Raw genomic sequence first — 57,241 nt, 5'->3', positions numbered from 1 at the left:
CGTTTTTTATTACTACTATATCTTCTTCCTTAAGTAAGGAGATACGATGAAGAAACTCGCCATCTTAGGAGCAACTGGCTCTATAGGAAGAAATACCCTGGACATAGTACGCAACCAGAGGAACCGTTTCCAGATAGTTGCTTTGGCTGCGGGTGAGAATATCCCTCTCTTTGCCGAACAGATCAGGGAATTCAAGCCTAAGCTCGTCTCGGTAAAGGATGAAGAAAAAGCAAGAGAACTAAGGGATCTTATTTCATCCGAAGATGTCGAGATAACCTACGGGAATAAAGGCTTAGTCAATGTAGCTATCTTTCCTCCAGCGGAATTGGTCGTCGTTGCCACCTCAGGAAGTGTAGGCCTTATTCCCACCCTGCAAGCGATAGAAGCGGGGAAGGACATCGCTCTCGCCAACAAGGAAACCTTGATTATGGCGGGAGAATTGATAATCTCCTCAGTGGCGAAAAAAGGGGTGAGGCTTCTCCCCATCGATAGTGAACACAGCGCCTTATTTCAGTGTCTCGAGGGAAGGAGAAAAGAGGAGGTAAAAAGGATAATCCTCACCGCCTCAGGGGGACCATTCCTCAATCTCGAGCCTTCGAAATTGAGTAAGGTAACCGTGGAAGAGGCGCTTAGACATCCAAGCTGGAAGATGGGGAAAAAGGTAACCATAGATTCCGCCACCCTTATGAATAAGGGGCTCGAGGTGATCGAGGCGCATTTTCTCTTTGGCCTTCCCGAAGATAAGATAGAGGTGGTCATTCATCCTCAGAGCATCGTCCATTCACTGGTCGAGTTCGTCGATGGCTCGATAATAGGGGAACTCAACCTCCCTGATATGAGGATACCCATTCAATATGCACTAACTTATCCGGAACGGCTCCCCAACCCCTTTCCCAAGCTGGATTTTAAAAAAACGATCGCTCTCTCTTTTTCACCTCCGGACATCACCAAGTTCCCTGCTTTAAGGCTTTCTCGCCAAGCCCTTAAGGAAGGAGGTACGATGAGAACCGTACTCGCCACCGCGGATGAAGTGGCGGTGGAATACTTCCTTACAGGGAGGATAACCTTTGATAAAATACCCCTATTGGTGGAGAAAACAATGGAAAAGCACCATAAAAAAGAAGTATCCTCTCTCGAAACGGTGCTTGAAGCAGAGCAATGGGCAAGAAAAGAGGCGAAGAAGATAGCAGAAGAGCTATCCTAATTTAGGAGGAATAAAGTGTTATTAAACATCATTGCCATCATTCTCGTCCTCGGATTGCTGATCATAATTCACGAGTTCGGCCATTTCGCCACTGCCAAAGCCTTTGGTATAAGGGTGGAAACCTTCTCCATCGGCTTTGGACCCCGCTTAGTAGGGGTCAAAAGAGGGGAAACCGACTATCGGATAAGCGCTGTTCCTTTCGGGGGCTATGTGAAACTTTACGGAGAAAGCCCAGGAGAGAAAGGGGCAGATGATCCCCGTTCCTTCCTCGCCCAACCGAAAAGCCGGCGCTTCATGGTGCTAATTATGGGACCAGGGTTGAACATCCTCTTAGCGATCGTCTTCCTCGCCATAGTCTATAACGCCGGTATAGAGATACCGAGCCATTTCGATCAGCCTCCGGTCATCGGGGCGATTGCTATCGGTTCTCCAGCAGAGAAGGCGGGGATAAAACCGGGGGATAGAATCTTAGAGGTGGATGGCAAAAGAATAGACACCTGGGAGGAACTTCAACTTCTAATAAATACCAGCCCCAATCACCCCCTTCGATTAAAGATAAAAAGAGGAGGAAAAGAACTTTCTCTCACCTTGACCCCAAAGCCAATCCCTCCGCGATATATCGGCTACGCTGGTTTAATGGAACCTATCCCCCCTTTAGTGGATGGTGTTCAGAAGGGAATGCCAGCAGAAAAAGCAGGGCTCAGAAAGGGAGACATCATCCTTTCCCTCTCGGGTACTCCGATCCACCACTTCTATGATATGTATCGACTTATCCAAGAAAGCAAGGGAAAACCCATCACCCTCAAGGTAAAAAGAGGCGAAAACATCTTCGAAGTAACCCTCACCCCGATAAAGAAGAACGGGATATTCCTGGTAGGAATAAACGCCCCGGTAAGGATGAAGACGAAAAAATATCCCCTGGGAGAAGCGATAGAAAAAAGTTTGAAGAAGAATTACGATATGGCATTTCTCACCCTCGAGGTGATGGAACGGCTGGTGATGCAGAAGATGTCCGTCCGGGTTCTTTCTGGTCCCATTGAGATCGCCCGCTTCTCGGGAACGGCAATGAGGTTAGGCCTCATCCCGTTGCTCCAATTCATCGCCTTTGTCAGCCTACAGCTTGGGATATTCAACCTTCTCCCCATTCCGGTACTTGATGGAGGGCACATATTCATTCTCGCCGTCGAGGGGATCATCCGCCGAGATCTGAACCAGCGGGTAAAGGAAAGGATACTGCAACTCGGTTTTATCATATTGCTTCTGATCAGCCTTCTGGTGATCTACCTCGATATAAGCAAATTGGTGGCTCGCTAATATGCTGATGGAAAGGGAAAAAACACGCCGGATTAAGGTAGGAAAGATAGAGATAGGTGGAGGAGCGCCTATCTCCGTTCAGTCGATGACCAAGACCGATACCCGAAATGTGGAAAAGACCATCTCCCAGATAAAGGAACTGGTTACCGCTGGCTGTGAGATAGTGCGGATAGCGATACCGGATGAAGAGGCAGCATCCGCTTTCAGCAAGATAAGAAGAAAAATGGCTGATGTCCCTCTGGTTGCTGACATTCACTTCAACTATCGCTTGGCGCTCCTTGCGATCGAGGCGGGAGCGGATAAGATCAGGATAAATCCGGGGAATATCGGTGGAGAAGAGAGGGTTCGGGAGGTGGTAAAGGCGGCGAAGGAACGAGGGATCCCGATAAGGATCGGAGTGAACGCCGGCTCCCTATCGAGGGAGCTCCTCCGAAAATACGGACATCCAACACCAGAGGCGATGGTTGAAAGTGCCCTTTCCCATATCCGTATGCTCGAGGATCTGGATTTTCGCGATATCATCATCTCACTCAAGTCCTCTGATGTGGAGACGACGACTCGAGCCTATCAACTCATCTCCGAGCAGGTGGATTACCCCCTCCATTTAGGGATAACTGAGGCAGGTGGTGGATTAAGGGGAGTAGTAAAATCGACGGTTGGGCTCTCCCTTCTTCTCGCGCAAGGGATCGGCGATACCATTCGCGTCTCCTTAACCGGAGACCCGGTGGACGAGGTGCGAGTGGGCTACTACATCCTCTCCTCCCTTGGGATCAGAAAACGAGGGGTGGAGATAATCTCCTGCCCTACCTGTGGGCGCTGTGAGATCGATGTGGCAAAACTCGCCACCGAGGTAGAAAAAAGGCTTTCCCACATCACCTTCCCCCTGAAGGTGGCGATAATGGGCTGTGTGGTGAACGGTCCTGGCGAGGCGAGAGAAGCAGATGTCGGCTTTGCCGGTGGTAAGGGAGAAGGTATCATCTTCCGTCGGGGCGAGATCATCCGCAAAGTAAAAGAAAAAGAAGCGGTAGAGGCACTGGTCAAAGAAGTAGAGGAACTTCTCAAAGGAATAAGTCCTTCATAGAAAATCCTCACCTAAAGCAGAAGTTGCTTATCAGGGTCTCGGGATTCATTCATATTGATAACGAAGATAGCAGGTTTCTCGACTACCGGGCATTTATACTCGCAGATGCCACAACCTACGCATAGTTCAGGGTCAACATGGGGCTTTTTTACCACTACCTTCTTCCCCTCCCGATCGATCACCTCATCCTCCTCGAACCAGATAGCCTTCTTCGGAGTGGGGCAGACCTCCTCACAGACCACGCAGTTCACTCCAAAAGCATGGGGAAGACATCTGCTCTTATCTATAATCGCCAGCCCGATCTTCGTCTTCGTCTTCTCCTCCATAGTGAGCTCGCGGATGGCACCGGTGGGACAGACTTGACCACAAAGGGTACAATAGTACTCACATTACCCCAGCTTGGGGATCAGGCGTGGGGTGAACATCCCTTCAAGCCCTGCCTCAAAAAGGGTGGGATGAAGGGCGTTATTTAGACAGACTTTCATACACTCGCCACAACGGATGCACCTCTTGAGGAACTCCTCTTCGATGAGCGCTCCCGGAGGCCTGAGCAGGGTGGGGTTTGGCTTCTTATAAGTAGCACCAACCTTCACTAAAGGAACAATCCCCAAACCCGCCACCGCTGAATAGATAAGCTCCCTTCGCGAAAGGTCAAGTCCCGGCTCCCTACGCCGGGGAAGGGAAAAACGAAAGGAAAGCACCTTCTCTGGACAAGAAGCGACACAATTATAACAGACGAAGCACTCACTGCTCCGCCAAGCATCTTCCCCCTTCGGCTCGGCAGCTGCAGGGCAGAGAGCAACACAGAGATTACAATCAACGCACCCGGAAGCAAACTTCAATCTGAAGAGGGAGTAACGGGAAAGTATCCCCAGAAGAGCCCCCAAAGGGCAGAGATACCTACACCAAAACCGGGGGCGGACAAGATTTAGAAGGATGATCAGGATGAAAATCGCCCCTATCAGGAAAGACCATTGGAAGTATGGTTGATTGAACGAAAGATAATGGTCTTGCAAAAAGGAATAGATCGGTTCACTAATCGGGGTAAGGAGGGGTACCCCTGAGTAAACAGCGTCGAATACCCCCCGGATCAGGTAATTTACCGCTGGATTTATGCTTACCGCAGCGCTCCTTATGAGGAGGGAAAAGGGGTCGAGAAAGCCGGTAAGCTGAAGCCCGAAGAAGGAAGCGACGAGGAGTATCACCAGAATGAGATATTTAACCCGTTGTCCTCGATGATAGGAAGAGAGGAAAACCGCCTCAGTTAATTTCCGTTTTTTCAAATAGCTAAAGAAGTTATTAATGGCGCCGAGGGGACAGACCCAACCACAAAATACCCGTCCAAAAAGAAGGGTAATGCCGACTACAATAAGGGAAAGAGCCATAACCTTAGGGAAAAGGGGAGGAATACCCTTGAAGGCGAGTATGTTAGCTAAGCTGATAAGGGGATCGAAGTCAAAGAAAATCTTAACTGGATAAGGAATCTCGTTCTTACCAGCATATTCTGTCCGGATGAGAAGCCAGACGAATAGAAGGAAAAAACCTATCTGAACTATCCTTCTTAAATTCCTCATCGTTAGGAAGGTGATAGATTTCAAACAGTAAGTCTCTTTATAGGAACCTTATTGAGGTCCATCACACCGAGGCCCATATCGCGGGCTATCCTGATGTAGCCTATATCACCTGGAGAGATCCCAAACAGGGTAGCTCCATAAGCATCTACCGCCACCTGATCTTCTCCCACGATTACCATATCAAGCCTTTTAACATAGGAAAGATCGCCTCCCTGAGGTCCATTAGCGGTGAGTATCCTGGTGGCATCGAGCACCACCAGGGTTGGTTTAAAGAAATTGGCAAGATCGGCAATTACCTGGTGGATCCTTTGATGAAGCCTGCTTCTTCTCCCACCACAGAATCCGATGAAATTCTTCATCCCCATCGTCAGCCTGGTTAGGCTGTGGTCTTTGGCTATGGGTATATTGATGAGCTTGTCCGCCTCCACCGCCTCGGTGTAGATGAACCATTCAGAAAGCGCTTGCCCCCCTACCTTCATCCGCCGAAATTTCCGCCGATCGACGAAATGAACATCCGCCCCTGCCTCCCGTGCCGCCTCGGCGATACCGCTTCTCACATAACACCTTCGAGCATTATTTATGGAATTGTCAAACACCTTCACCTTCTTCGCTCCCGCTTGATAGCAGAGCTCAACCACCGCCTTCACTACCATCGGATTGGTATTAGCCGCCTGTTCTGGCAGTCGATCCCAGCTCATATTGGGCTTTATCACCACGATGTCATTACGGGAAACAAACCTTTTTATCCCACCAATAGCCTCGATCGCCTTTTTGGTAATATCGTAAGGGGAACTCCCCTTAACCACCACCAACGGTTTTATCCCCGGAGAGGGGCTCGAGAAAAAAGGCTCAAGAAGCGAAGAAGGAAGAACTGCCCCCATACCCAAAGCACTCAAAGAAAGCAAAAACTCTCGCCTTGTCCTCTCCATTCTTCTCTCCTAAGGACAAAGGTTAATTATTTTTAAACCGTTTTCTTTGTTCCGGGCTCCAAGAACTATCGAAAGGAAATTACCGCTTTTCTTGACTAAGTAATAGCCCGCCCTGTATCGCCAAAAGGCTATTTTATTCTTTTGCTCTTTTACAAACCCTTGCTTTCTCCATATAGCCTCGAGGCGAGAAAGAGCCAAGAAAACATCCTCTTTTCTAGAGTAACGAACGAGGAACAACTTGAACCTATCTCCATCGGGAAAACGATAGTCGGCAAAAGCCCCTTCTCCCCCCATCTTCTTCAATCGGAAAGGGTCCTTCTCAGAGAAAAAAAACTGGTTGTTGATTCCCAAGGTGCCGCGAACGAATACCTCGCTTCCGGGAATAAGGTTGCCCTTAGGAAGACGAGCGAGAATAGAAGGTGGAACACCTATTCTACCAATCTTCCTCGACACAAGACGAGCCATCCGAATCATCTCTTTTTTCGCTCTTGCTCCAGGATTAAAAGTCTCAATCACCACATAAAACCTCTCTTGCCAGAATAGGAGCATGAAATCACTTACGACCCCCTCCCCCCCTATTTTTATCCTCTTCTTTCCCACTTTCCTGTTAGCCGAGTAGATGCCGAAAGCGGCTTCCTCGTCCTTCATCAGGTAGATGGTGATGCTGATAGTCAGCTTACCATCGGTATACTCCTGGCTCAATGCTTCGGTAAAGCCGTACTCAAAGTATATCTCCGCCCCTCCATCTATGAAGTCGTATAACCCCTCCCCTTTGAATCTCAAAGGCTTCCCCTGGGGTTTAAAGGGAAAAACATCCGAAGACGAAGGAAGGAGCTTCTCGATATCGTTTCCTAAGCAGAAAGTGCTGATGAAAAACACCAGTGCAAAAACAATACTTTCAGGATATCTTTTTTTTCTCTTCATTGATCGACCACGATCACTGTCCAATACAAAACTACAATAGCTTAAGCTTCATCGCCTGTCAACTCATCCTTCGTGTTGACATCTCATCATCCAATATGATAAAGAAAGTAAGTGCCCGCTTAGAGGGATTTATTTCGCATAAATGGAGGGGTATTCAATGGCTACGGAAAAGGAAAGGTTTGTAACTGAAATCACTCCCAAATCTGAGGATTTTTCTCGGTGGTATGTGGATGTGGTGAGAAAAGCAGAGCTCGCTGATTATTCTCCGATAAAGGGATGTATGGTAATCCAGCCTTACGGTTTTGCCCTCTGGGAAAACATCAGGGATGTTCTGGATAAGAAACTCAAGGAAACGGGCCATATGAACGCCTATTTTCCCCTATTCATCCCTGAGAGTTTCCTCAAAAAAGAGGCGGAGCATGTGGCTGGTTTCGCCCCTCAGGTAGCCTGGGTAACAGCGGGCGGGGACGAGGAGCTCGAGGAACGATTGGCTGTTCGTCCCACCTCAGAGGCGATAATCTGCAGTATGTACGCCAAATGGGTCAAATCGTGGCGCGATCTACCCCTCCTTATAAACCAGTGGGCGAATGTCGTCCGCTGGGAAAAGGTAACCCGGCTCTTCCTCCGAACCACCGAGTTCCTCTGGCAGGAAGGGCATACGGTACACGCCACGGAAAAGGAAGCGGAGGAGGAAGCGTTAAAGATTCTCGAGATATACCGTCGTCTGGCTGAGGACTACCTCGCTATCCCGGTCATCCCCGGAGTGAAGACGGAAGGAGAGCGGTTTGCTGGTGCAGTCCAGACCTATACCATCGAAGCACTTATGGCTGACGGAAAGGCGCTCCAAGCGGGCACTACCCACAACTTAGGACAACACTTCGCCAAGGCATTTGGCATAAGGTTCGAAGATAAAGACCAAAAATTGAAATACGCTTGGCAGACCTCTTGGGGTGTGTCCAGTCGGCTCATCGGCGCCTTGGTAATGACCCATGGAGATGACTCTGGCTTGATAATCCCTCCAATGGTAGCCCCAATCCACTTGGTGATAGTGCCCATCCCTGCCTCTGGCTGGGAAGAGAGGGTCCTCTCCAAGGCAGAAGAATTGGAGAAAACCTTAAAGGAGGCGGGCTTCCGGGTAAAGGCTGATCTCCGCACCACCTATAGCCCGGGGTGGAAATTCAGCGAATGGGAACTTAAGGGCGTGCCGATGAGACTTGAGGTGGGACCAAAGGATATAGAAAAGAACCAAGTGGTTCTGGTTCGAAGGGATAATCGAGAAAAGATATTCATTCCCCAAAATGAGATGATAGAGAAGGTGGGAATCATCCTCAAAGAAATACAGAAGGATCTTTTCGCCCGTGCTCTTAAGTTCCGCGAAGAGAATACTCACCAAGTAGAGACCTACGATGAATTCAAGGAGGTAATAAAGAACAAAGGTGGCTTCATCCGCGCATTCTGGTGTGGTGATTCCGTCTGTGAGGAAAAGGTAAAGGAGGAAACTACCGCCACTATTCGCTGTATCCCGCTTTCTGCCCCTGAAGAGGATGGCAAGTGCATTCGCTGCGGCAAGCAAGCGAGAAAAAAGGTCTACTTCGCCAAGGCATACTAATATAATGAAGAAAGGCAAATCTTCATTCCTTGGGGTGTTTGCCTCAAGGAAGCTTACCATTTTTATCGTTGTATTCATCGTTATCTCTGCCATTTTGGGAACGATAATTCCTCAAGAGGATTTCGTCTCCTTGGAATCGATAAAGAGGGAATATCCCTCCTTTCTCTACGCAATCTTTATAAGGATAGAGCTCTTCCGGATTTACCACTCGCTTTGGTTTAAAGGTCTCTTTTTCCTTCTTCTCATTAACATCATCGCCTCAACCATAGTGAACCTTCCCAAGGTATTGAGAGAGATAAAACCTCCTGAGAGGATCCCAGATCCGGAGAACTTCCAGAATTATCCCTTCAGCCGTCTCCTCTCATTACCCAATGGTCCTCCGATAGAAAAAATGGAAGAAAAAATAACAACCGACTTTAAGGAATTAGGGTTCAAGATAAAAAGAAGGGAGGAGAAACGAGTTCTCCTTTTTGGGGTGAGAGGTAGGCTGGGAAGGTTCGGTTTTCTCATCTCCCATTTAGGGTTCATCCTGCTTCTTAGCGGAGTCTTTATAAGCTCACGCTACGCCTTAAGGGGCAGAATAAGTCTGGTGGAGGGAGAAACAACTTCCAAAATGGTGAGCAGCGATGGCAAGGATATTTCCCTTCCCTTCTCAGTGGGATTAGACTGGGCTAAAGCCTCCTACTATCAGAACGGTATGATCAAGGAATGGGAAGCGAGAGCATTTATTACTATAAATGGAGAAAAGACAAAGGAAAAGACGGTAAGGACAAACCACCCCCTTTCTTTTCGTGGATTTAACCTTATAATTGATGAATTTACAGAGAAAGCGGAGACAAAAATAAAGGGATATACTCTCGATATAAGTGGATTAGAGGGTGAAAACAGGAGAACCTACCATATAACAAAGTTCGGCGAAGAACTGGAATATCCTGAAGAAGGTTTGAAAGTTGTCCCTCTTCGTTTCATCCCTGACTTCGTGATGAGCGGTACCACTCCCTTCTCCCGCTCGCAGGAGTTAAGGAACCCCGCCCTTGAAATAGAGATAATCCCAAAAACAGGGGAAATAACCAAATTATGGGTCTTAGCCAAACATCCTGAACTGAATCGTCTTCCGGGACTACCCGTAACCTTCTCCCTAAGGGTAAATAAAAAGGAGTTGGCTCGAGTTGGGTTCGAGCTGGTCAAAGACCCAGGAGTAAAAATAGTAGCTCTTGGTGGAGGAGTAATAAGCTTTGGGCTCTTCCTCATTCTTCTCTTTCCTCCTGCTTCGGTAGTGGCTTTAATCTTTAAAAAAGGCAAACAGACATTACTTTTTATCGGTGGAGGTTTTCACAGGAATTACTTCTTCTTTGAGAAGAGGATGGAACAGTTGATGGAAAGCCTTAGAGTAAGATTGTAGGAGAAACGGGACAAGAAAATGGGTTTTCATATTCAGATGGTGCTTTTTCTTCTTTCTTTCTCTATTCTATCCTTCTCCTTCTTTCTCTATTTGATTTTTCTCTTAAGAAAGAAGAACGAGTGGTGGGAGGGAGCCACAACAGCTGGTCTGGTTGGAACCATTTCCCTTGCTTCGGGCATTTTCCTTCGCTTATTGTTCGCCAGGAGGATTATTTTTTCGAGCACCTTTGAAGCTTCTCTCCTCCTTTCCCTCACTATTATCATCATCCACTTCGTTCTCGAACGCCATTATGAATTAAGGGTGGGGGGGGTAATCCTTCTCCCAATAGCCCTCTTCTTCCTTGGATTAGCTCTCATCCTACCAGAAAAGACAATCTCTCATATCCCTCCTACTCTTAATAGCCATTGGTTCTTTCTCCACTCTATATGTGGAGTAATCGGGTATGGTTTTTTCTCCATAGGACTCGGCTTACTTTTACTCTATCTCTTAAAGACAAGGACTCCCCTCTCCTCTATAGGACTTTGGCTCACTGGTGGTGTAGCGCTAACCTATTTCCTACTCGATAGTGGCTCCATACTTCGGGGATCTTACCACCTCAATAGAATGATCCTCCATCAAATAGGAGATGAGAAAAGATTCACCTCAGCAAGAAATGTCTTTAATCTGTTCTTGAGGGAAGGATATAGCCGTGAGGAACTGAGTGATCTTCTCCCCTTAAAGATCCATATCCCTTTTGTAGGAAAGGTCTTTCTAATCTCCCTATGCCTGATCTCCATCTCTTTTGTGTTGTATCTCATATATTTCTTCCAGAAGGAACAGAAATTGGAGAAAAAAGCCCTCTTTTTTGCTCGGATCGCCCTCCCCTTTCAAGTCATCGGATTGGCTCTACTCATCTATCAAATACCACAAATACCTGAGGTATATTTTGCCTCTAATCCCTTTGAATTCTCCTCTATCGTTAGTTCTGTTTTCTTAAGTATCTTCTTCGTGTTTCTGAGTTTCTCCTATCATTCAATCTCGGAAAATCTACCTGAGGAAAACCTTTTAAGTGAAGTCTCCCTCAATATGATCGAAAGCGGCTTTCTTCTTTACACTCTATCTCTAATATTCGCTGGTATCTGGAGGAATGAAGCCTTTGGCAACTACTGGTTAAATACCCCCTCTGAATGGTGGCCAGTTATAGGCTGGTTCCTTTTTCTCCTCTGCCTTCATCTCTGGAAGGAAGAGAGGAAAAGGATAGGGTTTGCCTTTCTTGGACTCGCGGTCCTCCTCTATACCTTATTTGGGCTAGGGATTTTTTCAGCTCAAGGTTAGAAAAACTACAGCGAGAACTTCCTCCCCTTTCTCAAGAAGAAGTGAGCCGTCCATACAGCTACTACTCCAAGAAGGGCAATATCAGCGATTATGAAATACCGTTGGAGGATCTTGGTGAAAGCCTGAACTGCGGGTGAGGTGAACTCCGAGAGAAAACCGAAGATGAGTATCTGCGCCACTACCACAGGGCAAAAATACCGAAGGAGGAAGAGCCACAATGGTGCAAGTTTGAAACCAGGTGCCCCATCCATTATCTCTCGAGACGCCTTATCCCTTCCCCAGATATATCCTACAAACACAGCGATAAGAATGGAACCTAAGGGAAGAAGGTAGTTGGCGGTCAATTTATCCACGAAATCAAATGGGGTTTTTCCAAAAACTATTGGTTTTGCCAGCTTACCGTAGGAAAGAGCGGAAGGAATTCCCATAAAGAAGATGATCGTTCCCGTTATAAGAACGGTCTTCTTCCGAGACCAACCTTTCTCATCCACAAAGTAAGCGGTAACCACCTCGAGGAGAGAGATCCCTGAGGTAAGAGCAGCTATCAGGAGAAGGAGGAAGAAGAGGGGAGCAAATACCACCCCACCCGGCATAACCCGGAATATATTAGGTAGGGTTTGAAAGACAAGACCAGGACCTCCTTCTGGCTTAAGTCCAAAGGCAAACACAGCGGGGAAGATAGCAAAACCAGCAAGAAAAGCAACCATCGTATCCAATCCCGCTATCCAGATTCCATTGCTCGGGATATTGCTCTTACGGGAGAGATAACTTCCATAGGTGATCATACATCCCATCCCGAGAGAGAGGGAATAAAAGGCTTGACCCATTGCCAAAAAGACAGTATCGAGAGAAAAATGGGAAAAGTCGGGAAAGATGAAGAACTTAACCCCAGAAAAGGACCCAGGCAGGGTGAGAGCGCGAATAATGGATAAAACGAGAATGCCAAATAGGGTGGGCATCAATATCTTACTCCACCGCTCTATACCCGCCTTCACCCCTCGGATGACGATCAGCATACAAAGTACCATAAAAAGAGCATGATAGCCTACTGCCTTAACGGGATTAGCGGAAAACGCCTTGAAATAATTGGCTACTTCAGTTGCGTTATGAAAGGAACGGAACACCCCGAGTAGAGACTCAATAAAGTAACCTATAGTCCAACCCGCAACCACACTGTAATAGGAAAGGATGAGGAAACCCGCCAATACTCCCAGAGAACCAGCAAGGAACCAAGGACTGTGAGGTTTAACAGAGAGAAAGGCACCAACTGCGTTCTTCTGGGTTCGCCTGCCTAAGGATAGTTCGGCAAACATAAGGGGAAAACCCAAAAGGATTACACAAAGGATATAAACCATCACAAAAACTGCTCCTCCGTTCACCCCGGTATAGTAAGGGAACCGCCAGATATTGCCCAAGCCCACCGCTGAACCGGCAGCGGCAAGGATAAAGCCAACTCTACTCCCCCAATGTTCTCTTCCTCCTCTTGCCACCTTTACTCCTCCTTATAGATGGATTTTTCCCTCTCTTTTTTTACTGCCAACCCAAGTAGATAAATAAATATTCCCCAAACACCCCCGAGGAAGATTATCATCATTATTATCGTTCCCGCTTTCATTTCGTCGCCTCCCCTCTAAATGTCTTTTTAACAACCCACCGATTTGCAATAATGAAGAGAAATATCACCAACAACCACTGAAAAAGGCAGGTGCCGAGTGAGGTAGGCTTCGTTATATCCCACCATCCCTTTGGATCCCAACGAACCGCTTGATAAAACCACCAGGAGAGCATCAGGACAAACTCCACCGGAATAAAGTATTTGACAAGGATATCGAACCAACGCCCCACCTTAAGGTCGCATCCCTCGGCATTAACCCATTCCTCTCGAAATCGGGAAACCCCATAACGAGTGATGGCGATGGCAAAGAAAAAGCCGGAGACCATCAATCCGAGTCCCCAAACCCAATCCTGATTCTCAAAAAAGGTTAAACTGAAAGCAGAGGGAAGCCCGAGAAGGAAGGTCATAACTCCAACGAAGAAGACAGCCTTTTTCCTTGTAAGCCCCGCGTCCATAAAGATACGACAGGTAAGCTCAAGCATAGATATAAGGGAACTCAAAGCAGCAAAAGTAAGGGAGAGGAAGAACAAAGACATGAAAAAAGAACCGGCTGGCATTTTACTAAACAAAGTGGGGATCGAAATGAAAGTGAGACCAATATTATCACTTCCTTTAATCACCGACTCCGCTTCGGCGGGTGGCAAAAGGGCAAATATGGTGGGAATTATGGCAAGACCAGCGAGAAGGGAAGCGGCGTCATTGCCGAAGCCAACGATGAAAGAGTTCAAGACCGTATCCTCACGCTTCTTCATATAGACGGCATAGGTGAGGATAAGCCCCCAACCGGCACCGGTGGACCAGGCTGATTGGGTAAGCCCCTGAAGCCACACCCGATAATCGCGGAGATAATGCCATTCTGGGTTGAAGAGGAAGTTAAGCCCCTTTACTGCACCGGGAAGGGTTATCGCTCGAACAGCTGCTATCACCAAAAGTAAAAAGAGGGAGGGGATAAGGAATTTGCTCGCCTTTTCTATCCCCGCTTCTATTCCTCGATAGATGATAAAGGAGCCGAGAAGCACAGCCAATAGATGAAAAAGTATCGGCTGGTAGGAGGAAGTAAAGCTCCCCCAGTAATCACGAGCCTTTAAAAGAGGAGTTCCCATCACCCCTCGAAGAAAATACTTGATGCACCATCCGGTAACTACGGAATAATAAAACATAATAGCCATACTGCAGAAGGCGATAAATCCCCCCATAAAGGAGTACTTGGGTCCCATAATCTTGCCAAAGGAACCTATCACCCCCATCCGGGTCCCTCTCCCCAAGGAATACTCGATGATAAGGAGGGGGATGGACCAGAGAACAAGGAATATTATCCAAGGGATGAGAAACGCCGCCCCACCATTGCTCGCCGCTATTCGGGGAAACCGCCAGATATTGCCACAGCCTATCGCCATCCCCAAGGAAGCTAAGATAAGACCCCACCGTGAAGAAAAAGTCTCCTTCTTCTCCATAATAAACTCCCTTCTCTAAGATATCGATTAGAGCTTTACCTTATTTAAAAAGCCGGTATCGAGATTACCGGCAACGAAATCGGGATGGCTGATTATCGCCTGGTGAAGGCGGACATTGGTCTTCAAACCCTCCACGATCGTCGCCTCAAGTGCCCGCTTCATTCGATTTATCGCCTCTTTCCTATCCCTGCCATAGGATATCAGTTTAGCGAGAAGGGAATCATAATAGGGCGGGACTTGATACCCTGCATAGGCAGCGGTATCCACCCTTATCCCAGGACCGGTAGGGAGATAGAGACCGGTGATCCTGCCCGGCGAGGGGATCATTGTCTTCGGGTCCTCAGCATTTATCCGACACTCGATGCTATGGCCGATGAAGCGGACATCCTTCTGGGAGAAGCTAAGCTTCTTCCCTGCGGCGATCCTTATCTGTTCCTTTACCAGGTCTATCCCCGTAACCATCTCGGTAACTGGATGCTCCACCTGGATCCTGGTGTTCATCTCCATAAAGTAAAAATTCTTCTCGCTGTCGAGAAGAAATTCAACTGTTCCTACACTGAAGTACTGGACTGCCTTAGCCGCAGTTATGGCAGCCTCTGCTATCTCCGCTCGTAACCTTTCATCAAGCGCAGGGGACGGGGACTCCTCGACCAACTTCTGATGCCGTCGTTGGATGGAGCATTCCCTCTCTCCGAGATGAACGATATTCCCCTTTAGATCTCCTATTATCTGAAACTCAATGTGTCGTGGATGCTCCACATACTTCTCCACATAAAGACTGGGGTCGCCGAAAGCCGCCTCCGCCTCCACCTGAGCCATCTTAAAATGCTCCGGAAGTTCATCCTCAGAATAGACTATCCGCATCCCCCTCCCTCCACCACCCGCCGATGCCTTAAGCATTATGGGATATCCGATCTTGGTAGCTATCTTTGCTGCCTCCTTCACTGAGCTCACCGTATCCTTGCTCCCTGAAGTAACGGGAACCCCGATATCGCTCATCAGCTTTCGCGCTTCCGACTTATTGCCCATAAGCTTTATCACCTCAGCGGAAGGACCAATGAATGTTATTCCGCAAGAATCGCATACTTCGGCAAATTGAGGATTCTCAGCAAGAAAACCATATCCCGGATGGATAGCCTCAGCGCCAGTGACCTCAGCGGCACTGATTATGCTGGCGATATTAAGGTAGGAATCCCCACTCTTTGGGGGACCGATGCAGATGCTTTCATCGGCAAATTTAACATGGAGGGCATCCCGATCTGCTTCGGAATAAACGGCAACCGTCTTTATCCCCAACTCCTTGCACGCCCAGATGATCCGAAGGGCGATCTCCCCTCTATTGGCGATGAGAATCTTTTTAAACATACCTCCCTCGTTGGTTAGCCCAGGGGATTATCGGGTTGAAGCTGGCAGAAGGATTATGAGGGGTTACTCGGCTTGATAGCAAAGAGCTCCTGCCCGTACTCCACCGGCTGAGCGTTCTCTACAAATATCTTGACCACCTCCCCCGCCTTCTCCGCTGCGATCTCATTCATAATCTTCATCGCCTCTACAATACAGAGAACCTGTCCTTCCTCCACATGATCGCCAATTTCAACAAAGGGATCCGCTTCTGGATTCGGCGCCCGGTAAAAAGTGCCTACAATCGGAGAACGAACTATATAAAAATTGTCTTCAGAATGAACCTCTTCCTCCCTCGCCTCCTTCTCCCTCGGCTGGGCTGGAACTTCTCGCACCTCTGGCTCTGGTACCGCCACCACCTCTTTAGATATAACGGGCGGTAAAGAACGATCGTACTTCTTGATCTTTAGCCTAACCCCCTCCCACTCCAACTCAAACTCCTGGACATCACCTTCTGCCATTAACCTTAATAACTCTTTAATCTCCTCAGTCTTCACTTCCTCTCCACTCCTATTTTGAAACCCGTTCCACATATTCTCCACTACGGGTATCCACCTTTATTATATCACCCTCATCGATGAACAAGGGGACCTGAACCACTGCTCCAGATTCAAGCTCCGCAGGTTTGGTGCCACCAGAGGCAGTATCACCCCTTATTCCAGGATCGGTCTTTACCACCTTCACCTCCACAAAGATAGGCAACTCTACCCCTATAGGACGATCATTGTGATAAAGGATAATCACCTCGAGGTTTTCTACGAGGAAGCTCGCCGCCTCTCCCAGATGGTCTTCGTTAAGGGTCAACTCCTCATAGGTCTCGGTATCCATAAAGAAATAGTTCTCCCCCTCGCGGTAAAGATACTGAGCAGTCCGCTCTTTAAGATCTGGCTTCTTCACCCGCTCTCCAGCACGGAAAGTATGATCGAGAACCGCCCCTGTCTCTAAGTTCTTTAACTTGGTACGGACAAAAGCCCCTCCCTTACCGGGTTTCACATGTAAGAACTCCACGATTTCATAAGGCGTTCCATCAAGCTCTATCTTTAGCCCATTCCTGAAATCACTGGTGGTATACAACCTCTTCCTCCCTCCTTCCAGTAAGCGAAAATCGGGATTATTATAAAAACACCACCCTTTCCTGTCAACAGGATAAAAAAATAAGGGAAGGAAAGCCCCCCTTCAACCGATCTGAAGACTATATTCAGAATTCCTTTGCTAAGTCGAGCTTGGCTTTGGAAAGCTCGTACCTCGCTTGCCCCACACTGGCTCCCGGTTTTAAAAATAATATTAAATAGTAATCAGGAGAAAGTGTCTTTACCAAAATTTGTATCCGCTGGGCACTTAAAAAGAGCTCATCTGCACCACCAAGTTGAGGATTAGAGAGCATCACCTGAGCATTCTTCATATAATTAGCACATTCTACCGCCAGCGTCTCCAAGGTATACTCCTCATCCCCCAATACCACCTTCTCCACCGAGAGCCCGTCGGAGTCCATTACAAAAATACCATAGGTCTCCTTCAAAGAATCGACAATCCGCTCTAATACTTCTCGAAACATCAGCGACTACTCCAACCTATCCTCGCATCTTCTTAATGGTCTCAAGCCACTTGTTCAAGGTATCTATCTTCTCCTTTTTCCTCACATCGGCTGGGAGCCCCTCCATCTTAGGAGGAGAGGCAGCCTTAGCTTTCTCTTCAACAGAGGTAACTGGTGGCTTAGGGGGAATCTTCTCCTCAATTGTGCGTTCCCCTATCTTCCCTTCCATCCTCGCTTTAACTCTTGCTATCCTATCCCTAAGCTCGGCGCTGTTGGGATACTTATTAAGCAACCTGGTATATATCTCAAGAGCTTTATCAAACATACCTTGTCTTTCGTAAAGCTCAGCCATCGTGGGGGTGAGAAATTCTTCTTCCTGCGAAACGGAGCCTTCTACCTTCACTTCCGCTTCCGCTGGAGGTGGGGAAGTGCTCTTCTTTTCCGAAGGAGGTGCGTTGATCTCTAATTTCGTCTCCAGTTCTGACAGTTCTCCTTCTATATTGGTAAGATCCAATTCCACCTCAGGAACCATTTCCTCTGTGGAGGGAGCTTCATTTACCTCCTTAAGCTCGCTCAAACCGGTATCTGGCAGGGGAGCAGACTCAGCTAGTGGAGTTTTCAATTCCTTCTCTACAGGTGCTTCGGGAGGGGCACCCGCTTCAGGTGGCATCTCCATTTCGACCGGAGGAGCCTCCTTCTTACCTGCTTCTTCCATCGGAGGAGGAGCTATCTCAACCTCTTCCTTGATAGCCTCTTCCTGTGGAGGCTCACCCACCTCGATAGCCTCCGCCTCCATCCCTTCTGGTTCTTGAGGAATTTCGCCCGGGACGGAGAGAAGAGACTTCTTTATCTCTTCGATCCGCTCTGTTATCTCCTTATCAGCAGGGTTATACATCTGGATGAGCTCATATCGAGATAAGGCTGCCTCTGTATTTCCCTGAATATAGTAAATATCTGCAAGGGCACGGTTCGCTACCAAATTCTCCGGGACAACCCTAACTACCTCTTCCAAAATATCCTTTGCCTCGGATAGACGATTGAGATCGATCAACGCTTTAGCAAGACAAACCTTGGCAGCAGTATAATTAGGATGGTGCTTTAGCCCTTCTTCAAGAACAGCGATCGCCTCCTCTGGATTCCCTGAACGGCGATACTCCTCAGCAAGCTGAAGGAAAAGCCTCGAAGAGGGGTTACGGGCTATCTTCTCCTTTAACTCCTCGATCTTCTTTGAAAAAGCTCCCATATCTTCCGGCATAAATTAACACCTCTTTTATATTTATACCATTTATCCCTCCCCAAAGTCAACTCCTTTCCCCTGCTCAAAAGACAAAGAGAGGGGATATTCTCCCTCTCTTTCCTTCAATATCTGAACAGATAACCAGAGATCAGCTCACCGTTATCGAGACCACAGCTATATCCGTCGCTCCCTCAGTATCAGTAATGGTGACACTGAAAACGACCACATCGCCGGCAACGGGACGCTCAGCCGCGGTCTGCCCACCGATGGTTACGAATTGGATAGGAGTATTGTTATCGCCCGGGGTTATCGCCCCTACCGTTACTGAAGCATTGGTACAACCAGCGTTGAAAGAATAAGTAATATTGTTCCCATCCTCTGGATCGTGCGATGCTGAAGCATCCATCTGGAAAGTGACGCTGGTCCCCTCGCTCATCGCGTTCGGGGTCACCACCAGGTTCGCCACCGGGCGGTTGTTGATATCGATCAACGCCGTCTTCTTATAATGGCTCCAAGAGGCGGTCACTATCGTACCGTCAAGGGTTACATCGTTAAGGACGGTCTCCACCTTACCTTCGGAGTCAGTGGTGAGGGTGATTGTATTACTGAAGTTGGGGAAAATGCCGGAGGTAGCGGTGATAGTAACCTGATTACCCGCCAGTGGTACATTTGCAGCGGTGGTGATCGTCACCGTTACCATAACATCCAAGGGAGCGGTACCTTTGGTGGGTTCCACAGTTAGAGTAAGATCGCCAACTCCGGTGAAATAATGATCGTTTATCCCTGTGTTTATCGGTCCTGTAGGGCTTGAAGGCTCGCTCAGCTTGTTGCACCCTACAAACAACAGGGAGAATATAACAACCCCCCATAGTAGGTTTTTAGCCATCTTACGAAGAAACATATCTCTCCCTCCTTATTGGGAATCGGCGTAGTCGGCAAAGGTTATAGGAACGCTCCCTTTAGCATAAACCTTATAACCAGCCTCGGTCACTCCGGTGAACTCGATGGTTATGTTACAGGAGATGCTGGGGAGGCCAGTAGATGGATCATACCCCAGAGATATCAAGTAACCAAGGGGACCCTGCAGTTTCTGATCGGCTTTCACTACCACTAAGCCGGTTATCGTAGTGCTCCCATTAGCGGGAACCCGATAAGTAATCGCCTGCTCAAAACCACTGGGAACGGCAGTTCCTCCATCGGTCCGGGTAAAGCTTACCCGATAGCTGGTAACGATCACATCGGCAAAATGGGTGGCAGAGGTAGCATCAGGATCCTTCAAGTGATCGGACAAGGTCACCTCAACCGTATCATCATAAGCCACGCCATTTGTTACCACATCTCCAAAAGGAGAGGTGGTAGGGGTGATAGAATCAACGCTCAACACCACTGGTGCTATAGTAGATGCCTCCTTGTTTTGACCGGTACATCCCCAACAGAGATAGAAAAGAGGAAGCAATACCATTGGGAGCAACCAAATTTTTTTCATCATCTCTCCATCCTCACTAAAAGGGAGCAATGCTCCCCATTAAGGGTTCAGAATCGAGGGTGTAATAAATATTACCAGCTCTTTATTTTGCTGTTTTTCGTCCTTGCTCTTAAATAACCAACCTAAAATGGGGATCCGGTGGAACAAGGGGACCCTTCCTCTGGTAATCTCGGTCCGCAGGGTGGCAATACCACCAATAACCGCTGTCTCCCCATTGGCAACCAAGATACTTGAGGTAGCGGATTGCGTAGCCTTGGAGGGAAGGAGTGAACCATGGACACCAGGATAGGAGATACCGACCGTGTCGTTCTTTATCTCTATGTCCATCATCACCGTGTTCTCAGCGGTAATCTGTGGGGTCACCGCGAGGGAAAGGGTAGCGGTCAGGAACTGGGTGATGGCACCCATCATCTCGGTATATGTCTGGTAAGGAAGAACTTGACCACTTTCTATCTTCGCCTGCTTGTTGCTCTGGGTAGCTACACGAGGACGAGAAAGAACCCTTATCTCGCCGGTCTGTTCCGCTGCCAAAAGCTGAGCGTCAAGCCTGAAACTGTTCAAGATATTGCCGAAGCTGATCCCAATACCAGCAGTGGGGGTAATGGGCAGGTTCACCGCATAGGGAACCTTATAATCGCTTATCTGGCTCGAAATCCCAGTAGCACCCTGAACCACATAGGTATTAGGGAATACAAACTGAGTAGTATTCCCATGGGCGGCATCGCCCACAGCCTTAAGCCCCCATTGAACACCCAAACGCTGAATGAACTCCTGAGTAGATTCCACTATCCTCGCTGAGATCAGAACCTGCTTGGTGGGGACATCAAGGCTCTTTATCAGGTTTACGATCTCTGATACCTTGCTCTCTATATCGGAGATGATGAGGGTATTGGTTCTCTCATCAACGATTACCGTGCCACGCTTGGTAAGGTTCTGCCGTACTATGGGCTCAAGCTCCCTCGCCTTGGCATAGGATATCCGCTGAGTGGCGGTGGTCAGAGGGGCACTTAACTTCCTCGATTCCTCAAGAGCACGCTGAGCATCTTCCCTCGCCTTTATTTTGGCAGCAGTTGCGATCCAATAAACTCCCTCCTCCTCGACCTTAGCCAAATCATTATTCCGTAAGATGATATCGAGCGCCTTCTCCCAAGGAACATCGTTCAAAACCACGGTCACCCTTCCCGATACTCCAGGATCGATGACGAAATTCTTCCCAGTAAAATCAGCGAAAAGACGGATCACATCCCTTATATCAGCATCACGGAACTTGAGGCTGATGAGCTCACTTGGCTTCTTCTCTTCCTTGGGGGCAACCTTCTCCGAAACGGAAGGAGCAGTGGGACGAGAGATTACCTTTTTCTCCGCGAGCGGCTTCTTCGCTACTGCAGGAAGAGCTACCTTCTCCTCTTTGGGGGGCGCGATCTTTGTAGGAACTACCTTCTTCTTAACCAGTTTCTCCTTCTCAACCCTCTTGGGAGGAACCACTTCTGTCTTTTTCTCCTTCTTGGGAGGAGGAACTACCGGCTTTTCTGCTTCTTTTCTCAGCACAGCCACCTTTTTCCCCGGAGGAAGAGGACTCAAAAGTACCTTTAAAACATTGGCTTCGGGAATTATCTCATAACTCGTCGCTTTCCCCAGATCGAGCACCACTCTGGTTATGGGAACGGGCTGAGACTTGAATTGAGAACTCCTTACCCTGGATAGGAGAGGAGAATCTACCTTAATTGTATCCCTGCTTAACTTTTTCACCGCCTCTATATCCAAAACCAAGCGCGGTGGGTTCGAAAGCTCAAATTTATTGAATTTAAACCTGCCATCCCCAAGCACGGAGACCACCACCGTATCATCCACCTTCCTCGCGATGATCTTGTTCACATTCCTCGCTTGCCCAGCTCCTGTTACTTCCTTCTTCAACGTTGGGGGAGCAGAAGGAACCTCTTTCTCCTTCTTCTTTATCACCGGCTTAGCCACTTCTTGAGGCTTTACTTCCTTCTTCGTTACCGGTTCACCTGGTTTAAGTCGAACAAATATCCTCAGTTCCTTGCCCCCATCTCGAACTTCAAACTGACAGGGCTGGGCAAAATGGATCTTCACCCGGGTAAGCTCCATCTCCTTAGTAGAAACCTTCTCCACTTCTATTCTTTTCACCTCAGGAGTATTCGGCTCCATCTTAAGGGGGATCTCAGCAGGGAGGGTGTTGGGGAAGTCGACCAAAAGTTGATCCGGAGTAGCTGCAGGAACATAATATGAATAAAGGAGGGGAGCATTCCCCATAATCGTAACCTCTGTCCCAGAAGCAACCTTGGTGGCAGAAATCGAGGTGATCTTCACATTCTGCTCATTCCAAAGAGCCAAACCTTCCCCGCCCGCTACTACCAGAGCGAGGGCTAAAAGGAATATCAATAATCTTCCCCTTCTCATTACTTTCCTCCACCCTCAGAATAAAGTTTCTTAACCACCTCCCGGGTCTTCTTAAGGGAGTATGGGTCGTTTATTTCCTGCTCAAAGATAACATAATCCGGGCCTATCTTCTTCACCCATCCATCATAGACCCGATCGTTAACCCGAAGGAAATAACCCACATTATCCGATCCATTGAAGAAGGCGATGTATTCATTGCCCTTCTTCACAATACCAACAAGCTGAAGCTCAGAAATAAGCATTCCTTTCTCGCCCGGAGGTCTTCCCCTCCCCTTCCCCGCAGTAGGAGCAACCGGATTTCTGAAGGGGTCCCGCGCTAATCCTATGTTATAGCGGAGCCTCTTTTCCCGCTCCTTCTCCCTCGCAGCAAGCGCCTCCTTCACTTTCTCTATCCCTTTCCCCTTCGTAGAAGTCTGAGGCGGAGGAGCCGGCTTCTTTTCCTTTTTCACAGATTGAGCTTGAAAGGCGGGCGAGCTTAAACCAGTGGCTATCAGCATAAAAAACCCAATCATTAAAAAGGCTGTGATCATAATCCTTTTTCTTACCACCGTAGTTAACCTCCCTTGGATAAGCTCACCCAATAAACACAAAGGTAACTGCCACACAGTTGGTGTTTACCGTCCCCCCTTGAGGCGTTGCCCTTATCTCCAAGTTGCCGATATTGATGATGCGGGGGAGCTTGCTTATCTTCTCAAAGAATGAGATCAGGTTGTAATAGGAACCCGACAGCTGCATAACAATGGGATACTCCGCATAAAATTCACGGGTCACCAAAGGCTGGGGATCAAACCGAATTACCTGGAGATTGGAATCAACGGCTAAACTCTGGACTTTACGAAGCAGATCCTCCGTCTCCTTCTGCTCGGGGAGGATGCGAAGCATAGTCTTAAACCTTGCCTCAAGCCTCTCCGTTTCTCTCTTGAACTCCTGGAGTTTAGCCGCGGTTACCTTCCCTCGATGGATCTCCCTATTCAAAGCCTCAAGCTCCGCCTCCTTGCTCTTTATCTGCTTCTCCATCTTAGAGAAAAGCATCATCTGTACCGAAAGCACCATAGCCACCAGGAGAATGCTGATAACCGCGATCTGAGCACCGGGAGAAAGTTTTGAGAATTCCATAAGTTACCTCCTTATTCAGCCACCGAAGACGCTTGAGACGATTTAGGAATAGTGAAGACAAAGGTCAAGGAAAACCTTTTAATCCCCCCCGCTGCCTCCACTGCTTCCAAAAGGTCAACGCTCCCTTTGGCTACATAGGGAGAACTATCCAAATTCTTAAGAAAATCGGCGATAGCATTGTAAGAGATAGCATCCCCTTCGATGGTAACCGCATTGCCCCGTTGAATCAAAGAGGTAAACCAAAGCTGGGGAGGCAGAAGATAGGCAACCTCCTTTAACAACTCCACCGGTCCCGTTCTGTTTTTCTGGAGCTGAAGGATAAGATTGAGCTTCCTCTCCAGTTCCTTCCTTCTCTGGTCGTACCGATGAACCTCCTCTATTATGGTAGCCAAGTTCGCCTTCTCCCTCTGTGCCAAGTTTATCCTCCGGTTCATCTCGTTCAACCTGCTATTCAAGGTAAACCAACGATATCCCAAAAAAGCAACCGCTCCCACCACCAGCAAAACGAAGAGCAGATTCCTCCTTTGCTGACTAACCTCAACAGCCGGTTTCTTCTGAGGCTCTAACTCCTCTCGTAACAGGTTTATCTTTATCATTCTTTATCCCCCAATTCCCTTAACCCAAGACCGACGGCAATGGCAAAATTGGGAGCTATCTCGTTTAAATATTCGGCATCAAAATCTTTGGGATTATACTCAAGAGCCCGGAAGGGGTTCATTATCTCCACTGGGGTGCTAAATCTCTCGGAGAGTATCTGGTCGAGCCCTATAGTCTTAGAGGCACCGCCGGAGATGACGATCTTATCCAACGAGGTGACCTGGAAGAAATCAAGCGTCTTTTGGACCTCCTTAACCATATTAGCGGAAACCGAATTTATTACCGGGATCACCCTTTCTGCCGGCACTCCCTCTATCTCAAACCCCTTCTTCAGGTTCTCCGCCTGATCAAAGCTCAAGCCGAGCTCTCGCTGAATGGCTTCGGTATACTGATTGCCCCCCATAGATATATCTCGCCAAAATTCGGGGGTCCCCCGCTGAAGAATGGTAACATTGGTCACTGAAGCGCCTATATTTATAAGGGCTACTACCTTGTCCTTATCCTCAGGATAATTAATCTCATAAGCGTTCTCGAGAGCAAAGGCGTCAACATCCACCACCACCGGGTTCTTACCCGCCTGACTGATAACCGCGGTATACTCATTGATCTTGTCCTTCTTAACCGCTACCAGGATGACGGACATATTCTCCCCTTCCATCGAGCTGGTGCGCTCTACAATCTGATAGTCTATACTCACCTCACCAATATCAAAGGGGATGTATTGTTCCGCTTCCCAAGGAATGGATTCAGCCAGCTCTTCATCACTCATCGCTGGCATTACTATCTTCCTTATTATAACAGAGCTTCCAGAGATAGAGGTAGCCACATCCTTTAATTTGATCCTATTCTCCGAGAAAAGACGGTTTATCGAATCAATTACCACCCCGGAATCCATAATTGCTCCATCCACTATCGTCTCCGGAGGAAGCTCTTCCAAACCGAGGTTAACCAATTGATAACCCATCCCCCCTTTGCCCAATCTCTTAAGCTCCACCAGTTTTACCGAACTGGATCCAATATCCAGTCCGACTAATCTCCGAACCTTACCAAAGAGAGCCACTCTCTACCTCCTTAAAACTCTTTAGCTAACCCTTTCCCATCCTTGCAAAACAGCCCTCTCTCCTCTACCTCTTACCTGAACTCTTCTCCGCCTCTTGCACCCGCTTGCCACCCGGTATTCGCCGGTTCTTATAGCTCAAGCAGTTTTTTATATCCTCCTCAGTCCAGATGCGATAATTACGGTAATCACGATCTGGCTCCGGGATCTTCCCCTTCTTCAACCAGGTATAAAGGGTCTTCTTGGTAATACCAATAATCCGAGCTACTTGTGCTGTAGTATAGTATTCCATAGTAGTCTATCCTTGAGATAAGTTTACTATATACCACTATCTACCCCTTGTCAAGAAAAAAATGCAAAAAATCTTTATTTTTCAATAGGATACAATATATTGTGGCAAAAAACTACAAATATCGTATATTTAGTAGAAGAAGAATGTATACTGCTTGTTCAACCCATAAAAAATTGTTGCCTTGGATAAAAAAAATTGATACTATAAGTTTCCTTTAAATAACGAATGCCTAAGGGGGTTAAAAAATGGCAAGACGCTGCGCTATCTGTGGAAAGGGACTTCAATTCGGGCATAATATAAGCCATGCCCACAACCTGACCAATAGAAAATGGCGTCCCAACCTCCAGCGGGTAAGAGCGCTGGTAGCAGGGGTTCCCAAGAAAATATGGATCTGCACCCGGTGTTTAAAGTCGGGTAAGGTGAAAAAAGCCGGTTAAGGGATAAAAGCGATAACCGCTATCTCAACCTCTGCCCCACCGGGAAGAGAGGAAACTCCTACCGTTACCCGGGCAGGATAATCCCGTTGGAAAAAGGAAGCATATGCTTTGTTCACCTCAGAGAACTTAGAAATATCGCTGAGATAGATGGTAGTTTGAACTATGTCTTCCAAACCTCCCCCCGCTACCTTAAGGATATTCCCAATATTCCTCATAATTATCTCTACCTGCTCCTTTAAAGAACCTGAATGCAACTTCCCCGTTTTAGGGTCTATTGCCACCTGCCCTGAAACAAAAACCAGATTTCCTACCTTGACAGCTTGAGAATAAGGACCTATCGGTTCAGGAGCTTTACTCGTTTCAATAATCTCCTTACCCATAATCTCCCCTCCTTAAAAGATTTTAAAGAGCCATTCTCTCAAACCCTAAAAACCCTCCTAACCTCGAGAGCTGTTTGGCTATTTTAGAAAACTCTTTGTAGTTATTGATCTCGAATTCGAGATCAAACCTCACCCTACCCTCAAAATCCACCCTTTCTACCACCTTTCCTTTAATGAGAGCCAACTTTCTCTCCAACCTTTTCTCTATCTCTCCCCTATTTAAGAAATAACACCTTATTCTAACCCTATGCCTTTCCTCATTCACCTTTCCCCATTTGATCTTGCCGACCCTCGCCTCCTCAGAAACTGCCCGCTCAAACCAAACACAATAACTCGAATGGACCAAAACCAAACCATCATCTATTTCCACCCCCATAGCTTCTTCACCGGGGAGAGGAAGACAGCAAGGAGCACGAAGGTAGAAACCTTTCCCTTTGACCACTCCGGGACTAAAAAAGGCAAACCTACCATCAAGGACCCCTTCATCCTTCTTCAAAAAGGATTTCTGGGAAGATTTGGAAGAGGCTTTGGGAAGGGGAACCTTGCCCAATGTCACCAAAAGGAAAAGCTCCTCCCTCTTTCTCAATCCCCACTCGGATAACAACCTCCCTGCCCACTCATCTGCCCCCCCGTTTAACCGGGAGGACAAAACCTCCTTTCCCAATTCCTCGAGTAGATGGTGGCTTTTCTGCTTTAGATATCGTCTTATATGGTTCTTTGCCCGAGAGGTAAAAACATGCCTCAATGCCTCCATAGTAGGGGTATGATCAGGAAAGGTAATGATCTCAACGATATCACCATGCTTGAGCTGAGTCTTTAGGGGAAGGACCCGTCCATTTATCCTCGCCCCTACCGCCTGATGACCGATCTCCGTATGGACTGCGTAAGCGAAATCAAGGGCGGTAGCCCGCCGGGGAAAGGTCTTGACCTCCCCCTTAGGGGTAAGGGCATATACCTCCTCAGGGAAGAGATCGAACTTAAGAGAAGTCATAAACTCCTTGGGATTGGTTACCTCCCGTTGCCATTCGATTATATGACGAAGCCACACAAAGTTGCGATCCTCAATGGTTGCCTTTCGCCCCTCCTTATATGCCCAGTGGGCAGCAATCCCCTCCTCGGCTACCCGGTGCATCTCCCAGGTCCTTATCTGGATCTCGAAAACCTGACCCTCCCTAGTAACTACCGAGGTGTGGAGGGATTGATATCCGTTCGGCTTAGGGGTGGAAATATAATCCCGAAACCTACCGGGAACAGGGGTCCATAAGCTATGAACGATCCCCAACGCCCCCCAACAATTGGCCACCGTATCGGTGATCACTCGAAAGGCGATATAATCATAGATCTGATCGAGACTCACTCCCTGACGCATCATCTTCCGGTATAACGAGTATACACTCTTCACTCGGCCCTCAATACTCGCTGATATTCCCGCCTCATCCAATTTTTTCTTTATTGTATCGGTAACCTTCTTTATGAAAGAAGCGCTCACCCTCTTCTCCTCCTCAACCTTGTCTGCCAGGGTATGGTAGATCCGAGGATGAAGATAACGAAAGGCAAGATCTTCAAGCTCCGTCTGTACCCGATGCATCCCCAATCGATTGGTCAAGGGGACATATATATCCATCGTCTCCCGAGCTACCCTTATCCGGTCTTTAGCAGGAAGATGATGCAAGGTGCGCATATTGTGAAGCCGATCGGCTATCTTCACCAAAAGCACCCTTATATCTCTCGCCATCGCCAGAAGCATCTTCCTAAAGGATTCTGCCTGTTGTTCTTCTCGAGAGGTGAAAGAAAGCCGGCTCATCTTGGTCACTCCATCAACGAGCGAAGCCACCTCAGAGCCGAAATACTGTTCGATCTTCTTCATCGATACCCCAGCATCCTCCACCACATCGTGAAGAAGCCCTACCGCTACTGCCACTGGATCAAGCTTAAGCTGAGCAAGGATCATAGCTACCGCCAAAGGATGGATGAGATAGGGTTCGCCGGATCTTCTCACCTGTCCCTTATGCTCCTTGGCGGAGAAAACATAAGCCCGTCTTAGAAGTCCAACATCGGCGTCCTTATGATGCTTAGTCACCTCTTCAGCAATATCTTCAAAGCGGATCACCGCCAGCCTCCCTCATCTTAACCAAATTCATTATACCAGAGAGAAAAAACGCTGAACAAGGAAAGGAATACCCATTAGGCTACCAAATTTTCCTTGCTTCGTTTCCATCGATATACTATACTTAACCTTTGGATTTTTCAGGAGGAGAAAGATGGTTTGTTTTCCCATATCCAATCTCACCCAAAAGAAAACGAGGACGATGGTGAGCGTTGCTGCCGTTGCTTTAGGTGTTGCCTTGGTCGTCGTGCTTGTAGGGATGACAAATGGAACCCTGATCCATCACGCTCAATCGATCGAGAATGTCGGTGGCGACATCCTCTTTCAACCATTGGGAGCAGCGAGCTTCCTCGGATTGAGTAAGGCGCTTATGCCTATCGGGATAAAGAATCACCTACTTAAAATTAATGGCATAACCGGGGTGGTTCCTATATTGGTATGGAACACCAAACAGATAGATAACTTCTATCACAATATCTTCGGTATTGATGAACAAGGATTTACCCCAATAGGCAGAAGGTTGGAGATACTTGAGGGAAGGTTTCTTCAAGGACCTTACGATCTCGTCCTTGACAAAAGACTTACTCAAAGAACCGGCTTCAAGATAGGGGATAAGGTCACCATTTTCAACCATCAATTTACCTTGGTAGGGATATGCAAACCCAATGTAGGGGCGATGATCTATTTGCCCCTTTCCACCCTGCAAGATATCCTCGGGTTTCCGGGGAAAGTGTCTCTCTTCTTCATAAAGTGTTCCTCCCAGCAAATAGCGGAGAAGGTCGCGGAAAGACTGAGGAAGGAATTCAAAGGATATCAGATAAACATCATCTCCACCTATACTGAAGAACTGTCGAAAAGCGCAGTAGGGTTGAGGGCGCTTAACCTCGCTACCACTGCGGTGGCGGTCATCGCCAGTTTTCTTGCCATTCTTCTCGCTATGTACACTGCAATAATTGAACGGACCCGGGAAATAGGTATCCTGAAGGCAATAGGGGCAACGAGACACTATATCATAAGGAACATAGTAATTGAAGCCCTCATTATCTCTACTATAGGGGTGTTCGTAGGATATCTCACCGCTTACATCGCAAGGCATATAATCATTAAGATATTCCCTCTCCTCACCGTAGAGATTACCCTCCGCTGGATGTTAATCGCTGGAGCACTGGGTATCATTGGAGGGGTGCTTGGCTCACTTTATCCTGCCTTCCGAGCAGCGAAGCAAGATCCGATAGACGCTTTAAAATATGAGTAATAAAAAGGCGGCTTTTAAGCCGCCTTCAAAATATACGCAAGTTTCCTTTATCGCTTGGGATTAGCTCTTGCCCATTTTTTTCTTCCACTCCTCAAGAGGGATGGAGAATTTCTTCTCCACCTTCTCCCTAAAGGTAGGACCACCATTATAGGTACAGAAGGGATAGATAGAACCATCAGGAGTGGCGTAGTGGATGATACATCGCTTTACCCGTTCTACATCGTAGTTGTAAAGATCCATAAAGTGCATCCCCCCAACGAGGAAGGCAATCCATTCGGTCCCTCCCCCCTTCCTCAGCTCCTTGTCCATAAGACCGTTGATCGATTCGAGTAATTTGGTGAAGGTGAGCCCTTCAGGTGCGTTCTCCGATCTAAAGTGCTTTCGCAGGTTGTTAAACGCCTTTATCTTGGCAAACGACTTGAACCGTGAGGTCTCGGTTTTCTCCGCCAGCTTATCCATCTCGGTAAGCAACCCCTCTACATCGATAACCCGTGTGATGGGAACGAATTTGCTTGGGTCCTTCCGGTTAATGATGAGATAAGTGGCTAAGGAACAATGGGGATGGCAGGTAAGGGTAGCCACCGGATAGCCGCGAACAGCACTATAGAAGCGAGAGAAGGGAGCAACGAAGCTGATGGGATACCAATCCTCCCGCGCTCTCAGGATGCCGTTTGTCTGCCGTTCGATATCCCAGGCTAAGTCAGTCAGAGTGTATCTTTGTTTCTCCCTCTCCTTCCGGGAGATCCTTCCGGTGAAGGCGACTGGCTGAAAGCTTACCCCTCGGCAGATATCGGCGTTTTCGATACCAAATTTGACGATATCCCCCGCCTGATGGTCGTTTACCCCCTTGATCATAGTGGGAACGAGGATAACCATTATCCCTACCTTCCTGCAGTTCTCTATCGCCTTGAGCTTTGTCTTGAAGAGCTTGAGCCCCCTCGTCTTCATATAGACATCGTCGGTTACTCCATCGAACTGGAGGTATATCGTATGGAGCCCTGCCTCCTTCGCCCTCTTGGCAAATTCAAGATCAGCCATATTAAGCCCGTTAGTCGCTATCTGGAGGTGGTTGTAACCAAGCTCCTTAGCCATCTTCAACACATCGAAGAAACGAGGATAGATGGTGGGCTCCCCTCCGGAGAACTGGACTACAGTGGTGGCAACCGGTCGCTCATCTCGAACCGCTTTCAACATCGTGCGAACCTCCTCGAGGGAGGGTTCATACACATACCCGGTGACATTGGCATTGGCAAAGCAGACAGGGCAGGTAAGGTCGCAGCGATTGGTGAGGTCTATATTCACCATCACCGTATGGCTCAAGTGGAGATTGCACAAACCACATTGATAGGGGCAGACAGTAGCGTTCTTCACCTTTGGATTAAGAAGCCCTCTATTGTCGCCAAAATACCATTTTTCCGCCTTGAGATAGAGCTCAGCATCGGACCAAACGAGATCGCGGAATTTCCCATGAGTGGGACACTCCTTCTCCATCCATACCTTTCCCTCTTCCTCAAAGATGACGGCGTCGAGGAGCTTTTTACACTCCGGGCATAGGGACTTTGTCTTTTTAGGAAGCCCCGGAGGAATAGGAGTGATTGGGCTTCCCAAATAGGTGGTAGTCGGTTGCCCCGCCGCCTTAGGAAGATGGTTAACCGCTCCGCTCTTTTCACTCATTGATATCACCTACCCTTTCGATTGTTTTTACCGAACCCATTAAACCCTCTCGGTCTCCCTCCAGGTATGATATATCCGGTGGAAAGCGGTGATGTTCGTTCCCACCGCCAATATCCAGAGGGCGACCAAAAGATGATTGGAAACCGCTCCCAATATTAAGATAACAATCCGCTCTGGACGCTCCATAAACCCCACCTTACAACTCTCTATAAGATTCTCCGCCCGTGCCTTGGCATAACTGGTAATCATCGCTCCCATTAGAGCAAAGCTGGTAAGAATCAGATTGTCTATCCTCCCTACCCGGGCGTAGAGAACAATTATACCAGAAAAGAGTATAAAATCGGAATACCTGTCGATAACCGAATCAAAAAAGGAACCGAACCTGCTCACCATCCCCGAGATCCTCGCCAGGGTGCCATCTACCATATCAAAGATACCGGCGATGAGTACGATTATTCCTGCTACCCTGATCCTTCCTGAGGCGAAAAGAAAAGCGGCGTAGATATTTATCACCAGACCAATGAAGGTAAGTACGCTCGGATTCACCTTCAAAAGGGAGAAGAACCTGGCGATTCCATACCTTATCTTTGTACCCAAAACCCCGATCTTCTCCCCGATCATCCAAGAATCACCTATCCTTTCTTAGATTAAAAATAACCCCCCGGGAGAAACAAACAACAAAATCTTCGGAGATTTCCCTCCCTCAAGGTATAGAATATGGTAATTTACTTATTGAAAGCTGTCAAGACTATTTTGGCAGTTTGGCTGGATCCTCCTCGCTTCTTAAAGAGTTAAGACATACTTTTATGTTTGACTTAAGTATGGGTTTTTAATAAGATACTGACGATAAAAAAGGTTTTGACAGGAGAGGACCGGTACGCTGATGATCGAGGGGAAGAAGGTACTGGCGGTGATCCCTGCCCGATATCACTCCTCTCGCTTTCCGGGGAAACCACTGGCTGACATTATGGGGAAACCGATGATCCAATGGGTCTACGAACGGGCTTCCCAGTGTGAGGAGATAGACGAATTAATAGTAGCCACCGATGATGAGAGGATATATCAAGCGGTAAGCTCCTTCGGCGGAAAGGTGATGATGACCGATAGAAACCACAAAAGCGGAACCGATCGGGTAAAGGAGGTGGCGGAAAAGCGAGATGATATGGAGATCGTGGTGAACATCCAGGGGGATGAACCGCTGATCTCAAAGGAGGCAATAACCGAAGCTATTTCTGCTCTCGAGGAGGAGAAGGAGGCGGTAGTGGCTACATTGAAGAGGAGGATAAAAAGGCCGGAGGATATATTCAATCCCAATATAGTAAAAGTGGTCACCGATGATTCGGGATATGCTCTCTATTTCAGTAGAGCCCCAATACCTCATCCCAAGAGGGCTCCCTTAGGGAAAGAAAGGGAATGGTTACTTGCTCACACTGAGTTCCTCAGGAACTACTTCCGCCATATCGGGCTTTATGTCTTTCGGAGGGAGTTTCTCCTCATCTACTCAACCCTTAAACAAACGCCCCTTGAGCTCATCGAAGGGCTGGAGCAATTAAGGATTCTGGAATATGGGTATAGGATAAAGGTCGCCCTCACCTCCTATCCATCCTATGAGGTGAACACAAAAGAGGACCTGGAGCAAGTGAGGGAGATAATAAGGAAAGGTGGGACCTAAGACTAATGGGAACAAAAAGGAAGACAAAATATATCTTCGTAACCGGTGGGGTGATCTCCTCCTTAGGTAAGGGGATCGCTGCCTCTTCCATCGGCTGTCTCCTGGAGAGCCGAGGATTGAAGGTAAGCTTCCTTAAACTCGACCCCTACCTCAATGTCGACCCAGGAACGATGAGCCCCTTCCAGCACGGCGAGGTCTATGTAACCGACGATGGGGCGGAAGCGGATCTCGATCTGGGGCATTACGAGAGGTTCACCAGCTATACCACGAGCAAGGCGAGCAACTTCACCTCGGGGCAGATCTATGAGGCAGTGATAAAAAAAGAGCGCCGGGGTGATTACCTAGGGCAAACGGTGCAGGTAATTCCCCATGTTACCGACCAGATAAAGGACTCCATCACGCTGGAGGCAGACAAGGCTGATATAAAGATAGTAGAGGTGGGAGGAACGGTAGGCGATATCGAAAGTCTTCCCTTCCTCGAGGCGATCCGTCAACTTCGTCAGGAGCTGGGTCGAGGGAACTCAGTATTTATCCATCTGACCCTTGTCCCTTATATAAAAACCTCCCAGGAGCTCAAGACAAAGCCTACCCAGCACAGTGTGAAGGAGCTCCGAGAGATAGGGATCCAACCCGACATCATACTCTGCCGTACCGACCGCTTCCTTCCCCGGGAGATAAAATCAAAGATCGCCCTCTTCTGTAATGTCTCTGAGGAGGCGGTTATAACCGCTAAAGATGTCGATTGTATCTACGAGATTCCTCTGGTCTTCAGAAAGGAAGGCCTTGATGAGGCTATCATTAGAATCCTCGGGCTCCCGGAGACGAAATCCGATATGCGCCCCTGGGAGGAGCTGGTTGCCCGGATAAAAAACCCTAAAGATGAGGTTACCATCGGAGTGGTAGGCAAATATGTGGGCTTTCACGATTCCTACAAGAGCCTCATCGAAGCCCTTCATCACGGAGGCTACCCCGATTCCCTTAAGGTGAACATAGAATGGATCGAGGCGGAGGATATTGAAAAGGAGGGACCGGAGAAGTTTCTCTCTTCAGTGTCAGGGGTTCTCGTCCCCGGTGGGTTCGGTAAGCGAGGGGTAGAAGGTATGATCACTGCGGTCGGTTACGCGAGAGAGAAGAAGGTTCCCTTCTTCGGTATCTGCCTCGGAATGCAGTGCGCGGTTATAGAATTCGCCCGGAATGTAGCCCACCTCACCAAAGCAAACAGCTCCGAGTTCGAACCGGAAACACCCCATCCCGTCATCCACCTTCTCCCTAACCTGGTAGGGGTAACCGACATGGGAGGAACGATGAGATTGGGGAAGTACCCCTGCAAGTTGGATGAGGCTTCCATCGCCTACAAGGCTTACAACCAAGAGGTGATATATGAACGGCATCGCCACCGGTATGAATTCAATATTGAATATCGAGAGACCCTTGAAAAGGCGGGGCTCAAGCTCAGCGGTATCTCCCCTGATGGGAACTATGTGGAGATAGTGGAGGTGGAGAACCACCCTTGGTTTTTGGGATGTCAGTTTCACCCGGAGCTTAAATCGAAGCCCCTCCTCCCCCATCCGTTATTCACCAGTTTTATTCGGGCAGCTTATCGATACAAAAAAGGAAGATGAAAACAAGAAAGATAAGGATAACCTCTACCATTTCCATCGGAGGAGGAGACCCACTGTTGCTGATAGCCGGTCCCTGTGTGATCGAGAGTGAGGAACATTCATTCTCCCTTGGGGCGAGGTTGAAGAGGATAACCGAGGAAAAAGAGATCCCCTTCATCTTCAAAGCCTCCTTCGACAAGGCGAACCGCACATCGATAACCTCCTTCCGTGGCCCCGGTCTTAAGGAAGGTTTACGGATCCTCCGCCGAATAAAAGAGGAATTAGCCCTCCCCATTACCACTGATATCCATGAGCCCCATCAGGCGGAGAAAGTGGCAGAGGTGGCGGATCTGATTCAGATACCCGCCTTCCTCTCCCGTCAGACCGATCTCATTGTGGCGGCAGCACGAACGGGTAAGGCAATAAATGTAAAGAAGGGGCAGTTCCTCGCTCCCTGGGATGTCGTCCATATTGTGGAGAAAGCCCTCTCGGTAGGTAACGAGCGGGTGATGATCACCGAGCGAGGAACCGTCTTTGGGTACAACAATTTAGTGGTCGATATGAGGAGCTTTCCCTTAATAAGGAGGGAGGGGATCCCAGTGGTCTTCGACATCACCCATAGCCTTCAGCTCCCGGGGGGAAAGGGAAGATCGTCTGGGGGGCAACGGGAACTGATCTCCTACCTTGCTCGGGCTGGGGTAGCTGCTGGGGTGGACGGGATCTTCTTGGAGGTTCACGACAACCCAGAGCAAGCCCTCTCCGACGGACCTAATGCCTGTCCGCTAAAGGAACTTCCTCCATTGATAACTATGATCAAAAGGATAGATGCAATCATCAAGGAGGAAGAGGGATGTTGACCTTGGCTGGTTTTTTGAGAAGAGCGCGGAGGATAAAACTAATCGTCCTCGATGTCGACGGTGTCCTTACCGACGGGAGCATCATCTATTCCGATAGAGGGGATGAGATAAAATCATTCAATGTAAAAGACGGCTTTGCTATAAGGCTGGCGGAAGAGGCCGGACTGAGAACGGGCATCATCTCAGGAAGGAACTCAAAGCTGGTTGAGCGAAGGGCAAACGAGCTCGGCATGGCGTTTGTGATCCAAGGAAAGGAGGATAAGAAGAAAGTTTTTGATAGGCTTTTGACGCAGTTTTCCCTCAGCCCTGATGAGGTTTGCTTCATCGGGGACGACCTCGTTGACCTTCCGCTCCTAAGGAGAGCGGGGCTGGGGGTAACGGTAGCCGATGCCCCTGGCGAGCTAATTCGGGAGGCGGACTGGGTTACCTCCTCCCCTGGGGGGAGGGGGGCGGTGAGGAAGGTTATCGAACTCATCTTAAAGGCACAGGGAAGATGGGTAAGATAATAACCCCTATCTTCAAGGGGATCAATTAAGGAGGGAGGAAATGAACATCTTTAAACTGGTGCTTGCAGTAATTCTCTTCTTCGGGCTTCTTGCCTTAGCTATCCTTAACTCGGAGGAGACCGTTTCCTCAATAAACCTCTACTGGAAAACCTTAAAGGATGTGCCCTTGATCTTCGTAGTGCTCACCTCGATCTTAGTCGGCATCATCATTGCCGGTGTGATAGGGATCGCCGAGCATATAAAGCTGAAACTCAGGCTTTCTGCGCTCAAGAAGAGGATCTCCTCCTTAGAGGAGGAACTTAACTCACTAAGAAACCTACCCATATCCCAGTGGATGGAGGAAGAGGAAAACAAGAACACCCCCTCTCCACTCGAGAAAAAAGAGGAATGATTGGATGTTTGAGGAATACGGTTTCTTCCTCTGGTATGCCCTGATAATCCTCCTTCTGGGGATAGCCTTAGGTCGTATCTGGGGTGCTTTTGTCTCTCAGGCAGAGAGAAGAAAGAGAAGACGGGAAAAGAAAGGGATAACCAACTACCTCCTTGGGCTTAATTATCTCATCTCAGGGAATATCGACCTCGCCCTTTTCGAGTTATCCCAGGCAGCGAAACTGAACCCTGAGGCAGTGGAAATATTCATCACTTTGGGCGATCTATTCCGGGAAAAGGGGCAGGTGGAGCGAGCGATCGGCATCCATCAGGCGGTGCTTCACCGCTCATCACTCCTCGAGGTGGAACGAACACAGGCTCTCCTTTCCCTTGGTTTGGATTTTAAGAAGGCGGGGATAATCGACCGGGCAATAGAGATATTTGAGAAGCTGATCAACCGGGAACCCACAAATATAGCTGCCTTAATCCACCTGGAGAAACTTTACGAGAATATAGAGAACTGGGAGAAGGCGTACGCTATTGAGGAAAGGGTCCTCTCTCTCTCCAATTCGAGGGATTATACCGTCTTAGCCTTCCTCGAAAATGAGATGGGCAAAAGGGAGATGAAAGAAGGTAGAGTTAAGGAGGCGATAAAGCACTTCGAGCGGGCAATCTCCCTTGAAAAGAAAACCTATCCCGCCTACCTCAGCCTTGGTGAACTCTATTATCAGCAGGGAGAGATAGAAAAAGCGGTAGCTACCTGGGAGAAGATAATCTCGGTCTCCCCCCAGATGGCTTACCTTGCCTTTGAGTATCTTGCCAAGGGGTATGAGAAGCTGGGGAATAAGGAGAGACTTAAAGATATGCTTCAGGAATTGGTAGAAAAGAATCCTAAGGATTGGCGTTCCCGCCTTGCCCTTTCCGAGATAATAAAAGAAGAAGGAAAATATGAGGAAGCCTTCTCCCTCCTGGTAGAGGCATTACGGACCAAGCCCCACTCGCTCTCCCTTCATCAAGCCTTCCTTCGCCTTCTCCACTCTTGGCAAAAAGAGGAACATATCGAGGATTTCCTTCGGATATCGGAGGAAAAGGCATTTTTCATCGATCCCTATGTCTGCATCCGCTGTCGTTATAAGACCACAGAACTTCTCTGGAAATGTCCCCATTGTCACGAGTGGAATACCTTTGTGGAGGAAAAGCTTTAACCCTCCTCCCAATACCTCACCCGGGAGGAATCCGATTCCCACACCTCAACCGCATGGAGAAAGTAGCGGGATGAGTTTATCTCTGAGGAGAGTTTAGCAAAAAGCCACCGGGCGATGTTCTCCGAGCTCGGGTTTACTCCCTTGAAGTCGGGATGTTCATTGATTACGGTATGGTCGAGTTCCGCCAGGATTTCCTCGGTCCTTCTCTTTAAGATGCGGAAGTCGATAACCAGACCCAACTCATCAAGTTCCTGAGAGCGAACATATACCCTGACCTTAAAATTATGACCGTGAAGCTTAGCACAGTTCCCCGGATAACCCTTTATCATATGGGAGGCGGAAAAGCCCACCTCCACCATCGCCTCGAATACGGCGTTTTTTTTCTCCATATCATTTCCTCATTGATTCATTGATTTAAGCTCGGAAAGAAGAAAGTGGTAAAGCGCCCCCACCTTCTCCCTCAGCTCGCTTAGATCACCATTATTTTCTACCACATAATGAGCATATCTCACCTTCTCCTTTAAAGGAAGCTGAGCGCTCATCCGAAGCTCCGCCTCCTTTTTACTCAACCCCCTTTCCATCAGACGCTCAAGCTGTAGTGAAGGAGAGGAGATAACCACTACCAACCGATGATACCTACTGATAAGCCCCTTCTCTACAATGAGTGGAGCATCGGTAACCGCTATCGCCTCAGGATGAATGGCATCGAGCTCCCGCCACCATTCCTCCTCCCGCGCCATCACCATAGGATGAATGATCTCCTCCAGTTCTCTTCTCTTCTCCCCGTTAGAGAAAACGAGGGAGGCGAGCTTCCTCCTGTCGATCTCTCCTTTATCCGTCAACATCTTTTCACCAAAAGAGCAGAGGACCTCTTTATAAACAGGACTGCCCTTCACAAGAAGAGATCTCACCTCCTTATCCGCATCGAAGACGAAGCAACCAAATGAGGAAAGCATTTCCGCCACCGTACTTTTGCCACAGGCAATACCGCCGGTAAGACCAACCTTAAGGAGCATCACTCACAAAGCTCCACCACCATCGCCGAAAGTAAAGGGATGGTGAGCTCATGGTGTCCGATTATCTCGATGCTCTCCCCTCCTTCCACACAAGGTCTCTTGAGGACATTCTCCTTCACCCGATATTGGCGAATGAAATCGAAACTCGCTACAGTGAAGCCGGAGAAAACCACTCCCTGATTCCTGAGCCAGGCTATTGCTTTAAGGAAAACCTCGGGGAGAACCACTGCTGAACCGAGATTGAGGTAAACCCCTCCTCCGGGAAGCTCGGATACCAAGGAGATGAACAACCTGAAATCGATATGACTCCCTTCACCTATCCCCTTCGGGGAAAGTCTCGGGTTCAGATGTACCGTATCCGTTCCGATAGCTATATGGACGGTCAGTGGCACCTCCTTCCGATAACAGGAAAGAAGGAGGGAGTACTTCCCATAAGGAGGAGAGAGCACCTCCAACTCCGCTCCCAACGCCTCACCAAAGCCTATTCCCTCCGCCATTACCCGGGAAGAAGCCTTAGCAAAGAGCTCCCCAGGCTCCTTGGTCATCCCAAACATCCCATCGGAAAGACCTGCCACAACATCCTCCGAGGTATGCCCGGCAAGAGCGATCTCTATATCGTGGATCGCCACCGCTCCATTTATTGCCACCCCGGTGATGATCCCCCGCTCGACAAGGTCGATCAATATAGGGGAAAGGCCGCATTTGATGGGATGGGCACCCATCGCCAAAACGACCGGTTTCTCACCCCTTCTTGCAGCAACTATCCTTTCGGCAAGCGTCCTGATACCCTTTGCCCCCAGAATGTCAGGAAGTGATTCCATAAATTTACGAAAGGACCTCCCCTTACGATGAGGGTTGGCGAACATCGAGGAATTAACGAGACTCCTTCTTCTCGAAAGGGAGCGGAATCTGCCCTTCCCTAAGTCCACCGGTTTTATCCGATACCTGCTCATTCCCCCTCCTTCCCCTTTACCAACCTTTCCTCTATCAGTTCACAGATGAGATGCCCGGCGGTTATGTGCCCTTCTTGGATCCTTGGAGTTTCCTTATGGGGCACGAGGAGGAGGTGATCCACTATCTCCTTCAGCCTTCCCCCATCCCTTCCCGTGAAACCCACAGTGATAAGCCCAAGTTTTCGGGCGGTGAGCAATCCGGCGATGACATTCTCCGAAAGCCCGGAGGTGCTTATCCCCACCGCCACATCGCCCTCTCTCCCCAAAGCCTCTATCTGGAGGCTGAAGACCTGGGAATAATCGAGGTCATTAGCGATCGAGGTAAGCACTGACGAATTGACCGTTAACGCCATAGCAGGAAGGGGTTTCCGAGGGGCCTTAACCCGGTTCACCAACTCTCCAGCAAGGTGCTGAGCATCAGCGGCACTTCCCCCATTTCCAAAGAAGAGAACTTTCCTCCCCTGCTCCAGAGCTCCCCAGATGACCTCGGCTATCTTGACGATCGCTCCCGCTTCATCTTGAAGAAACCTCTGGTAAAAGGAGGCAAGCTCCTTTCCCTTCCTTCTTACCAAAGCTTCAACCTCTCTCCACCCTTCCATCACTCGTAAACCTCTTTTTGCACTCTTCGGAGCAGAAATAGAACTCCTTACCTTGGATAACCTTTCTTATCGCTATGTCTTTCGGAAGGTAGATACCGCATACCGGATCCCTGACCATTTGCCCCCCGTGGATCTCCCTCTTTGTCCCAGCCTCCCTCACCTTCCTACCTGCTCCCAATCCTTTGAGAAGATAGTGAACGAGGTTCCTCAAAAAATAGACAAGGGTAATAAGAAAGAAGAAGACCAACAAAAATCGGAAAAACATCTCGCTCCTCTTTCCCAATCGCTTGGGGATAGAGCTAAAGTTTACCCAAGACACCCCCCATCTGTCAAGAAAGGGAAATAAGATTATTTGACCCAAAATAATTTATTTTGCTAAAATAAGTTCGCTAAAGGGAAAAAGATGAGCGAGAAACGAGTTCTTATTGCGGGAAGGGAAAGGGTCGTTTTGACCAAGGCAGAAAGCGCCCTTTCCGAGTTACCTCTTTCATTGGAGTTGGAGCAGAATATAAAGGATGCTGGGAAAAGGATGGAGGAGAACCCTCCCGATATAGTCGTCCTTGATGTAGCAGAGGAGGAGGATATCTCTCTTCTTCCTCTCTTCTTCAAATCCTCTCCTCGGCCTGCCGTTATCATCCTTGCTCCGGAAGACCGGTTTCCCTTAATAGCAAACGCCCTAAAAATGGGAGCCGATGATTATCTCACAAAACCCTTCCGCCCCAAAGACCTTGCTCTGAGAGTGGAACTGTTCTTAAAGGAGGAGCTAATAAGAGACAAAGGGGGCAGTTCCTTCATTGGAGGAACACTCAGCGAGTTGAGCGTCGCCGAGCTCATAAAAGGTTGCGAGGACAACTTTTTGACTGGCGAACTGCTAATAAATGAAGGGAACGATAAATTTGTCATCCGATTTGAGGGTGGTAGGGTCAAGGAGGTAAAAGCTGGTGGAAAAAGGGAAGAGGAGGCGATTGAGAAATTACTCAAGTTAACGGAAGGGAAATTTGTCATCATCCAATATCCATTTAACCTGGCGAAGAGGGAAATAAAGGAAGAGGAGGGGGAGAAAAAACCTCCCTCATCGGCTTTGGAAGCGGGGATGAGCGGTTCCTCCCTGGGACGCCTCTCCTCAATAGAGATAAGCGGGAAAAACTATCAGATACAAACTGAACTCTATACCACAGGGGAAGGGCGGATAACCACCTTGGTGATAAGTGAAGGTCAGATATACAAGAAGATAGAGAAAGCCTGGCCTCAGGCAGAGGAAAGCGAACTTCCGGAGAGGATAGAAAAGGTGAACCAACAGCACCAACAGGTGATGGAAACCCTGAACGAGGTGGTCCCCCTCCTACTTGCCAACCGGGATATAGTGGCGCCCCTTTTGATGCAGGCGATCCAACTCATTGAAACGAGACTTAAGGAGGAAGTAGGAGACTTTATTACCCTTTACTATCTGAGAAAAACGAAAGAGAAACTCTCGGCGACCTATCCCTTCTTAGAGAAGATTACCATAAATGAAAGGGAAAAAACCCGCCTTTCTCGTGATATTCTAAAAGAGGACCGGGGAAGGTTGATCGAGGGCATAGCCCGGTGGCTCTCCTCCACTTTCTCCCAGGTAAAGGACCAATCCCCCCGCCTTAAGCGGGGTGGTTTTCGCGAACTAACTGGTCCTTTGGAATATAGACTTGATTGGATAGGATTTTTCGATCGGGTTAATCCTTAACCCCCCTTCCTGGGCACGCCTTAACGCATATCCCACAGATATAAAGCCCCAGGTTCTTCTTTTTACAGAAATAGGTCAATTTATCAAAACATCGTTCAAAGGAGTAATCCTCTGCCCTTTCCCCCAGGGCAGATACAGGACAGGCAGAGATACAGGAAAAACAGTCGCCACAGCCAAAGGGCAAGACTCTATCCGCCACGGGCAAAGGGAGATCGGTGAGAACGGTAACCAACCGCACCTGTGCCCCATATTCAGGGGTTACCAGGAGGTTATTCCTACCGATCCAGCCCAATCCTGCCAAGCGAGCGATATGCTTATGGGAGAGATGTGCCACCTGTTTCCGCCAATCGACGATCTGAGAAGCGGGAATGGGAAGACTGCGATATCCTCTCTCCTGGATTAGGTTGGCGATGAGGAAAGCGGTTTTATCGAGTTGGATGTTCGCCTGGCGGTAGTGCCAGGAATAAAGGAGAGTAGGACCATCTTCAATACCAGCGAGGACCGCCTTAGAAAGCCTTACCCCCATCGAGATGGCATAGGATAGCCCCTCTATCTCCTTTGGGGAAAGATAATGTTCCCGATCGTAGCGGGTGAAATCAGCCACCCCGAAAAGAACCATCCCCTCCTTCTCCGCCCGCTCCTTAAGCCAGCGATAGTTCTCCTCCTTCGACATCTCAGGCTACTTTCTTAAAACAAATGATACCCCACCAGTGAACTCAAAATAACTGGTATAGGTGGGTAGATCCCCCCCACCGAGAAAGATGAACCGCCAGCGAAAATCGCCACGAAAGGCGAGCCACTCGAACCAGTAATATTTCATTCCACCGCCTACATTGAGCTCATAATGGCTCCCCCGGACGGAGAAGGGGGAACCTTCATCCGGCACCCGATACGAGATCCGAGCCACCCCGGCAGCGAGGAAGGGTATTACATCGAGTTTACCCAGATTGACCACCAGGTCCCCACCATAGATCAGAGTGGAATAGCGGGTCTTTTCCGTCTTCTCAGCCTCATTATCGATGACGAAAACGGAGGAAAGTGAGTAGGCGAAATAACCTTCTACCCCAATACTATCATTGAAGAAAACCGCCAACTTTCCCCCAGCGAGATACCGATAATCATGATGGTACTCGATGTTCCCCGAAAGGGAGAAATCGCTTTTGAAGACGGTGCCCAAAAACGGGCTCACCTCGACCCTTAAGGGTTTCTCTTCGGCTAAAGCCGATAGAGAAAAAAGAATTATCAAAACGATCGGGAGTAATTTCTTCATCTATCAACCTCCACTTTCCTCTCTTTACCCTTTGACTCCTGCCATAACTCCTCCATCTCTACTAAGCTCGCCTCCTCCAGCATAATTCCCTTTTCCTTGAGTTTTTGCTCAAGGTAACGGAAACGACCTTCAAACCTCCGATTCGCCCGGGCAAGGGCGATCTCAGGATTTATTCCCAAGAAGCGAGCTATGTTGGCTACCACGAAAAGAAGGTCTCCGACCTCATCCTCCACCTCCTTCGCCTCCCCCTTCTCTCTCGCTCTTTTGAGTTCGGAGAGTTCTTCAAAAAGCTTATCCAGGATCTCGTCCAACTCGCGCCAGTCAAAGCCAACCCGCGCTGCTCGCTCGGTCAATTGATAAGCACGAAGGAGGGAAGGCGCACCGTTAGGAACGCCATCAAGAAGGGAAGCGGGGTTCCTCTCCTTTTTTTTCAATTCATTCCAATTTCGTACCACCTCGGAAGGCGATTCCGCCCTCCTCCCCCCGAATACATGGGGATGTCGCTTGATCATCTTCTCCACTATCCCGGAGATAACATCGGAGATCTCGAATTTTCCCCTTTCCTTTGCCAGTTGAGCTACAAAAACCAGTTCGAAAAGGAGATCTCCCAGCTCCTCCTTAAGCTTCTGAAAATCCCGTTCCTCGATAGCCTCCACCACTTCATAAGTCTCCTCAACGAGATAGGACCTCACCGTATCCAAAGTCTGCTCCCTATCCCAAGGACACCCCTTCTCACTTCTCAGAAAAGCAACAAGTTCAACCAGACTGGCAAATCTTTTTTCCATCCTTACTACTCCTAAAAATTTTATTATACGGGAGCCATCCCTTCCATACAAGCATTCCTTTTTTCCTTGTCTTAATATTTTTCAAATGATAAAATATAAAAGCCAAGATAAAGCAAAGTTTTTCTCTTTGCTATGGGCAACAGAGGGAAGAGGAAATCCAATACTATCGAGAGAGATCCATTAAAGGAAGGGGGGAAATCAAAAAAGGAAACTCAGGAAAAAAGGGAAGAGGAAGGAAGAAAAAAAGATCCCCTCATTACCTTTAGCTCGTTCATTATGTCGTTAGCCGCTTCAGCCCTTGTTAACCTGGGAGGAGCTCCAGGAAAGGAGAAGGAAAGGGTCGACCTTACTGCTGCTCGCCAGATAATAGACATAATCGATATGCTTAAGAAAAAGACCGAAGGAAACAGGACCGAGGAGGAAACGAGGTTGATCGAAGAGGTCCTTTACGAACTCAGGATGGCATATCTGGCGAAGAGCAAATTCATCAAACTTTAATAGCGGAAATGAGAAGAACTATTGTTTTGCTTTTGGTGATAGCTACCATATTCTGTCTTTCTCTTCCTTCTTTTTCCTCCATTCAACCCCCTCTCATCGATGAGGCTAAAGTAGCGGATGAAGGAATCTCTCTCTCTCTTCCCGGTAGACTTCGTTCGCTCTGGCAGAGAAGAAGAAGGTTAATGGCGGACAGAAATCTACCTCAGGTAGAGGAGTTGGATAGTGAGATCTTAAGACTGGCAAAAGAAGGAGGAATAAAAGCTCTCCCTGAGCTTGCCGGCGCTTATTTTACCGAAGCAAGGACATTTTTTAATAAAGGGATATACAAAGAGGCAAGGAACGACCTCAAGAAAGCGATCTCCCTCGATCCCTATCTTTCTCCAAGTTACTATCTATTAGGTAGAATATCTCTCAAAAACTCAGATATAATCCCAGCAGCCAAATGGTACCTAAAGGGGATAAGGGCATCAACAAGAAGCCTTTTAGGGCGTTATCTTATTTTGATGAATATCCTCTATCTCCTTTTACTCTCCTCTGTCGCTGGTATCCTCACCTTTCTCATCCTAAAGCTAATCAAATACCATAAACAGATCCGTCATGATTTTGAGGAGTTTTGGGGAGAAAGGTTACCACCTCTTCTGGTATCGGGGTTGGCTATCTTCTACCTCTTCGCCCCCCTTCTGCTATTCCTGGGAGCAGGAATATTTATCCTCTACCTTATGATAATCTCTTGGCGTTACTATAAGGGGGCGGAAAAACTTTTTGCCTGGGTAAGCCTCATCATGATGACCTTCCTTTTCCCGATAACCAACCTCTCTTTAGGACTGCTTGATTTCTCCCGCTCTCCTAAGCTGGAAGTGGCAGCTAATTTTATCGAGGAACGGCTGGACGCAATTACGGAACACCATCTCACAAAGATGGTGAAGACCGAATCGAATGACTTGACTGCTCACATCCTCCTTGCTTTGGAATATCAGCGAGAGGAGAAGTTCGATCTCGCCTTTGCAGAATATGGAAAGCTACTCCAAAAGCATCCCGAGCTTTCCCTTGCTTATAATAATCGGGGGAATATCCTCTTTCTCTCTGGTCATCCCGAACTGGCTATAGAACATTACAAACGAGCGGTAGAGCTGGACCCAGTAAATCCCATCCCTTATTACAACCTAAGCCTTGCCTATTCCGAACTCCTTGACTTTGACCAAGCCAATAAGATGATGAACGAAGCACGGCGGTTGGAGCCTTCCCTTAGTCCTCCTCCATCCGAAAGCCAAGCCCGAACAATAGATATGAAGCCAACAAAGGAGGAACTTCTTTCTTGGGCGTTTAAAGATCTCTCCCATTTCCTAAGGAGGAGGGTTAGATCCAATCCAGGAACCATCTGGGGTTCTATTCTCCTAAATCCTCTAACTATAAGTGGCTTTGTCGCCCTTTTGTTGGTGCTTATCATCTCTATAGCGTTTCGGGATCTACCCACCGCCCGTGTTTGCGAAATGTGTGGAAAACCCTTCTGCTACCGTTGCCGAGTAGGGATACCGGAAAACTCCTACTGCTCTCAATGTTATCATCTATTTATTAAGAGGGACGGAGTATCACCTCAGGCAAAGGAGTTAAAGCTTTCCCAGATAGGGAGGTATCAATTCAAGAAAAAGTTCCTCCGCTATCTAATTACCCTCATCCTCCCCGGCGGAGGGCATCAATTGGGGGGACAGGCTGGTTGGGGTGGGGTGTTGACCTTTTCCTGGCTCATCCTTTTCCTCTCTTTTCTCCTCTATCCCTTTCTTCTAACCACTTCCCCTCTCTTCTCAGGAGGCTGGTCCCCGGTGAGGATACTCCTTGGAATAGGCGGGGTCATCGTATATCTACTGAGCATCCTTAGCTTAAAAGGTGGAGATCAATGGCATTAGAGGGAACCCTAAAGGATTTCAGCCTAACCGAGATATTCCAACTCCTCTCCTATCAGCAGAAAAGCGGGGTGCTGACCATAAAAACAAATGAGGAGGAGATAAGGGTAACCTTCTTAAAAGGAGCAATAACCTCTGCCGATTCTGACACCTCTCCCCTTGACGAGGAACTCATTTCCCACTTAATGGAAAATCAACTGCTCTCTCAAGAGAAACTGAGGGAAGTTCTTGAGATTAAGAAAGAAACCCTCTACCCTCTACCTCGGATCCTCATCTCAAGTGGGATCATATCTCCAGAGAAGGTCAAAAAGCTCCTTGACAAACTGGTCAAGGAAAGGCTTTACAAGCTATTCCAATTGAAGGAGGCAAGTTTCCACTTTGATCCTGCTGAGGAGGAAGAGCTTAAAGCGGATTATCTCCCCCTCCTTTCTGCTCAAGCCATCCTTATGGAAGCGGTTCAGATAGTGGACGAACTCCCCATCATTGAGAAGAAGATACCCTCGCCCACCTTGGTCGTCGATAAATACCCCCTCTCCGGCATAAGGGTGGTTGAGACAGCTGAAGAAGGAACCTTTCTCGGCGAGGAGAAACCACCTTTACCGGAGGAAGGGGATAAAGAGGGAGAGATAAAGCTGAGTCCAGAGGTATTCCGGGTCTATCAGGCGATAGACGGGAAGAAGAACATAAAGGAGATCGCCTTCTCTTTAGAGCTTTCCCAATTCGAAGCCTCAAGGGCGATATACGAATTGCTGGAACGAAAACTGGTCTATCTTAAATGGGCAAAAGAGGCGCCCATTAAAGAGAAAAAGGAGGTCCTTCCTTCACGGCTTGGTGTCAGTTTAATATTCATCACCGTCCTATTGGTAGCCTCCTTCTCCCTCTACCTAAGACGAGAGGCTCCATTCTATCCCTTTACCATTAAGGAGAAACCGGTTTCTTCCCTCATTGAAGGGGATTCCTATCTCCGAATGAAACGGATAGAAAAAGCTTTAGCTATTTACTATTTCCAGCATTCTCGCTATCCGAAGAACCTCTTTCTTCTGGTAAGGGAGGGCCTACTCCCTCCCAGGGAGTTAAGGGACGCAAAGGGGAGATTGTATATATATAAACCCCGTGGTGGTGGCTATCTGCTTATCGGTTTCGATCGTTCGGGGAAGCCCTCTTCTACGCTTACCATTAGCCATCCATAGAGATCGGAAAATTTTCCCTCAAAAAACTTGACAATAATTAACTCAAATTCTATAATAAAAATGGACTAATACTTTAGAAAATGGAGGTGGAAGCAAATGAGCAAGGTGATTGGGATAGACTTGGGAACTACCAACTCGGTAGTTGCCGTAATGGAGGGGGGAAAACCTGTAGTCATTCCTAATCAGGAGGGAAGCAATATCACCCCCTCGGTGGTCGGCTTCACCAAGAAAGGGGAACGATTGGTGGGGCAACTCGCCAAGAGACAGGCGGTAACCAACCCGGAGAACACCATTTATTCCATAAAACGGTTTATGGGACGGCGGTATGATGAGGTCTCCGAGGAGATCACGATGGTGCCTTACAAGGTGGTTAAGGGACCTCATGGTGATGCTCGAGTAGAGGTGATGGGGAAGCAATACTCTCCCCCGGAGATCTCGGCGATGATCCTTAAGAAACTGAAGGAAGCAGCAGAGAACTATCTGGGACAGAAGGTCACCAAAGCGGTGATCACTGTACCCGCTTACTTCAATGATTCTCAGCGCCAGGCGACCAAGGATGCGGGTAGGATAGCTGGGCTCGAGGTCCTCCGAATAATCAATGAGCCAACCGCCGCTTCACTTGCCTACGGCTTGGATAAGAAGAAGGATGAGCTGATTGCGGTTTACGACTTCGGTGGCGGCACCTTTGATATCTCTATCCTCGAGGTCGGTGAGGGAGTAATAGAGGTCAAGGCAACTGCCGGTGATACCCATTTAGGAGGCGATGACATAGACAAGCGGGTTATCGACTGGATCGTCGAGGAGTTTAAGAAGGATCAAGGCATCGATCTAAGCAAGGATAAAATGGCGATGCAACGGCTAAAGGAGGCAGCGGAAAAGGCAAAGATAGAGCTGTCCACGATGATGGAAACGGAGATAAATCTCCCCTTCATCACTGCTGATTCCTCTGGTCCCAAGCACCTCCAGATGAAACTCACCAGGGCAAAACTGGAACAGCTTATGGACGAGATAATAAAGCGGACCATCGACCCCTGTAAGCAGGCGATGAAGGATGCCGGCGTTGAACCAAAGGACATAGACGAGGTAGTTCTGGTTGGTGGTTCCACCAGAATCCCCAAGGTTCAGGAGATCGTCCGAGAGCTGTTCGGCAAAGAGCCATGCAAGGGGGTTAATCCGGATGAGGTGGTCGCCGTAGGTGCTGCTATTCAGGCTGGGGTGCTTGCTGGTGAGGTGAAGGAGGTATTACTCCTCGATGTAACCCCACTCTCTCTCGGCATAGAAACCTTGGGAGGGGTGTTCACCAAGTTGATCCCGCGTAACACCACCATACCCACCAGAAAAAGCGAGATATTTACCACTGCAAGCGACAACCAGACCTCGGTGGAGATTCATGTGCTTCAAGGCGAACGGGAGATGGCGCGTGATAATAGAACCTTAGGCAGGTTCCATTTAGTCGGTATCCCTCCTGCTCCCCGTGGGGTTCCCCAGATAGAGGTTACCTTTGACATCGATGCCAACGGAATCCTCAATGTGTCGGCTAAGGACCTCGCTACTGGAAAGGAGCAGAAGATAACCATCACCTCTTCGAGCGGTTTAACCGAAGAGGAGATTCAGCGGATGGTAAAAGAGGCGGAAGAGCATGCTGAGGAGGATAGAAGGAAAAAGGAGGAGATCGAAGCGAGAAACAGGGCGGATCAGATGGTCTACATCACGGAGAAGGTGCTCCGGGAGAACCGGGATAAGATAAGCGAAGCAGAGGCAAAGGAGATCGAACGAGCCATCGAGGAGACGAAGAAAGCTATGGAAGAAGGCGGTAAAGAGAGGATTGAGCAGGCGCTTGCGAATCTCACTAAAGCCTCCCACAAGCTCGCTGAGTATATGTACCAGAAAGCGGGTTCTGCCCAAAGTGCCACCAGTGGTGGAGGATCGACTGAGGAGAAGGGGGAAAAAAAGAAAGAAGAAGAGGTAATAGATGCGGAGTATGTGGAGGATGATGACAAAAAGGCGAACTAAGGGAGAATAAAATGCCCCTGAAAGGGATACCGTTTTCTGACCTCGACGCTATACTGAGCGAAATGAATTCCCTCTTCGAGCGGATGTTCTCCTCGCGGGAACTCGTTCCCCAACTTGAGGTAGCAAGCTGGAGCCCTCCGGTCGATATCTATGAGACCGGGGAGGAGATAGTGCTCTCAGCAGAGCTTCCTGGGGTTAGAGAGGAGGATATAAAGCTCGAGATCGAGGGAAACGAGTTGGTGATCTCCGGAGAGCGGAGGCTCGAAGAAGGTGGAGCAAGGGGCAACTGGTCTCGAATGGAGCGTTTTTACGGTCCCTTCGAGCGAAGGTTCCTCCTCCCTGCCAAGGTGGATAAGGAGAGGATATCAGCCACCCTCTCCCAAGGGGTTCTTGAGGTTCACCTCCCCAAACTGGAGGAGAAAAGGGCGAAGAGGATTGCGATAAAGATAGAGAAATGAATTAGGTAGGTGATGGTAAAGATGGGAGAGAATGAGGATTATTATCAGATATTAGGGGTCCCCCGTAACGCCTCATTCGAGGAGATAAAGAAAGCCTATCGCAAGCTCGCCCGGAAGTACCATCCCGACTTGAACCCCGGCGACAGGAAGGCTGAGGAGCGGTTTAAGAAGATATCCGAGGCATACAATGTGTTGAGTGATCCAGAAAAGCGGAAGCAATACGATCAGTTTGGGCGAGTAGGGGTAGGGTTTGATGCCTCCTCCAGTGGTTTTTCTGGGTTCGGGGGGTTCGACTTCTTCGATTTCGATCTCTTCAAGTCCCGTGGTTTTGGTGATCTCTTCTCTCAGTTCTTTCGGGGTCGGGAGAGAAAGGAGAAGAACATCCCCCAAAGGGGGGAGGACATCCAGTACACGATGAACATCAGCTTTATGGATGCGGTTCGGGGGCTTACCACTACCATCACCTACCTAAGACCCGTTCCTTGCTCGATTTGTGGTGGGAAGGGCTATGTAGGTGGAGGGGATTCGGTCTGCCCTGAATGTGGAGGAAGCGGGAAAAAGACATTCACCCGGGGGCCAATCCATATCGCCACCACCTGCGACCGCTGTAGAGGAACAGGAAGGATAATCGGGGCAAAATGCCCTCGCTGTGGTGGAGGAGGAATAGAGCAGAAAAGGGAGAGGATAAAGGTTCGCATCCCCCCAGGGGTGGATACTGGATCTCGAGTACGGGTTCCGGGGAAGGGAGGCCCGGGAAGAAACGGTGGTCCCCCGGGCGATCTCTACATCCTCATCAATGTCAGCCCTCATCCCATCTTCACCCGGAAAGGGGACAATATCTATGTTAAAATACCTCTCACCATTACCGAGGCGGTCCTCGGAGGGAAGATAGAGGTACCCACGATAGAGGGGAAGGCAACCATCCGTATTCCCCCAGGGACCAAAAGCGGACAGAAATTCCGCCTCCGGGGTAAAGGGGTACCTTCGCTCCAGGGAAAGGGAAGGGGTGATGAGTTCGTGGAGGTAGAGATAGTACCACCCAAGATAGTCGACGAGCGCTCAAAAGAGCTTCTCCGGGAGTTTGCCCGATTAAACCCAGAGAACCCAAGAGAGGGGTTGGTGATATAAGATGAAGGAAGGGAAAAAACCCTACTATATGATAAGCGCGGTAGCCAAACTATACAACATCCATCCTCAAACCCTTCGTTTATACGAACGGGAAGGGTTACTAAAGCCGTCGCGGACCGAGGGGAATACCCGACTTTACTCCGACGAAGACCTTAAAAAGCTGGAGCTGATCCTCAATCTCACCCGGGAGCTCGGGGTGAACTTGGCTGGGGTAGAGGTTATCCTGAATATGAGAGAGAAGTTGGAGAAACTCCAACGGGAGTACGATGAATTGGTAAAGTTTGTCTGTGAGACATTAAAGGTTGAACTGCGGTCGGTCGAGGATCTCTATAAGAACGCTTTGGTAAAGGTCCCTCGGGCTACCATCGCTAGGTTTAAGGAGATGAGAGAGAATGGGGATAAAGAAACCGGTACCTGAAGAGAAGGCTCCGGATGCGTTGAGCTTATATCTCAAGGAGATATCTAAGATCCCCCCCATCACCCCTGAGGAGGAAAAAAAGTTAGGGAAGAGGATAAAGAAGGGGGATAAAAAAGCGCTCAAGAGGCTTATTGAGGGGAACCTTCGCTTCGTGGTCAGCTTTGCCAAAAAATATCGGGGGTGTGGTCTTTCCTTCCTCGATCTAATAAATGAGGGGAATATAGGATTGATCGAGGCGGCAAAAAGGTTCGATCCAGAGAAGAATGTCAAGTTCATCACCTACGCGGTGTGGTGGATCAGGCAGGCGATCCTCCATGCCATTTCCAATCAAGCGCACGCGATGAGACTCCCCCAAAAGCAGGCAAACCTCCTTTACCGCTTTGGACAGAAGATGTCGGAACTAACCAAAGAGCTTGAGCGTAACCCCTCCTCCGAGGAGCTGGCAAAAGGGCTCAATATAAGCGTGGAAGAGGCAAATAAACTCTATCAGATAATGGGGGATGAGATCTCCCTCAGCACCAAGCTTTCCGATGACGATGGTTTTGAGCTTCTGGACACCTTAGAACAGCATACGATGCCACCAGCGGATGCTGAACTCATCCAAGAATCGTTCAAACAACAGATAGAGGAATTGCTCAGCTTATTAAAACCGAAGGAGCAAAAGGTAATAACCCTTCGCTTCGGACTTTCCGGAAGGGAACCGATGACCCTAAAACAGATAGGGGAAATAATGGGCCTTTCCCGGGAACGGGTGAGACAGATAGAAAACCAAGCCCTCAAAAAATTGAGGATGCTTGCGAGAAGTCGCAAGCTTGAAGGATATCTTAACTGAAGAAAGATGGGAAAAAAGACGAAGACCGAATGCCCCCTTTGTGGAGGCACTGGATGGATAGTGGAGGAGAAGGACGGATTCACTCGAGCAGTCCGTTGCCGTTGTTTCTACCAAAGACAAGGGGAAAATCTCCTTCGTGAGGCGCAAGTCCCCCTTAGATTCCTCGAGGCAAACTTTGATAATTTTGACACAAAGGGGAACCCCTATCTCGACCGGGCGAAGAGGATATCCCAAGAGTTTGTGGAGAATTATCCCCTGGTCGAGAAGGGCCTTTTATTTCTGGGGAAAACCGGGGTGGGGAAAACCCATCTTCTCGTGTCAATAATATCCGCCTTGGTAGGGAAGAAAGGAGCTTCTTGCCTCTACTATGACTATCGGGATCTCCTTCGGGAACTTCAAAAAAGCTTCTCTCCCCTCTCAGAAATCCCCTCTTTTGCCGTTATCGAACCCGCCCTTAAAACCGAGGTCTTGGTTATCGACGATCTCGGCTCCCAAAGGCCTACCAGTTGGGTTCTCGATACCATCGCCTACATCATCAACCACCGCTATAACGAGAACCTGATCACCCTTGCTGCCTCAAACTACCTCGATGTACCGGAGGAAGAGGGGGAAGAGACCCTTGAGATGAGGATAGGTGCTTCAATTCGCTCCCGCCTTCTTGAAATGTGTCGCACCGTGGAGATAAAGGCACCGGATTACCGGGAAAAACTAAATAGAGGGAGAAACTAACCCAAATCCCCGAAATAGTATCCTATTATAGCGGAGATGGCGAGAGCAGCGGTCTCGCTCCTCAATATCCGCTCGCCTAACCCTACGGGAATAAAACCGTAATTGCTTGCTTCTCTTACCTCATCCCTGCTCCACCCTCCTTCAGGTCCCACCATCACTGTAACTTCCTCTACTTCGTCTCTATTTGGAAGAACCTCTCTAAGTCGCTTTGGGGCTTTTTCATCGAGGATGATCTTTAACCCGGGAAAGGAAGAGAGATCAAGTTCAGAGAATGAAACGGGCAAGGAGACATCAGGCACCGTTCGTTTCCCCGATTGCTTCGCTGCCTCAATGGCTATCTTCCGCAAACGGTCGACATTGGTTAACCCTCTCACGATCGTCCTTGCCGAAAAAACGGGGACGAACGAGGAAATCCCGAGCTCAGTCCCCCTTCTTACCACCAACTCCAACCCCTTTCCTTTGAGTACCCCGATTATCAAATAGATCTTAACCTTGGGGTCGGTCAGTCGAGGAGGGATCTCTTCAACGATCTCCGCCTCTGCATGATGTGGCTTGGTAGAGAGAATGCGTGCTCGATACTCAACGCCATCCTCGGTGAAGAGGAAAATTTCCTCCCCTTCCTTTATTCGCAATACATCAGCTAAATGATGGCGCTCATCTTCGGAAAGGAAGGCTTTTTTCCCTTTTATCCTCCCCGCAGGAACGAAGAAACGACGACGGTGGCTCATTACTCCCTTTTCGATTGTTCAAGGCGGGAGAGCTCCTCGAAAAGCTTCCGCTCCTCCGAAGTAAGCTTAGTAGGGGTTTTAACCACCACTCGGATAAATTGATCTCCCCTCCTCCTTCCATTTACATCCTTTATCCCCCTGCCCTTCAATCGGAATAGGCTACCCGTTTGGGTTCCCGGGGGTATCTTTATCTCCCCTTCCCCCTCCAAGGTGGGAACGGTTATCACCGCCCCTAAGGCAGCTTGAGAAAAGGTAATGGGAACCTCACAATAGATATCGTTCCCTTTCCTCTCAAAGATGGGATGCGGTTTCACATAGATATCGATGTAAAGATCACCAGGAGGACCCCCAGCAACACCAGCTTCTCCCTCTCCTTCCAACCGAAGGCGACTTCCGCTTTCTACTCCGGGTGGAATCTTCACCTTTAGGGTCTTCTCCTCCTTTACTCGGCCACTTCCTCCACATTTGGGGCAGGGGTTCGCCACGATAACCCCCGTTCCCCCACAACGAGGGCAGGTACGGCTGATGAGAAGAAACCCCTGGCGGTAATTGATGCTGCCCCGTCCTCCACAGGTAGAACAAGGAGTAGGTTGCCCTCCTCCCGCTATTCCAGAACCACCACATTCTTTACAGATACCCAAGCGAGGTATCTTAAGTTTAACCTCGGTACCGAAAGCCGCTTCCTCAAAGGATATCTCCAGCTTATACCGAAGATCAGCCCCTGGTTTAGCCCTGCTTACCCGTTTGGTGCGAGAGCGAGGACCAGCGAAGAAATCGGAGAAGCCAAAGAAATCTCCAAGGATATCGGCGAACTCGCTGAATAGATCGGAATCGAAGCCGGTAAAGGTAAACCCGGGAGAAGGACCACCGACCGTCCCGAACCGGTCGTATTCTGCTCTCTTTTTAGGATCGCCAAGGACAGAATAGGCTTCTGCTGCCTCTTTGAATTTCTCCTCTGCCTCTTTGTCCCCCGGATTCCGATCGGGATGATATTTTATCGCCAGCCGACGGTATGCCTTCTTTATCTCCTCTTGGGTCGCATTACGGGGAACACCCAGGATCTCATAGTAGTCCTTCTTCCCGTACATCATCACCCGATAATAAAAAAGCTATTGAGGACGATTATTATAAAACAAGGAAAGATCCCTAACTCAATTGGCTGTCTCACCTTCATCCTTACCCTTTTCACCCTTTTCCGGATCCGCTGGAGCGACTTCCTTTTCCTTCTTTACCGCCACTTTGACCATTGCCGGCCTTACCAGTCGGTTCTTCAAAAAATACCCCTTTCTAAACTCCTCGACCACTGTTTCCTCCTCGACATCGTCGACCTCCTCCCGCATTACCGCCTGATGTACCCTGGGGTCAAATCGCTCCCCTACTGCAGGGACCTCTTTAAGCCCAAATCCCTCAAGTATGGAGCGAAACCCCTTATAAATGAGAGCCACCCCTTCACGGTACTTGGCGAGATCCGTAGCATCCACTGAGAGCGCCCGTTCAAAATCATCGAGGATGGGAAGAAGCTTTCCTACCAAATCGGTGAGCGCCATCAGGTAAAACTCTTTCCGTTCCTCTTCCACTCGTTTCCTGAAGTTCTCAAACTCAGCCTGTAACCGAAGCAATCGCTCAAAGTAAAGCTCCTTCTCTCGGGAGAGCTCCTCGATAACTTTATCTTTATCTACCCTTTTCCCTTCCTTTTTTCCTTCCTCAACTATACCAGCCTCCTCCCGTTCCAAGATGACGGATTCCTCTTCTTCAACCCGCTCCTTTTCCTCTTCTTTCTTGCTCTCCTTCCTCTTTATTTTTTCCCTCTCCTCATCCTTCATCTTTCTCTCCTCATAACGAGTACTCGGTTATCGTCTGCGAAAGAACATACGATACATATCTAACCAAAGGAATGGTCTTATCGTACTCCATCCTCCGGGGACCCAAAACCCCCAAGGTGCCAAGTATGTTATCGCCGGACTTATAAGGAGAGATAATAAAGCTGTATTCCTTAAACTCCTGCGAAGGAGCCTCCGAGCCAATGATCACCTGAACCCCTTCATCCTCGATACATCTGGTAAGGAGCTTGATCAGCTTCCCCTTCTCCTCCAAGGCACGGAATAATGACTTCATCCGATTGATATCGGCGAACTCCGGCTGCTCTAAAAGCTGAGATGTCCCAGCATAATGCAAGGATTCAGTGAGAAGATCATCGGTAAAACTCTTGGTGGAGAGACTAAGCGCCCGGGAGAGCAATCGGTCATAGATCGCTTTCTCCTCCTGCATCATCCGAAGCAACCTGCTCCTTATCTCAATAAGGGTAAGACCATTGAATTCGCTCATTAGGTAGTTTGAGATCCGATCCAATTCCGTCTGCTCAAAATCATCGGAAGCCTCTATTACCTTATTTATCACCGCACCAGAGTGACAAACAATAACCACTAATATCTTAGGATATTCCAACTTTATGAACCTAATGTGCTTAAGCACAATGGAGGGAAGGCGAGGACAGAAAACAAGCCCCACATTCCTGGAAAGTCGGGAGAGGATCCTCGATGTCTGCTCCATTAATCGTTCTAAGTCCCCAGCATAGCTCTTAAGGGAAAAAAGAATGAACTCCTCCTCTCTTTTCCGCAACCTCCGGGAGCGCATCAAAGAGTCTACATAGAACCGATATCCCTTATCGGTAGGAACCCTCCCCGCTGAGGTGTAAGGCTGGGTAAGGTAGCCCATCTCCTCAAGATCAGCCATTATATTCCTAAGGGTAGCGGGGCTATAACCGAAACGCCCCATTTTGCAAAGGGTCCTCGAACCAACGGGGGTACCCTTGGCGATGAAATGGCTTATCACCGCCCGTAATACCTCCTTGCTCCTTCTATCGAGCTCCTTACCCACCATTTTCTACCCTAACCAATTATAGAAATCAGCACTGGGAAAAGTCAACCTAAGCCGAGCCCCCACCCCTAAAGGAGCAGGGGCTCGGCTCAAGCTCATGAGAGACTGGCTTTAATAAAGCCCTCCACCACCGGGGCCACCGGGCATCTGCTCCTTCTCCTTCTTCTCTGGGATCTCGCTAACCAACGCTTCGGTGGTCACGAGAAGGGAAGCGATGCTCGCCGCATTTATGAGGGCGTTCCGTACTACCTTCACCGGATCAACCACACCAACCTGGAACATATTCTCATACTCCTCCTTCTCCGCATTGAAGCCGAACTCCTCGTCCATCTCTTTCACCTTCTCCACTACCACCGAGCCCTCGTAACCCGCATTCTCGGCGATCTGGCGGAGAGGTGCCTCTAAAGCCTTTTTCACGATATCAGCACCTATCTTCTCATCCCCTTCGAGCTTCATCTTCTCCACCTCAGAGACGCAGCGGAGAAGAGCAACCCCTCCACCGGGG

Annotated in this window: 59 protein-coding genes and 1 pseudogene (1 of these 60 cut by a window edge); 25 read left to right on the top strand and 35 right to left on the bottom strand. The window is 48.6% G+C overall.

What is annotated here, in order from left to right; genetic code table 11:
* The 4 genes in view from J7L64_08400 to ispG are tightly spaced (at most 15 nt apart) and all read left to right on the top strand, a layout consistent with a single transcriptional unit that may run on beyond the window.
* A protein-coding gene (locus J7L64_08400) for a phosphatidate cytidylyltransferase (protein ID MCD6452362.1) crosses the window boundary here: on the top strand, positions 1-37 show its final stretch. The gene continues 767 nt to the left of window position 1, outside the view; the window shows 37 of its 804 coding nt (coding positions 768-804); its start codon lies beyond the left edge, outside the window; the stop codon is at positions 35-37.
* Positions 38-46: 9 nt separating this feature from the next.
* On the top strand, positions 47-1,204 hold the full coding sequence (locus tag J7L64_08395; GenBank protein MCD6452361.1) for a 1-deoxy-D-xylulose-5-phosphate reductoisomerase: 1,158 nt from the start codon (positions 47-49) through the stop codon (positions 1,202-1,204).
* 15 nt (positions 1,205-1,219) lie between these two features.
* On the top strand, positions 1,220-2,518 hold the full coding sequence (rseP, locus tag J7L64_08390) for an RIP metalloprotease RseP (protein ID MCD6452360.1): 1,299 nt from the start codon (positions 1,220-1,222) through the stop codon (positions 2,516-2,518).
* A 4-nt stretch (positions 2,519-2,522) separates the two neighbouring features.
* Positions 2,523-3,599 carry a flavodoxin-dependent (E)-4-hydroxy-3-methylbut-2-enyl-diphosphate synthase gene (gene ispG, locus J7L64_08385; GenBank protein ID MCD6452359.1) on the top strand — a complete coding sequence of 359 codons (1,077 nt, stop codon included), beginning with the start codon at positions 2,523-2,525 and terminating at the stop codon, positions 3,597-3,599.
* A gap of 11 nt (positions 3,600-3,610) precedes the next feature.
* On the opposite strand, the pseudogene J7L64_08380 reads toward ispG, so the two are convergent.
* The 3 genes and pseudogenes from J7L64_08380 to J7L64_08370 all read right to left on the bottom strand — a co-directional run bounded on the left by J7L64_08380 (position 3,611) and on the right by J7L64_08370 (position 6,885).
* Positions 3,611-5,173 (bottom strand): annotated as a pseudogene (locus J7L64_08380) (4Fe-4S binding protein).
* 20 nt (positions 5,174-5,193) lie between these two features.
* Positions 5,194-6,102: a DUF362 domain-containing protein gene (locus J7L64_08375; GenBank protein ID MCD6452358.1), complete on the bottom strand. Its 909-nt coding sequence runs from the start codon at positions 6,100-6,102 to the stop codon at positions 5,194-5,196.
* Between the two features lie 9 nt (positions 6,103-6,111).
* The gene (locus tag J7L64_08370; GenBank protein MCD6452357.1) at positions 6,112-6,885 is read right to left on the bottom strand and encodes a hypothetical protein; all 774 of its coding nucleotides are present in this window, start codon (positions 6,883-6,885) and stop codon (positions 6,112-6,114) included.
* Between the two features lie 298 nt (positions 6,886-7,183).
* Here J7L64_08370 and J7L64_08365 point away from each other — a divergent pair, with 298 nt between their 5' ends.
* Genes J7L64_08365 through ccsA form a run of 3 tightly spaced genes read left to right on the top strand, consistent with a single transcriptional unit; the run spans position 7,184 to position 11,351 of the window.
* On the top strand, positions 7,184-8,635 hold the full coding sequence (locus J7L64_08365; GenBank protein MCD6452356.1) for a proline--tRNA ligase: 1,452 nt from the start codon (positions 7,184-7,186) through the stop codon (positions 8,633-8,635).
* Positions 8,571-10,037, top strand: coding sequence for a cytochrome c biogenesis protein ResB (locus J7L64_08360; protein ID MCD6452355.1), 1,467 nt, complete (start codon positions 8,571-8,573; stop codon positions 10,035-10,037). The genes J7L64_08365 and J7L64_08360 overlap by 65 nt, the downstream gene beginning before the upstream one ends.
* Positions 10,038-10,055: 18 nt before the next feature.
* Positions 10,056-11,351, top strand: coding sequence for a cytochrome c biogenesis protein CcsA (ccsA, locus tag J7L64_08355; protein MCD6452354.1), 1,296 nt, complete (start codon positions 10,056-10,058; stop codon positions 11,349-11,351).
* A gap of 5 nt (positions 11,352-11,356) precedes the next feature.
* On the opposite strand, the gene J7L64_08350 is transcribed toward ccsA, so the two are convergent.
* The 15 genes from J7L64_08350 to J7L64_08280 form a co-directional block, all read right to left on the bottom strand.
* Positions 11,357-12,841: a sodium-dependent transporter gene (locus J7L64_08350; GenBank protein MCD6452353.1), complete on the bottom strand. Its 1,485-nt coding sequence runs from the start codon at positions 12,839-12,841 to the stop codon at positions 11,357-11,359.
* Positions 12,842-12,962: 121 nt separating this feature from the next.
* Positions 12,963-14,420, bottom strand: coding sequence for a sodium-dependent transporter (locus J7L64_08345; GenBank protein MCD6452352.1), 1,458 nt, complete (start codon positions 14,418-14,420; stop codon positions 12,963-12,965).
* A 27-nt stretch (positions 14,421-14,447) separates the two neighbouring features.
* Complete coding sequence (accC, locus tag J7L64_08340; GenBank protein ID MCD6452351.1) at positions 14,448-15,785, bottom strand: acetyl-CoA carboxylase biotin carboxylase subunit; 1,338 nt, start codon at positions 15,783-15,785, stop codon at positions 14,448-14,450.
* 53 nt (positions 15,786-15,838) lie between these two features.
* Entirely contained in the window at positions 15,839-16,354 is a 516-nt protein-coding gene (accB, locus tag J7L64_08335; GenBank protein MCD6452350.1) for an acetyl-CoA carboxylase biotin carboxyl carrier protein, read from the bottom strand.
* A complete protein-coding gene (efp, locus tag J7L64_08330; protein MCD6452349.1) occupies positions 16,332-16,895 on the bottom strand; it encodes an elongation factor P in 564 nt (187 codons plus the stop codon). Before efp ends, accB begins: the two co-directional genes overlap by 23 nt.
* A gap of 124 nt (positions 16,896-17,019) precedes the next feature.
* Complete coding sequence (locus tag J7L64_08325; GenBank protein MCD6452348.1) at positions 17,020-17,376, bottom strand: hypothetical protein; 357 nt, start codon at positions 17,374-17,376, stop codon at positions 17,020-17,022.
* 16 nt (positions 17,377-17,392) lie between these two features.
* The gene (locus tag J7L64_08320) at positions 17,393-18,610 is read right to left on the bottom strand and encodes a tetratricopeptide repeat protein (protein ID MCD6452347.1); all 1,218 of its coding nucleotides are present in this window, start codon (positions 18,608-18,610) and stop codon (positions 17,393-17,395) included.
* A gap of 130 nt (positions 18,611-18,740) precedes the next feature.
* The gene (locus tag J7L64_08315) at positions 18,741-19,493 is read right to left on the bottom strand and encodes a hypothetical protein (GenBank protein MCD6452346.1); all 753 of its coding nucleotides are present in this window, start codon (positions 19,491-19,493) and stop codon (positions 18,741-18,743) included.
* Positions 19,494-19,505: 12 nt separating this feature from the next.
* A complete protein-coding gene (locus tag J7L64_08310) occupies positions 19,506-20,081 on the bottom strand; it encodes a hypothetical protein (protein MCD6452345.1) in 576 nt (191 codons plus the stop codon).
* A gap of 36 nt (positions 20,082-20,117) precedes the next feature.
* Positions 20,118-22,499 carry a type IV pilus secretin PilQ gene (gene pilQ / locus J7L64_08305; GenBank protein MCD6452344.1) on the bottom strand — a complete coding sequence of 794 codons (2,382 nt, stop codon included), beginning with the start codon at positions 22,497-22,499 and terminating at the stop codon, positions 20,118-20,120.
* The gene (locus J7L64_08300; protein ID MCD6452343.1) at positions 22,499-23,047 is read right to left on the bottom strand and encodes a hypothetical protein; all 549 of its coding nucleotides are present in this window, start codon (positions 23,045-23,047) and stop codon (positions 22,499-22,501) included. Before J7L64_08300 ends, pilQ begins: the two co-directional genes overlap by 1 nt.
* Before the next feature lie 25 nt (positions 23,048-23,072).
* Positions 23,073-23,615, bottom strand: coding sequence for a type 4a pilus biogenesis protein PilO (gene pilO / locus J7L64_08295; GenBank protein MCD6452342.1), 543 nt, complete (start codon positions 23,613-23,615; stop codon positions 23,073-23,075).
* 11 nt (positions 23,616-23,626) lie between these two features.
* Positions 23,627-24,211: a PilN domain-containing protein gene (locus J7L64_08290; protein MCD6452341.1), complete on the bottom strand. Its 585-nt coding sequence runs from the start codon at positions 24,209-24,211 to the stop codon at positions 23,627-23,629.
* A complete protein-coding gene (gene pilM, locus J7L64_08285; protein ID MCD6452340.1) occupies positions 24,208-25,272 on the bottom strand; it encodes a type IV pilus assembly protein PilM in 1,065 nt (354 codons plus the stop codon). Before pilM ends, J7L64_08290 begins: the two co-directional genes overlap by 4 nt.
* 64 nt (positions 25,273-25,336) lie before the next feature.
* On the bottom strand, positions 25,337-25,561 hold the full coding sequence (locus J7L64_08280; GenBank protein MCD6452339.1) for a MerR family transcriptional regulator: 225 nt from the start codon (positions 25,559-25,561) through the stop codon (positions 25,337-25,339).
* A 245-nt stretch (positions 25,562-25,806) separates the two neighbouring features.
* Here J7L64_08280 and J7L64_08275 point away from each other — a divergent pair, with 245 nt between their 5' ends.
* Positions 25,807-25,998, top strand: coding sequence for a 50S ribosomal protein L28 (locus tag J7L64_08275; GenBank protein ID MCD6452338.1), 192 nt, complete (start codon positions 25,807-25,809; stop codon positions 25,996-25,998).
* Here J7L64_08275 and J7L64_08270 read toward each other — a convergent pair.
* Complete coding sequence (locus J7L64_08270) at positions 25,995-26,378, bottom strand: hypothetical protein (protein ID MCD6452337.1); 384 nt, start codon at positions 26,376-26,378, stop codon at positions 25,995-25,997. The genes J7L64_08275 and J7L64_08270 overlap by 4 nt on opposite strands.
* 22 nt (positions 26,379-26,400) lie before the next feature.
* On the bottom strand, positions 26,401-28,488 hold the full coding sequence (locus J7L64_08265) for a bifunctional (p)ppGpp synthetase/guanosine-3',5'-bis(diphosphate) 3'-pyrophosphohydrolase (protein ID MCD6452336.1): 2,088 nt from the start codon (positions 28,486-28,488) through the stop codon (positions 26,401-26,403).
* Between the two features lie 151 nt (positions 28,489-28,639).
* On the opposite strand from J7L64_08265, the gene J7L64_08260 reads away from it, so the two are divergent.
* Positions 28,640-29,740, top strand: coding sequence for an ABC transporter permease (locus J7L64_08260; GenBank protein ID MCD6452335.1), 1,101 nt, complete (start codon positions 28,640-28,642; stop codon positions 29,738-29,740).
* Positions 29,741-29,800: 60 nt separating this feature from the next.
* Here the strand turns inward: J7L64_08260 and J7L64_08255 are convergent, their stop codons facing one another.
* Entirely contained in the window at positions 29,801-31,414 is a 1,614-nt protein-coding gene (locus J7L64_08255; GenBank protein MCD6452334.1) for a radical SAM protein, read from the bottom strand.
* Positions 31,415-31,453: 39 nt separating this feature from the next.
* Complete coding sequence (locus J7L64_08250; GenBank protein ID MCD6452333.1) at positions 31,454-32,035, bottom strand: CDP-alcohol phosphatidyltransferase family protein; 582 nt, start codon at positions 32,033-32,035, stop codon at positions 31,454-31,456.
* Between the two features lie 262 nt (positions 32,036-32,297).
* Between J7L64_08250 and kdsB the strand changes: the two genes are divergently transcribed.
* Genes kdsB through J7L64_08220 form a run of 6 tightly spaced genes read left to right on the top strand, consistent with a single transcriptional unit; the run spans position 32,298 to position 37,624 of the window.
* Positions 32,298-33,086, top strand: coding sequence for a 3-deoxy-manno-octulosonate cytidylyltransferase (kdsB, locus tag J7L64_08245; GenBank protein ID MCD6452332.1), 789 nt, complete (start codon positions 32,298-32,300; stop codon positions 33,084-33,086).
* 5 nt (positions 33,087-33,091) lie between these two features.
* The gene (locus J7L64_08240) at positions 33,092-34,708 is read left to right on the top strand and encodes a CTP synthase (protein ID MCD6452331.1); all 1,617 of its coding nucleotides are present in this window, start codon (positions 33,092-33,094) and stop codon (positions 34,706-34,708) included.
* Positions 34,705-35,544: a 3-deoxy-8-phosphooctulonate synthase gene (gene kdsA, locus J7L64_08235; protein MCD6452330.1), complete on the top strand. Its 840-nt coding sequence runs from the start codon at positions 34,705-34,707 to the stop codon at positions 35,542-35,544. The genes J7L64_08240 and kdsA overlap by 4 nt, the downstream gene beginning before the upstream one ends.
* Positions 35,538-36,050, top strand: a complete 513-nt coding sequence (locus J7L64_08230) for an HAD-IIIA family hydrolase (protein ID MCD6452329.1) — start codon at positions 35,538-35,540, stop codon at positions 36,048-36,050. The genes kdsA and J7L64_08230 overlap by 7 nt, the downstream gene beginning before the upstream one ends.
* A 40-nt stretch (positions 36,051-36,090) precedes the next feature.
* Positions 36,091-36,441, top strand: a complete 351-nt coding sequence (locus tag J7L64_08225; protein ID MCD6452328.1) for a DUF1049 domain-containing protein — start codon at positions 36,091-36,093, stop codon at positions 36,439-36,441.
* A gap of 4 nt (positions 36,442-36,445) precedes the next feature.
* A complete protein-coding gene (locus J7L64_08220) occupies positions 36,446-37,624 on the top strand; it encodes a tetratricopeptide repeat protein (protein ID MCD6452327.1) in 1,179 nt (392 codons plus the stop codon).
* On the opposite strand, the gene queD is transcribed toward J7L64_08220, so the two are convergent.
* From queD to J7L64_08195, 5 genes are read right to left on the bottom strand one after another with little or no spacing between them, the layout of a single operon-like run.
* Positions 37,621-37,983 carry a 6-carboxytetrahydropterin synthase QueD gene (gene queD, locus J7L64_08215; GenBank protein MCD6452326.1) on the bottom strand — a complete coding sequence of 121 codons (363 nt, stop codon included), beginning with the start codon at positions 37,981-37,983 and terminating at the stop codon, positions 37,621-37,623. The genes J7L64_08220 and queD overlap by 4 nt on opposite strands.
* Before the next feature lie 39 nt (positions 37,984-38,022).
* On the bottom strand, positions 38,023-38,643 hold the full coding sequence (locus tag J7L64_08210; GenBank protein ID MCD6452325.1) for a dephospho-CoA kinase: 621 nt from the start codon (positions 38,641-38,643) through the stop codon (positions 38,023-38,025).
* On the bottom strand, positions 38,640-39,593 hold the full coding sequence (locus tag J7L64_08205; protein ID MCD6452324.1) for a hypothetical protein: 954 nt from the start codon (positions 39,591-39,593) through the stop codon (positions 38,640-38,642). Before J7L64_08205 ends, J7L64_08210 begins: the two co-directional genes overlap by 4 nt.
* Positions 39,590-40,192, bottom strand: a complete 603-nt coding sequence (locus J7L64_08200; GenBank protein ID MCD6452323.1) for a D-sedoheptulose 7-phosphate isomerase — start codon at positions 40,190-40,192, stop codon at positions 39,590-39,592. The genes J7L64_08205 and J7L64_08200 overlap by 4 nt, the downstream gene beginning before the upstream one ends.
* Complete coding sequence (locus J7L64_08195; GenBank protein MCD6452322.1) at positions 40,170-40,457, bottom strand: YHS domain-containing protein; 288 nt, start codon at positions 40,455-40,457, stop codon at positions 40,170-40,172. The genes J7L64_08200 and J7L64_08195 overlap by 23 nt, the downstream gene beginning before the upstream one ends.
* Positions 40,458-40,595: 138 nt before the next feature.
* On the opposite strand from J7L64_08195, the gene J7L64_08190 reads away from it, so the two are divergent.
* Positions 40,596-41,909 (top strand): response regulator, encoded by a 1,314-nt coding sequence (locus J7L64_08190; GenBank protein MCD6452321.1) that lies wholly within the window; start codon positions 40,596-40,598, stop codon positions 41,907-41,909.
* Here J7L64_08190 and J7L64_08185 read toward each other — a convergent pair.
* The 3 genes from J7L64_08185 to mazG are packed head-to-tail and all read right to left on the bottom strand — an operon-like array spanning position 41,899 to position 43,964.
* A complete protein-coding gene (locus J7L64_08185; protein MCD6452320.1) occupies positions 41,899-42,582 on the bottom strand; it encodes an epoxyqueuosine reductase in 684 nt (227 codons plus the stop codon). The two genes, J7L64_08190 and J7L64_08185, sit on opposite strands and share 11 nt — an antisense overlap.
* Before the next feature lie 6 nt (positions 42,583-42,588).
* Positions 42,589-43,179: an outer membrane beta-barrel protein gene (locus tag J7L64_08180; protein ID MCD6452319.1), complete on the bottom strand. Its 591-nt coding sequence runs from the start codon at positions 43,177-43,179 to the stop codon at positions 42,589-42,591.
* Positions 43,176-43,964 carry a nucleoside triphosphate pyrophosphohydrolase gene (gene mazG / locus J7L64_08175; protein ID MCD6452318.1) on the bottom strand — a complete coding sequence of 263 codons (789 nt, stop codon included), beginning with the start codon at positions 43,962-43,964 and terminating at the stop codon, positions 43,176-43,178. The genes J7L64_08180 and mazG overlap by 4 nt, the downstream gene beginning before the upstream one ends.
* A 132-nt stretch (positions 43,965-44,096) precedes the next feature.
* Between mazG and J7L64_08170 the strand changes: the two genes are divergently transcribed.
* The 9 genes from J7L64_08170 (at position 44,097) to J7L64_08130 (ending at position 53,131) form a co-directional block, all read left to right on the top strand.
* Complete coding sequence (locus tag J7L64_08170; protein MCD6452317.1) at positions 44,097-44,462, top strand: DUF1844 domain-containing protein; 366 nt, start codon at positions 44,097-44,099, stop codon at positions 44,460-44,462.
* An 8-nt stretch (positions 44,463-44,470) separates the two neighbouring features.
* Positions 44,471-46,366: a tetratricopeptide repeat protein gene (locus J7L64_08165; protein ID MCD6452316.1), complete on the top strand. Its 1,896-nt coding sequence runs from the start codon at positions 44,471-44,473 to the stop codon at positions 46,364-46,366.
* Positions 46,357-47,553: a DUF4388 domain-containing protein gene (locus J7L64_08160; GenBank protein ID MCD6452315.1), complete on the top strand. Its 1,197-nt coding sequence runs from the start codon at positions 46,357-46,359 to the stop codon at positions 47,551-47,553. The genes J7L64_08165 and J7L64_08160 overlap by 10 nt, the downstream gene beginning before the upstream one ends.
* A gap of 96 nt (positions 47,554-47,649) precedes the next feature.
* The gene (gene dnaK, locus J7L64_08155; GenBank protein ID MCD6452314.1) at positions 47,650-49,566 is read left to right on the top strand and encodes a molecular chaperone DnaK; all 1,917 of its coding nucleotides are present in this window, start codon (positions 47,650-47,652) and stop codon (positions 49,564-49,566) included.
* 11 nt (positions 49,567-49,577) lie between these two features.
* Positions 49,578-50,024 carry an Hsp20/alpha crystallin family protein gene (locus J7L64_08150; protein ID MCD6452313.1) on the top strand — a complete coding sequence of 149 codons (447 nt, stop codon included), beginning with the start codon at positions 49,578-49,580 and terminating at the stop codon, positions 50,022-50,024.
* 21 nt (positions 50,025-50,045) lie between these two features.
* Positions 50,046-51,152 (top strand): molecular chaperone DnaJ, encoded by a 1,107-nt coding sequence (dnaJ, locus tag J7L64_08145; protein ID MCD6452312.1) that lies wholly within the window; start codon positions 50,046-50,048, stop codon positions 51,150-51,152.
* A gap of 1 nt (position 51,153) precedes the next feature.
* On the top strand, positions 51,154-51,570 hold the full coding sequence (locus tag J7L64_08140) for a helix-turn-helix transcriptional regulator (protein ID MCD6452311.1): 417 nt from the start codon (positions 51,154-51,156) through the stop codon (positions 51,568-51,570).
* Positions 51,545-52,402 carry an RNA polymerase sigma factor RpoD/SigA gene (locus tag J7L64_08135; GenBank protein ID MCD6452310.1) on the top strand — a complete coding sequence of 286 codons (858 nt, stop codon included), beginning with the start codon at positions 51,545-51,547 and terminating at the stop codon, positions 52,400-52,402. Before J7L64_08140 ends, J7L64_08135 begins: the two co-directional genes overlap by 26 nt.
* Before the next feature lie 6 nt (positions 52,403-52,408).
* Positions 52,409-53,131 (top strand): ATP-binding protein, encoded by a 723-nt coding sequence (locus tag J7L64_08130; protein ID MCD6452309.1) that lies wholly within the window; start codon positions 52,409-52,411, stop codon positions 53,129-53,131.
* Here the strand turns inward: J7L64_08130 and J7L64_08125 are convergent.
* The 5 genes from J7L64_08125 to groEL form a co-directional block, all read right to left on the bottom strand.
* Positions 53,128-53,859 (bottom strand): 16S rRNA (uracil(1498)-N(3))-methyltransferase, encoded by a 732-nt coding sequence (locus J7L64_08125; GenBank protein ID MCD6452308.1) that lies wholly within the window; start codon positions 53,857-53,859, stop codon positions 53,128-53,130. The two genes, J7L64_08130 and J7L64_08125, sit on opposite strands and share 4 nt — an antisense overlap.
* On the bottom strand, positions 53,859-54,950 hold the full coding sequence (dnaJ, locus tag J7L64_08120; GenBank protein ID MCD6452307.1) for a molecular chaperone DnaJ: 1,092 nt from the start codon (positions 54,948-54,950) through the stop codon (positions 53,859-53,861). Before dnaJ (J7L64_08120) ends, J7L64_08125 begins: the two co-directional genes overlap by 1 nt.
* Positions 54,951-55,010: 60 nt before the next feature.
* Positions 55,011-55,682, bottom strand: coding sequence for a nucleotide exchange factor GrpE (gene grpE / locus J7L64_08115; GenBank protein MCD6452306.1), 672 nt, complete (start codon positions 55,680-55,682; stop codon positions 55,011-55,013).
* Between the two features lie 10 nt (positions 55,683-55,692).
* A complete protein-coding gene (hrcA, locus tag J7L64_08110) occupies positions 55,693-56,739 on the bottom strand; it encodes a heat-inducible transcription repressor HrcA (protein MCD6452305.1) in 1,047 nt (348 codons plus the stop codon).
* A 108-nt stretch (positions 56,740-56,847) separates the two neighbouring features.
* Positions 56,848-57,241: chaperonin GroEL (gene groEL, locus J7L64_08105; GenBank protein MCD6452304.1), on the bottom strand; the 394-nt coding region annotated here is incomplete at its 5' end.

Source organism: Acidobacteriota bacterium, assembly GCA_021161905.1.
Taxonomy (GTDB): domain Bacteria; phylum Acidobacteriota; class B3-B38; order Guanabaribacteriales; family JAGGZT01; genus JAGGZT01.
Note: the sequence above shows the minus strand (reverse complement) of the source record. Positions and strands in the feature narration are given on the sequence as shown.

Bases quoted from the DNA above. Each gene is read 5' to 3' on its own strand.
- J7L64_08225 (MCD6452328.1), top strand. From the start codon at position 36,091: ATGAACATCTTTAAACTGGTGCTTGCAGTAATTCTCTTCTTCGGGCTT.
- J7L64_08180 (MCD6452319.1), bottom strand. From the start codon at position 43,179: ATGAAGAAATTACTCCCGATCGTTTTGATAATTCTTTTTTCTCTATCG.
- kdsA (MCD6452330.1), top strand. From the start codon at position 34,705: ATGAAAACAAGAAAGATAAGGATAACCTCTACCATTTCCATCGGAGGA.
- J7L64_08220 (MCD6452327.1), top strand. From the start codon at position 36,446: ATGTTTGAGGAATACGGTTTCTTCCTCTGGTATGCCCTGATAATCCTC.
- dnaK (MCD6452314.1), top strand. From the start codon at position 47,650: ATGAGCAAGGTGATTGGGATAGACTTGGGAACTACCAACTCGGTAGTT.
- J7L64_08130 (MCD6452309.1), top strand. From the start codon at position 52,409: ATGGGAAAAAAGACGAAGACCGAATGCCCCCTTTGTGGAGGCACTGGA.
- J7L64_08200 (MCD6452323.1), bottom strand. From the start codon at position 40,192: ATGGAAGGGTGGAGAGAGGTTGAAGCTTTGGTAAGAAGGAAGGGAAAG.
- J7L64_08135 (MCD6452310.1), top strand. From the start codon at position 51,545: ATGGGGATAAAGAAACCGGTACCTGAAGAGAAGGCTCCGGATGCGTTG.
- accB (MCD6452350.1), bottom strand. From the start codon at position 16,354: ATGTGGAACGGGTTTCAAAATAGGAGTGGAGAGGAAGTGAAGACTGAG.
- J7L64_08325 (MCD6452348.1), bottom strand. From the start codon at position 17,376: ATGTTTCGAGAAGTATTAGAGCGGATTGTCGATTCTTTGAAGGAGACC.
- J7L64_08185 (MCD6452320.1), bottom strand. From the start codon at position 42,582: ATGTCGAAGGAGGAGAACTATCGCTGGCTTAAGGAGCGGGCGGAGAAG.
- pilQ (MCD6452344.1), bottom strand. From the start codon at position 22,499: ATGAGAAGGGGAAGATTATTGATATTCCTTTTAGCCCTCGCTCTGGTA.
- J7L64_08270 (MCD6452337.1), bottom strand. From the start codon at position 26,378: ATGGGTAAGGAGATTATTGAAACGAGTAAAGCTCCTGAACCGATAGGT.
- J7L64_08280 (MCD6452339.1), bottom strand. From the start codon at position 25,561: ATGGAATACTATACTACAGCACAAGTAGCTCGGATTATTGGTATTACC.
- J7L64_08365 (MCD6452356.1), top strand. From the start codon at position 7,184: ATGGCTACGGAAAAGGAAAGGTTTGTAACTGAAATCACTCCCAAATCT.
- hrcA (MCD6452305.1), bottom strand. From the start codon at position 56,739: ATGGTGGGTAAGGAGCTCGATAGAAGGAGCAAGGAGGTATTACGGGCG.
- dnaJ (MCD6452307.1), bottom strand. From the start codon at position 54,950: ATGATGTACGGGAAGAAGGACTACTATGAGATCCTGGGTGTTCCCCGT.
- J7L64_08320 (MCD6452347.1), bottom strand. From the start codon at position 18,610: ATGCCGGAAGATATGGGAGCTTTTTCAAAGAAGATCGAGGAGTTAAAG.
- J7L64_08205 (MCD6452324.1), bottom strand. From the start codon at position 39,593: ATGAGCAGGTATCGGATAAAACCGGTGGACTTAGGGAAGGGCAGATTC.
- J7L64_08250 (MCD6452333.1), bottom strand. From the start codon at position 32,035: ATGATCGGGGAGAAGATCGGGGTTTTGGGTACAAAGATAAGGTATGGA.
- J7L64_08375 (MCD6452358.1), bottom strand. From the start codon at position 6,102: ATGGAGAGGACAAGGCGAGAGTTTTTGCTTTCTTTGAGTGCTTTGGGT.
- mazG (MCD6452318.1), bottom strand. From the start codon at position 43,964: ATGGAAAAAAGATTTGCCAGTCTGGTTGAACTTGTTGCTTTTCTGAGA.
- J7L64_08255 (MCD6452334.1), bottom strand. From the start codon at position 31,414: ATGAGTGAAAAGAGCGGAGCGGTTAACCATCTTCCTAAGGCGGCGGGG.
- J7L64_08310 (MCD6452345.1), bottom strand. From the start codon at position 20,081: ATGATGAAAAAAATTTGGTTGCTCCCAATGGTATTGCTTCCTCTTTTC.
- kdsB (MCD6452332.1), top strand. From the start codon at position 32,298: ATGATCGAGGGGAAGAAGGTACTGGCGGTGATCCCTGCCCGATATCAC.
- J7L64_08290 (MCD6452341.1), bottom strand. From the start codon at position 24,211: ATGATAAAGATAAACCTGTTACGAGAGGAGTTAGAGCCTCAGAAGAAA.
- J7L64_08140 (MCD6452311.1), top strand. From the start codon at position 51,154: ATGAAGGAAGGGAAAAAACCCTACTATATGATAAGCGCGGTAGCCAAA.
- J7L64_08125 (MCD6452308.1), bottom strand. From the start codon at position 53,859: ATGAGCCACCGTCGTCGTTTCTTCGTTCCTGCGGGGAGGATAAAAGGG.
- J7L64_08360 (MCD6452355.1), top strand. From the start codon at position 8,571: ATGGCAAGTGCATTCGCTGCGGCAAGCAAGCGAGAAAAAAGGTCTACT.
- J7L64_08345 (MCD6452352.1), bottom strand. From the start codon at position 14,420: ATGGAGAAGAAGGAGACTTTTTCTTCACGGTGGGGTCTTATCTTAGCT.
- queD (MCD6452326.1), bottom strand. From the start codon at position 37,983: ATGGTGGAGGTGGGCTTTTCCGCCTCCCATATGATAAAGGGTTATCCG.
- J7L64_08395 (MCD6452361.1), top strand. From the start codon at position 47: ATGAAGAAACTCGCCATCTTAGGAGCAACTGGCTCTATAGGAAGAAAT.
- grpE (MCD6452306.1), bottom strand. From the start codon at position 55,682: ATGAAGGATGAGGAGAGGGAAAAAATAAAGAGGAAGGAGAGCAAGAAA.
- J7L64_08230 (MCD6452329.1), top strand. From the start codon at position 35,538: ATGTTGACCTTGGCTGGTTTTTTGAGAAGAGCGCGGAGGATAAAACTA.
- J7L64_08170 (MCD6452317.1), top strand. From the start codon at position 44,097: ATGGGCAACAGAGGGAAGAGGAAATCCAATACTATCGAGAGAGATCCA.
- J7L64_08240 (MCD6452331.1), top strand. From the start codon at position 33,092: ATGGGAACAAAAAGGAAGACAAAATATATCTTCGTAACCGGTGGGGTG.
- J7L64_08315 (MCD6452346.1), bottom strand. From the start codon at position 19,493: ATGTTTCTTCGTAAGATGGCTAAAAACCTACTATGGGGGGTTGTTATA.
- dnaJ (MCD6452312.1), top strand. From the start codon at position 50,046: ATGGGAGAGAATGAGGATTATTATCAGATATTAGGGGTCCCCCGTAAC.
- J7L64_08165 (MCD6452316.1), top strand. From the start codon at position 44,471: ATGAGAAGAACTATTGTTTTGCTTTTGGTGATAGCTACCATATTCTGT.
- J7L64_08195 (MCD6452322.1), bottom strand. From the start codon at position 40,457: ATGTTTTTCCGATTTTTGTTGGTCTTCTTCTTTCTTATTACCCTTGTC.
- J7L64_08260 (MCD6452335.1), top strand. From the start codon at position 28,640: ATGGTTTGTTTTCCCATATCCAATCTCACCCAAAAGAAAACGAGGACG.
- J7L64_08160 (MCD6452315.1), top strand. From the start codon at position 46,357: ATGGCATTAGAGGGAACCCTAAAGGATTTCAGCCTAACCGAGATATTC.
- J7L64_08190 (MCD6452321.1), top strand. From the start codon at position 40,596: ATGAGCGAGAAACGAGTTCTTATTGCGGGAAGGGAAAGGGTCGTTTTG.
- ccsA (MCD6452354.1), top strand. From the start codon at position 10,056: ATGGGTTTTCATATTCAGATGGTGCTTTTTCTTCTTTCTTTCTCTATT.
- accC (MCD6452351.1), bottom strand. From the start codon at position 15,785: ATGTTTAAAAAGATTCTCATCGCCAATAGAGGGGAGATCGCCCTTCGG.
- pilO (MCD6452342.1), bottom strand. From the start codon at position 23,615: ATGGAATTCTCAAAACTTTCTCCCGGTGCTCAGATCGCGGTTATCAGC.
- J7L64_08150 (MCD6452313.1), top strand. From the start codon at position 49,578: ATGCCCCTGAAAGGGATACCGTTTTCTGACCTCGACGCTATACTGAGC.
- J7L64_08275 (MCD6452338.1), top strand. From the start codon at position 25,807: ATGGCAAGACGCTGCGCTATCTGTGGAAAGGGACTTCAATTCGGGCAT.